The 57,671-nt window shown below is 42.7% G+C and carries 47 protein-coding genes and 4 tRNA genes (1 of these 51 running past the window's edge); 16 read left to right on the top strand and 35 right to left on the bottom strand.

Annotated elements, in window-relative coordinates; all coding sequences use genetic code 11:
- Positions 1–346: 346 nt before the first annotated feature.
- Positions 347–889 (bottom strand): oligoribonuclease, encoded by a 543-nt coding sequence (gene orn / locus PR675_RS11335; protein ID WP_014657301.1) that lies wholly within the window; start codon positions 887–889, stop codon positions 347–349.
- Between the two features lie 117 nt (positions 890–1,006).
- Between orn and rsgA the strand changes: the two genes are divergently transcribed.
- The 4 genes from rsgA (at position 1,007) to PR675_RS11355 (ending at position 6,926) form a co-directional block, all read left to right on the top strand.
- Positions 1,007–2,059 carry a small ribosomal subunit biogenesis GTPase RsgA gene (gene rsgA / locus PR675_RS11340; RefSeq protein ID WP_040133385.1) on the top strand — a complete coding sequence of 351 codons (1,053 nt, stop codon included), beginning with the start codon at positions 1,007–1,009 and terminating at the stop codon, positions 2,057–2,059.
- 127 nt (positions 2,060–2,186) lie between these two features.
- A complete protein-coding gene (gene asd, locus PR675_RS11345) occupies positions 2,187–3,143 on the top strand; it encodes an archaetidylserine decarboxylase (protein ID WP_004915608.1) in 957 nt (318 codons plus the stop codon).
- A gap of 38 nt (positions 3,144–3,181) precedes the next feature.
- Positions 3,182–6,523, top strand: a complete 3,342-nt coding sequence (mscM, locus tag PR675_RS11350; protein WP_272582745.1) for a miniconductance mechanosensitive channel MscM — start codon at positions 3,182–3,184, stop codon at positions 6,521–6,523.
- Positions 6,524–6,593: 70 nt separating this feature from the next.
- A complete protein-coding gene (locus PR675_RS11355; RefSeq protein WP_004915603.1) occupies positions 6,594–6,926 on the top strand; it encodes a hypothetical protein in 333 nt (110 codons plus the stop codon).
- Between the two features lie 9 nt (positions 6,927–6,935).
- Here PR675_RS11355 and PR675_RS11360 read toward each other — a convergent pair whose 3' ends face one another.
- From PR675_RS11360 to pldA, 6 genes are all read right to left on the bottom strand, one after another.
- Complete coding sequence (locus PR675_RS11360; RefSeq protein ID WP_004915601.1) at positions 6,936–7,727, bottom strand: tetratricopeptide repeat protein; 792 nt, start codon at positions 7,725–7,727, stop codon at positions 6,936–6,938.
- A 262-nt stretch (positions 7,728–7,989) separates the two neighbouring features.
- Positions 7,990–8,703, bottom strand: a complete 714-nt coding sequence (locus tag PR675_RS11365; RefSeq protein WP_060561488.1) for a hypothetical protein — start codon at positions 8,701–8,703, stop codon at positions 7,990–7,992.
- 223 nt (positions 8,704–8,926) lie between these two features.
- Positions 8,927–9,733, bottom strand: a complete 807-nt coding sequence (gene yigL, locus PR675_RS11370; protein WP_004915597.1) for a sugar/pyridoxal phosphate phosphatase YigL — start codon at positions 9,731–9,733, stop codon at positions 8,927–8,929.
- Between the two features lie 13 nt (positions 9,734–9,746).
- Positions 9,747–10,742: a lysophospholipase L2 gene (gene pldB, locus PR675_RS11375; protein WP_272582746.1), complete on the bottom strand. Its 996-nt coding sequence runs from the start codon at positions 10,740–10,742 to the stop codon at positions 9,747–9,749.
- 15 nt (positions 10,743–10,757) lie between these two features.
- Positions 10,758–12,584 (bottom strand): ATP-dependent DNA helicase RecQ, encoded by a 1,827-nt coding sequence (gene recQ / locus PR675_RS11380; protein ID WP_004915592.1) that lies wholly within the window; start codon positions 12,582–12,584, stop codon positions 10,758–10,760.
- 129 nt (positions 12,585–12,713) lie between these two features.
- A complete protein-coding gene (pldA, locus tag PR675_RS11385; RefSeq protein WP_376738356.1) occupies positions 12,714–13,577 on the bottom strand; it encodes a phospholipase A in 864 nt (287 codons plus the stop codon).
- Positions 13,578–13,763: 186 nt separating this feature from the next.
- On the opposite strand from pldA, the gene PR675_RS11390 reads away from it, so the two are divergent.
- The 6 genes from PR675_RS11390 (at position 13,764) to prfH (ending at position 21,208) form a co-directional block, all read left to right on the top strand.
- Positions 13,764–14,234 carry a thioesterase family protein gene (locus PR675_RS11390; RefSeq protein WP_014657293.1) on the top strand — a complete coding sequence of 157 codons (471 nt, stop codon included), beginning with the start codon at positions 13,764–13,766 and terminating at the stop codon, positions 14,232–14,234.
- A 159-nt stretch (positions 14,235–14,393) separates the two neighbouring features.
- Complete coding sequence (gene rarD / locus PR675_RS11395; protein ID WP_004915578.1) at positions 14,394–15,284, top strand: EamA family transporter RarD; 891 nt, start codon at positions 14,394–14,396, stop codon at positions 15,282–15,284.
- A 712-nt stretch (positions 15,285–15,996) separates the two neighbouring features.
- Positions 15,997–17,349, top strand: a complete 1,353-nt coding sequence (locus PR675_RS11400; RefSeq protein ID WP_060561489.1) for an APC family permease — start codon at positions 15,997–15,999, stop codon at positions 17,347–17,349.
- Positions 17,350–17,453: 104 nt separating this feature from the next.
- Positions 17,454–19,175, top strand: coding sequence for an amidohydrolase (locus PR675_RS11405; protein ID WP_060561490.1), 1,722 nt, complete (start codon positions 17,454–17,456; stop codon positions 19,173–19,175).
- 288 nt (positions 19,176–19,463) lie between these two features.
- On the top strand, positions 19,464–20,600 hold the full coding sequence (locus PR675_RS11410; protein ID WP_060561491.1) for an RNA ligase RtcB family protein: 1,137 nt from the start codon (positions 19,464–19,466) through the stop codon (positions 20,598–20,600).
- Positions 20,597–21,208, top strand: coding sequence for a peptide chain release factor H (prfH, locus tag PR675_RS11415; protein ID WP_225829670.1), 612 nt, complete (start codon positions 20,597–20,599; stop codon positions 21,206–21,208). Before PR675_RS11410 ends, prfH begins: the two co-directional genes overlap by 4 nt.
- Positions 21,209–21,261: 53 nt before the next feature.
- On the opposite strand, the gene PR675_RS11420 is transcribed toward prfH, so the two are convergent.
- From PR675_RS11420 to lptM, 8 genes are all read right to left on the bottom strand, one after another.
- Positions 21,262–21,846, bottom strand: a complete 585-nt coding sequence (locus PR675_RS11420) for a 2OG-Fe(II) oxygenase (protein WP_004915561.1) — start codon at positions 21,844–21,846, stop codon at positions 21,262–21,264.
- A 265-nt stretch (positions 21,847–22,111) separates the two neighbouring features.
- Positions 22,112–23,410 (bottom strand): hypothetical protein, encoded by a 1,299-nt coding sequence (locus PR675_RS11425; RefSeq protein WP_060561492.1) that lies wholly within the window; start codon positions 23,408–23,410, stop codon positions 22,112–22,114.
- Positions 23,411–23,622: 212 nt separating this feature from the next.
- Positions 23,623–25,794: a DNA helicase II gene (gene uvrD / locus PR675_RS11430; protein WP_004915554.1), complete on the bottom strand. Its 2,172-nt coding sequence runs from the start codon at positions 25,792–25,794 to the stop codon at positions 23,623–23,625.
- Between the two features lie 49 nt (positions 25,795–25,843).
- Positions 25,844–26,560, bottom strand: a complete 717-nt coding sequence (gene yigB, locus PR675_RS11435) for a 5-amino-6-(5-phospho-D-ribitylamino)uracil phosphatase YigB (RefSeq protein ID WP_004915551.1) — start codon at positions 26,558–26,560, stop codon at positions 25,844–25,846.
- Complete coding sequence (xerC, locus tag PR675_RS11440; RefSeq protein WP_014657286.1) at positions 26,560–27,489, bottom strand: tyrosine recombinase XerC; 930 nt, start codon at positions 27,487–27,489, stop codon at positions 26,560–26,562. Before xerC ends, yigB begins: the two co-directional genes overlap by 1 nt.
- A complete protein-coding gene (locus tag PR675_RS11445) occupies positions 27,471–28,175 on the bottom strand; it encodes a DUF484 domain-containing protein (protein ID WP_004915546.1) in 705 nt (234 codons plus the stop codon). Before PR675_RS11445 ends, xerC begins: the two co-directional genes overlap by 19 nt.
- 27 nt (positions 28,176–28,202) lie before the next feature.
- Positions 28,203–29,027, bottom strand: coding sequence for a diaminopimelate epimerase (gene dapF, locus PR675_RS11450; RefSeq protein WP_014657285.1), 825 nt, complete (start codon positions 29,025–29,027; stop codon positions 28,203–28,205).
- A gap of 21 nt (positions 29,028–29,048) precedes the next feature.
- Complete coding sequence (gene lptM, locus PR675_RS11455; protein ID WP_004915541.1) at positions 29,049–29,228, bottom strand: LPS translocon maturation chaperone LptM; 180 nt, start codon at positions 29,226–29,228, stop codon at positions 29,049–29,051.
- A gap of 276 nt (positions 29,229–29,504) precedes the next feature.
- On the opposite strand from lptM, the gene cyaY reads away from it, so the two are divergent.
- Positions 29,505–29,822 carry an iron donor protein CyaY gene (gene cyaY / locus PR675_RS11460; protein ID WP_004915539.1) on the top strand — a complete coding sequence of 106 codons (318 nt, stop codon included), beginning with the start codon at positions 29,505–29,507 and terminating at the stop codon, positions 29,820–29,822.
- A 7-nt stretch (positions 29,823–29,829) separates the two neighbouring features.
- On the opposite strand, the gene PR675_RS11465 is transcribed toward cyaY, so the two are convergent.
- Positions 29,830–32,400, bottom strand: coding sequence for a class I adenylate cyclase (locus tag PR675_RS11465; protein WP_042116052.1), 2,571 nt, complete (start codon positions 32,398–32,400; stop codon positions 29,830–29,832).
- Positions 32,401–32,994: 594 nt separating this feature from the next.
- On the opposite strand from PR675_RS11465, the gene hemC reads away from it, so the two are divergent.
- From hemC to hemY, 4 genes are read left to right on the top strand one after another with little or no spacing between them, the layout of a single operon-like run.
- Positions 32,995–33,939, top strand: coding sequence for a hydroxymethylbilane synthase (hemC, locus tag PR675_RS11470; protein ID WP_004915533.1), 945 nt, complete (start codon positions 32,995–32,997; stop codon positions 33,937–33,939).
- Complete coding sequence (locus PR675_RS11475; RefSeq protein ID WP_036942617.1) at positions 33,936–34,691, top strand: uroporphyrinogen-III synthase; 756 nt, start codon at positions 33,936–33,938, stop codon at positions 34,689–34,691. The genes hemC and PR675_RS11475 overlap by 4 nt, the downstream gene beginning before the upstream one ends.
- A gap of 3 nt (positions 34,692–34,694) precedes the next feature.
- Positions 34,695–35,921: a uroporphyrinogen-III C-methyltransferase gene (gene hemX, locus PR675_RS11480; RefSeq protein WP_004915527.1), complete on the top strand. Its 1,227-nt coding sequence runs from the start codon at positions 34,695–34,697 to the stop codon at positions 35,919–35,921.
- A 2-nt stretch (positions 35,922–35,923) separates the two neighbouring features.
- Positions 35,924–37,117 (top strand): protoheme IX biogenesis protein HemY, encoded by a 1,194-nt coding sequence (gene hemY, locus PR675_RS11485; protein WP_053110824.1) that lies wholly within the window; start codon positions 35,924–35,926, stop codon positions 37,115–37,117.
- Between the two features lie 1,388 nt (positions 37,118–38,505).
- Here hemY and PR675_RS11490 read toward each other — a convergent pair.
- The 19 genes from PR675_RS11490 to trxA form a co-directional block, all read right to left on the bottom strand.
- Positions 38,506–38,582: transfer RNA gene (locus tag PR675_RS11490), tRNA-Pro, on the bottom strand.
- Between the two features lie 30 nt (positions 38,583–38,612).
- Positions 38,613–38,698, bottom strand: a tRNA-Leu gene (locus PR675_RS11495).
- A gap of 15 nt (positions 38,699–38,713) precedes the next feature.
- Positions 38,714–38,789: transfer RNA gene (locus tag PR675_RS11500), tRNA-His, on the bottom strand.
- An 81-nt stretch (positions 38,790–38,870) separates the two neighbouring features.
- Positions 38,871–38,947 (bottom strand) — tRNA-Arg (locus tag PR675_RS11505).
- A 155-nt stretch (positions 38,948–39,102) separates the two neighbouring features.
- Positions 39,103–40,491 carry a bifunctional threonine/serine APC transporter ThrP gene (thrP, locus tag PR675_RS11510; RefSeq protein WP_004915515.1) on the bottom strand — a complete coding sequence of 463 codons (1,389 nt, stop codon included), beginning with the start codon at positions 40,489–40,491 and terminating at the stop codon, positions 39,103–39,105.
- Between the two features lie 289 nt (positions 40,492–40,780).
- A complete protein-coding gene (wecG, locus tag PR675_RS11515; RefSeq protein WP_004915511.1) occupies positions 40,781–41,518 on the bottom strand; it encodes a lipopolysaccharide N-acetylmannosaminouronosyltransferase in 738 nt (245 codons plus the stop codon).
- Between the two features lie 9 nt (positions 41,519–41,527).
- The gene (wzyE, locus tag PR675_RS11520; RefSeq protein ID WP_004915508.1) at positions 41,528–42,883 is read right to left on the bottom strand and encodes an ECA oligosaccharide polymerase; all 1,356 of its coding nucleotides are present in this window, start codon (positions 42,881–42,883) and stop codon (positions 41,528–41,530) included.
- Positions 42,880–43,962, bottom strand: coding sequence for a TDP-N-acetylfucosamine:lipid II N-acetylfucosaminyltransferase (locus PR675_RS11525; protein ID WP_014657282.1), 1,083 nt, complete (start codon positions 43,960–43,962; stop codon positions 42,880–42,882). Before PR675_RS11525 ends, wzyE begins: the two co-directional genes overlap by 4 nt.
- Positions 43,959–45,209: a lipid III flippase WzxE gene (gene wzxE, locus PR675_RS11530; RefSeq protein ID WP_004915501.1), complete on the bottom strand. Its 1,251-nt coding sequence runs from the start codon at positions 45,207–45,209 to the stop codon at positions 43,959–43,961. Before wzxE ends, PR675_RS11525 begins: the two co-directional genes overlap by 4 nt.
- Positions 45,209–46,339 carry a dTDP-4-amino-4,6-dideoxygalactose transaminase gene (gene rffA, locus PR675_RS11535; protein ID WP_004915497.1) on the bottom strand — a complete coding sequence of 377 codons (1,131 nt, stop codon included), beginning with the start codon at positions 46,337–46,339 and terminating at the stop codon, positions 45,209–45,211. The genes wzxE and rffA overlap by 1 nt, the downstream gene beginning before the upstream one ends.
- Positions 46,326–47,066: a dTDP-4-amino-4,6-dideoxy-D-galactose acyltransferase gene (gene rffC, locus PR675_RS11540; protein ID WP_060561493.1), complete on the bottom strand. Its 741-nt coding sequence runs from the start codon at positions 47,064–47,066 to the stop codon at positions 46,326–46,328. Before rffC ends, rffA begins: the two co-directional genes overlap by 14 nt.
- Positions 47,044–47,925, bottom strand: a complete 882-nt coding sequence (rfbA, locus tag PR675_RS11545) for a glucose-1-phosphate thymidylyltransferase RfbA (protein WP_004915489.1) — start codon at positions 47,923–47,925, stop codon at positions 47,044–47,046. Before rfbA ends, rffC begins: the two co-directional genes overlap by 23 nt.
- 9 nt (positions 47,926–47,934) lie before the next feature.
- Positions 47,935–49,002 (bottom strand): dTDP-glucose 4,6-dehydratase, encoded by a 1,068-nt coding sequence (rffG, locus tag PR675_RS11550; RefSeq protein WP_004915487.1) that lies wholly within the window; start codon positions 49,000–49,002, stop codon positions 47,935–47,937.
- A complete protein-coding gene (gene wecC, locus PR675_RS11555) occupies positions 48,999–50,261 on the bottom strand; it encodes a UDP-N-acetyl-D-mannosamine dehydrogenase (protein WP_004915484.1) in 1,263 nt (420 codons plus the stop codon). Before wecC ends, rffG begins: the two co-directional genes overlap by 4 nt.
- Entirely contained in the window at positions 50,258–51,388 is a 1,131-nt protein-coding gene (gene wecB / locus PR675_RS11560) for a non-hydrolyzing UDP-N-acetylglucosamine 2-epimerase (protein ID WP_004915481.1), read from the bottom strand. Before wecB ends, wecC begins: the two co-directional genes overlap by 4 nt.
- Before the next feature lie 95 nt (positions 51,389–51,483).
- Positions 51,484–52,542: an ECA polysaccharide chain length modulation protein gene (wzzE, locus tag PR675_RS11565; RefSeq protein WP_014657281.1), complete on the bottom strand. Its 1,059-nt coding sequence runs from the start codon at positions 52,540–52,542 to the stop codon at positions 51,484–51,486.
- A 31-nt stretch (positions 52,543–52,573) separates the two neighbouring features.
- Positions 52,574–53,662 (bottom strand): UDP-N-acetylglucosamine--undecaprenyl-phosphate N-acetylglucosaminephosphotransferase, encoded by a 1,089-nt coding sequence (gene wecA / locus PR675_RS11570; RefSeq protein WP_004915476.1) that lies wholly within the window; start codon positions 53,660–53,662, stop codon positions 52,574–52,576.
- Positions 53,663–54,386: 724 nt separating this feature from the next.
- The gene (rho, locus tag PR675_RS11575; protein ID WP_004915469.1) at positions 54,387–55,646 is read right to left on the bottom strand and encodes a transcription termination factor Rho; all 1,260 of its coding nucleotides are present in this window, start codon (positions 55,644–55,646) and stop codon (positions 54,387–54,389) included.
- 681 nt (positions 55,647–56,327) lie between these two features.
- Entirely contained in the window at positions 56,328–56,654 is a 327-nt protein-coding gene (gene trxA / locus PR675_RS11580) for a thioredoxin TrxA (protein WP_004915462.1), read from the bottom strand.
- 117 nt (positions 56,655–56,771) lie between these two features.
- Between trxA and rhlB the strand changes: the two genes are divergently transcribed.
- Positions 56,772–57,671: the 5' portion of an ATP-dependent RNA helicase RhlB gene (rhlB, locus tag PR675_RS11585; RefSeq protein WP_004915459.1), read on the top strand. It continues 387 nt past the right edge of the window; the window shows 900 of its 1,287 coding nt (coding positions 1–900); its start codon is at positions 56,772–56,774; the stop codon falls past the right edge of the window.

Genomic DNA, 57,671 nt, shown 5'->3' on the forward strand with positions numbered 1-57,671 from the left:
AAAATACTTTCTTTTTGCTTTACCGTACTCATGAAAATCTTCATCGGTACGGGGAGCGCATTATACGAGAAATTGCACGGCAGGCAAGCCCCTTGGCTCAATTTTTTCACTTTTTTATTTGTTTGCTGATAAATTGGGCATTGTGATGATTTTATCAGCGTTGCAAGTAAACTTCTGATTTCAATCAGTTAACATTTTTTACTTTTTTCTAAAAACGCATCGCCCAATGACGTCCATGCCATGAAAACCCGAATGCCTGTTACTTATACTTTTAACGCGCTGTAATAAGTTAACCGCTAAAAAAATTGGCCACCTTTTGGTCGCCAATCTCAGTTTTCTGCTTTGATTATTTGATAAAGGTCTCACGGTAATAAGCCAATTCTGCAATAGACTCGCGAATATCATCTAAAGCTTGGTGTGTGCCTTTTTTAGTGAAGCCCGCGAGAATTTCAGGTTTCCAGCGACGAGCTAACTCTTTTAGGGTGCTAACATCAAGGTAACGATAGTGGAAATAGCTTTCTAACTCAGGCATGTAGCGGAATAGAAAACGACGGTCTTGACCAACGCTATTCCCACAGATTGGTGATGCCCCTTTTGGTACCCACTGCTCTAGAAACTCAATCGTCGCTAATTCAGCTTCACGCTCACTGAAAGTACTGCTTTTAACGCGTTCAACCAAGCCGCTTGCTGTATGGGTATTCACATTCCATTCATCCATCAAATCCAATTGTGCTTGTGTTTGATGAACCGCAATGACAGGACCTTGTGCTAAAATATTAAGCTGACTGTCGGTAACGATAGTGGCAATTTCGATAATACGGTCACGCTCAGGATCGAGACCCGTCATTTCTAAATCGATCCAGATTAAATTATTCTCATTCTTTTGCATCATATACCCTAACTTGATCCAATGGAGTTCGTGTATGATAACGCGTTTGAGGTATCGACGCGATCCACTCAAGTTAGTAAACAAGAAAACTCAGCCAACAATATCAAGAGAGGTCAGGTGGCTAAGCAGAAACTGTCAAAAGGCCAACAGCGCCGAGTACAGGCAAATCATCAAAAAAGACTTAAAAAACAAAAAGTCACTGAGATTGATGACAGCCTATTAGGAGAAGCGCAAGAAGGGCTAGTGATCAGCCGATTTGGGCAACATGCTGACATCGAAGCAAGCGATGGCACATTACAGCGTTGTAACTTACGCCGAACTATTTCATCTCTCGTCACAGGAGATCGCGTAGTTTGGCGCCCTGCGTTGAATACACAAGCCGATATCAAAGTTAATGGCATTGTTGAAGCCGTTCACGAACGCCACTCCGTCCTAACACGCCCTGACTATTATGATGGGCTAAAGCCTATTGCTGCAAATATTGACCAAATTGTGGTCGTTTCCTCAATTTTACCCGAGCTATCTCTGAATATTATCGATCGCTATTTAGTGGCTTGCGAAACTTTAGGCATCCAACCCATTATTGTCCTAAACAAAATTGACCTATTAGACCAAGAAAACCGTGAATGGGTCAGCGAATTAATGACTATTTACAGTGATATTGGTTACCAAGTACTGGAAGTTTCTAGCCATACCAACGAAGGAATGGAAGCACTTACTAACGCACTGATCGGCAAAATATCAGTGTTTGTAGGTCAATCTGGCGTTGGCAAGTCCAGTTTACTGAACGCTCTTTTGCCTCATAATGAAGAAACCATTTTAGTCAATGACGTTTCAGATACTTCAGGGCTAGGCCAACACACCACAACGACAGCGCGGTTATATCATTTTCCGTTAGGTGGTGATGTCATTGACTCCCCGGGAGTACGTGAATTCGGCCTATGGCACCTTTCTACGGAACAAGTAACAAAAGGTTTTGTCGAATTTAAAGACTATTTAGGTGGCTGTAAGTTCCGCGATTGTAAGCATTTGGATGATCCCGGTTGTCTACTGCGTGAAGCCACGGAAGAAGGGAAAATCGCCGAATCACGGTTTGAAAATTATCATCGTATTTTGGAGAGCATGGAACAGATTAAGCCTCGTGGGAATTTTACGGGTAAAGATAAGTAGTTTTGGCTTAACGACTCACTAACCAAGTGAGCGAGTACTTACATTTATTTTGGTAGGTGATTCATCAATGGTAAAGATTTTTAAGCCTATCGAAACAAAATAGCCTATTTAAAAAAGCAAAGGTACAATGACTGCCTTTTTGCTAACTGGCCTTTACGAATTTGAGGTTAACGTGCTAGATAAGATTAAAATACGTTTGCAATATATGCTACCAAAACAGGGTCTTACAAGACTTGCCGGCTGGTTCGCCGATAAGAATGCAGGCTTTGTCACTCAATGGGCAATTAAGCTGTTTGCAAAAGCCTATAAAGTGGATATGAGTGAAGCACAAAAAAGCGAGTTCACCGCTTATGCAACGTTTAATGATTTCTTTATTCGGCCGCTAAAAGAAGAAGCGCGCCCATTAGTGACAGGAAAACACCAATTAGCGCAACCGGCTGATGGTGCGGTGAGCCAATTAGGTTCAATTCAAGATGACCAAATCTTTCAAGCCAAAGGTCACCATTATACGGTCGAAGCCTTGCTCGCGGGTAATTATCAGCTAGCTGATAAATTCCGTGGCGGTGAGTTTATCACAACCTATTTATCCCCTAGCGATTATCATCGTGTACATATGCCATGCGATGGGTTATTAACCGAGATGATTTATGTACCGGGTGATTTATTCTCTGTCAACCCATTGACCGCCGCCAATGTTCCCAACCTCTTTGCCCGTAATGAGCGCCTAATTTGTGTGTTTAAAACCGATGTGGGTCTGATGGTGCAAATCTTAGTCGGTGCCACTATCGTTGGTAGCATTGAAACTGTCTGGGGTGGTTGTGTTAACCAACAGCGTGAAGGGGTTATTAAGCGCTGGACCTACCCAGATCAACTGACTGAAGGTGCCGTATTCTTGAAAAAAGGCGAAGAAATGGGTCTCTTTAAGCTAGGTTCAACCGTCATTAACCTGTTTGAACCGAACGCTATTCGTTTTAATGCCTCACTGATCCCCGGCTATGCGACTCGTATGGGAGAGCTACTGGCGGAAACCGTGGCAAATGATACCTCAGTGGATACCGCCGCTGAGCAAATTGAAACCCAGTAATACCTTATATTGTTAATTGCTTGAAGGAGCTCCTGACTGTGCGTTTGATTATCGGTTTTTTTTTCAGCCTGCTAATCGCCTTCTCTGCGGCAGGGGCTTCCAATAGTACGCCAAATGAAGCACTGATTAAGCAAGAGCTTGCTCAGCTCGCCCCCAGTAAAAACCCTAAAGATGCGGAAATAGCGCAAGCATTTCAAGGCGCACTTAACTGGATCAGTGAAGCCAATCAGTCGGAAGCTAAAGCCAAGTCTTATCAAGACGCCATCGATAATTTCCCTAAAATTATCAAGGGGCTAAGACAAGAACTACTCAATGAAAGCGATGAGCCAACCAATATTCCAACCAATATCAGCTTGTCTGAGCTTGAACAACAAATCATTCAAGTGAGTAGTCAGCTTCTCGATCAGGGAAGAAAGACACAGCAGGAGCAAGATAAAGGCCGAGAAATCAGTGAATCGCTAAGTGCATTACCAAAACAATTATCAGAAGCACGCCGCCTCCTTTCTGAAGCGTCATTTCGCTTACAATCACTAAGCTCTCCTACTACACCATTAGCAGAAGCCCAAACAACCTTAGCTCAAGCCGAAGTGAGTGCTCGCAAAGCTGAGGTTAATGAGCTTGAAATGGCGCAATTATCCGCGAATAACCGCCAAGAAATTTCACGCGTCGCTTTAGAACTGAATAAAAAGCGTTATAACCGGCTGGAGCTTGAATTACAAAAATTACGTGAAGTGCAAAATACGTTGCGCCAGCAAAAAGCGGTATTAGCACTCGAACACACCGAAATGCTTGCAGAACAAGGTGAGTTGACCCCTTTCCTTAAAGATCAAATTGATATTAACCGCAAGCTATCCCAAGAGCTGACTGAGCAAGCGGTTCGTATGAACACTATCAGTACGAGCCAAGCAGAAATCTCCTCGGGAATACAAGATGCACGCCAAGCATTGACAACTATCCGCGAGCAAGCGCAGTGGCTTGATGGTTCAAGTACGTTAGGTGAGGCACTTCGTACCCAATTATCACGTTTACCGGAAATTCCTAAAAGCCAGCAGCTTAACCGTGATATGGCAGATTTACGGGTACAACGCCTAAATTATGAAGATATGCTAGACCGGTTATCCAAACTGGATACCGCCACACAAGAGACCGAAAATAATTTAAGCCCAGCACAAGCGCAAGTCTACTCATCATTAATTAAGACGCGTAAAGAGCTGCTAACCGCGCTCATTTCTGGCTTTGATACCGAGATGTTAGAGCTGACAAAATTAAATGTCGCCACTAGCCAACTAACAGACGCATTAAAAGATGTTAAAGATGCGTCACACCGTTATCTGTTTTGGGTTGCCGATGCTCCACCGGTGACACTCCACTATCCTGTTTTATTGATAACAGATATTACTCAGTTGCTCTCTTTAGACACCTTATCGCAGCTCACTGGTGCCTTTAAAGTGATGTTAACAACTCAAGACACCTTCCTATATCTGTTTGGCTCGATCATTTTAGTGATTTTTAGTATTAGCACGCGTAAGCATTATCAAGACTTTCTAGATAGAGCAAGCTTACGCATTGGTAAAGTGACTCAAGACCACTTTTACCTCACCATACGCACGATTTTTTGGTCTATTATTGTGGCGCTACCACTCCCAATGATGTGGTCTGCCATTGGTTATGGCCTGCAAAGTGCTTGGCAATACCCGATGGCGGCGGCAATAGGTTATGGTGTCAGTGCCACAACTCCCGTGCTATGGCTATTTATGATCAGTGAAACATTTTCACGCCCAACGGGTCTATTTATTGCGCACTTTGGGTGGGATAAAGATGCGGTAAAACGTGCGATGCGTTATTACCGGCTCGCGATATTTGTCATCGTACCTCTGATGATGGCGCTGATCACTTTTGAGCACTACAGTGATAGGGAATTTTCTGCCTCCATCGGTCGCTTCTGCTTCTTGCTACTGTGCTTTGCATTGAGCTTAATGACAAACAATTTGCGCCGCACCCATGTGCCTCTCTACCTTGATAGACATGGTTCAGGGGATAACCTAATCAATAAAGCACTGTGGTGGATGCTGCTGGTTGCACCGATTATCGCTGCATTCTTCTCACTATTAGGCTACTTCTCAACGTCTCAAGCCCTGCTTGGCCGTTTAGAGACCTCTGTCGCGATATGGTTTGTATTATTGATTGTCTACCATGCTATCCGCCGTTGGATGTCAATACAGCGCCGTAAATTAGCCTTTGAACGAGCCAAACAACGTCGTGCAGAAATCTTAGCGCAAAGGGCCAAAGGGGAAGAGGATATTCACCAACCCAATGCGAGTGGCGAAGGGAACATTGATATTGATGAGCAAGTGATTGACCTTGATGCAATCAGCGCGCAATCCGTCGGGTTAGTCCGCTCAATCCTCACGATGATAGCGTTGGTTTCTCTCATTTGGCTCTGGTCTGAACTCCACACTGCATTTTCGTTCCTTGAAAATATTCGTCTGTGGGATGTAACCTCGACAATTAATGGGGTCGATACTGTTCAGCCGATCACTATGGGGTCTATCTTTATCGCCATACTGATCATTATCGTCACGACTCAGTTGGTGCGTAACTTACCTGCACTCCTTGAATTGGCAGTATTGCAGCACTTAGATTTAACCCCTGGTACAGGGTATGCCATCACGACATTAACCAAATACTCATTGACCATCATTGGTACCATCGTTGGTTTCTCAATGCTCGGGATTGATTGGTCAAAATTACAATGGCTGATAGCCGCCATGGGGGTTGGTTTAGGTTTCGGCTTACAAGAGATTTTTGCCAATATTATTTCTGGGTTGATGATCTTATTTGAAAAACCAATTCGAATTGGCGATACCGTGACGATCCGTAATCTGACAGGGAGTATTACAAAGATTAATACTCGAGCCACAACCTTAACAGATTGGGATAGAAAAGAGATTATTGTGCCTAATAAGGCCTTTATTACTGAGCAATTTATTAACTGGTCCTTATCTGACACGATCACGCGTATCGTGATGACGATCCCTGCTCCTGCCGATGCAGATAGCCAGCAAGTGACCTCTATCATACTCAGTGCGGCCGAGCGTTCCACGATGATACTTGATAACCCGAACCCAGAGGTTTATTTAGTTGATTTACAACAAGGCATTCAAATCTTTGAATTGCGTGTTTATGCTGCCGAGATGGGGCATCGGTTACCTGCACGTCATGAAATCCATCAAAACATACTGGCAGCATTTGCAGAGCAAGGCATTACCTTGCCATTCCCACCATTCCAAGCTCGAGTGGACATACGGGAGAATGCACTGCAAAGCGCAACAAACAACCTCTCTGGTCGCAACCCTCCGCGTAAATCCGGGGAGTTATAATGGCGATATTCAAGGTCAGCGGCCATCAAGCCGTTGGCCTTAATACTCAATCGATGATTAAGGTAGAAAAATGAAAGCGCCCATTGAACCACAAGATGAACTGACTTTATTGCGAGTCTCTCAACTTGAGAAGATCGGCTCTATTTTGTTTTTTCTTATTCCACTCATCATCTTACTGGTGGTAGGTAAATCATTTGCAGTCAACATCCTGTATTTATGGCAAGTGCTGACCCTGTTATATATTGTGGCGTTTCGTATTTTGGTGAGTAAAGTATCAAATAAGCAACTACAGTTGGATGTGCGTCGGGGATGGGGATATAACCGTTTTTACCGTATGAGCTGGGCCTATCTTGTATTATCCGTGATCATTATGGTGGGATATCGGATCATATCCCACGAATGATCAGATCATTCAACCTGCTTTAAATCCATAGGATTGAATATAGTTCTCTGCTAATTTTTGCGCTTGCTTTAATTCGCTTTCGCTTAATTGCTCTGCGACTTTACTTTGCAGCCGATGGCTCTCTTTATTACCGCTATACACCGCGGTGGTTAGCCAAGCATAAGATTGCTGAAGGTTTTTCTTTACACCTTTCCCTTCAGAGTACATGACCCCTAAACGATCTTGTGCTTTTGCATCGCGCTGCTTCGCAGCTTTGCGGAACCAAAACACCGCTTTTTCATTATCGAGATCAACACCACTGCCGATAGAATACATTTGGCCAATATGGAATTGGGCAATCACGTTGCCCCCTTGAGCGGCCTTTCTGAACCAATAAGCTGCCTTTTCGAGATCTTGAGCGACACCAAGGCCTTGAGCATACATCATCGCCATATTGGTTTCTGCCCGTGTATCATTCTGTTTAGCCGCTTGTTGATACCAAAGCATCGCTTTATCGTAGTCTCGGCGAACGCCAAAGCCGTTCACATACATTGTTCCTAATTGGAATTGAGCGTCTGCATTGCCTTGATCACCCGCCTTGATAAACCATTCGGCAGCGACTTTAGAATCTTGAGAAACGCCATTACCTTTAAAATAGCGTTGACCGAGAAGATATTGTGCGGTTGGATCACCTTTTTGTGCTAATTGCGTAATTTGCTCTATTGTCTGTTGTGAAGGTGCCGATTTTATCGGGGGAGTAGCCAGTAATAATGAACTATAGCAAACAGAGCCCAACAATAGCGCTAACGCAATTTTTTTCATCCTAAACAACCCTCAACAGTGCAAATTACCGACTGCGAAAACAGTGTGATCCATTATTATCGGCAAACTGCTGCTAAGCTATAGCCTAAACACACTGCCGACTCGTTGATAGTTTAATGCCACTTGCATACAGAAAGAATAGGAAAATTGACTTTATTGCAAATTCAGCATCTTTTTTTAAGTTTGTTGTATAAAATGAGATATTTCCTGATCCAAGTAAGGTGTCGGCAACACCTTACTTTCGTTATGGTAAGACACACGCTTACGGTTTAGCATGGCACAATTGATTGGGTAAAAAAGCATCGAGAGAGTTGTCTCGAAATACCGGTATTTCGCTTTCTGCTGGAGGGAGCGCACTAATATGGCTTGATAGCAATAACTCATCGGCTCTCTCTTGTATTCTCCGGTATAACACAATGTCTCGAGGCAGCTCCCCAGTTAACCGAAATACATCTAATGTTTCTTTAATCGGCTCAAGGTCACTATTAATCCCTTGTAGGTCATATTGAAGATAACCTCTCACTTCAATTAACTGCTGCATTTCCTCAATAATTTGACGGTATGAACCATAATAAGAATGACTAATGCGGCTTAATTCATCGTTAACTTTATCGAAAAATTCCTGTGATACTATAAAGCTATTTAGCATTTCAATATCATTATCAAATTGAGTGGCTTGATATAATGCTGAACCAACATTAATTGCGCTAATTTCATCGAGTATATTTTTATATATTATTTGTTTTTCTAAAATCAATCCAAATAATTCCTTGTTATTTTCCAAATCAGATTTTAGATTATTTAACATACTGAAAATAAATTGAAAATCACCTTCGTTAACCTCATTATCTATTGAGTTAAAACTCATTTTAGCTGATTGATTTAATTGCAATATCCTCTCTTCATACAGCTTTATTGAACGATGGGCGAGACTTATTTTTTCTAGGAGCTTTTCCACTCTGACGTCGATATCCATACAAATTCCCTCTATTTTCAAGCCTAGATAAACAATATTATTTTAATATTAATAACATAGCTTAAACTAACTTAATTTAGAGTTAAAATTTATATTTCACATATAAACGCTGTTTTTATTTAATATTTAAATAGCTAAGCAGTAGATGAATGAATAGATTTGCGATAATAAAATAGAGGTCGTTTTATCGACCTCTATTTTCGGATAACATTTAATTTTTACATTATGCTAAATAGAGCTTTCTTAAATAACGCGCTACCGCATCATCGGCATTAGAGCCAATGACCTCAAGTTGAGGTAATTCATCTTTAAGCATCTGGTGAGCATTTTCCATAATGCAACCTTTCCCTGACAAGGTCAGCATTTCTTTATCGTTCATACCATCACCAAAGGCGATACAGTCATGCACTTGATAACCTTGAAGTGCCGCAACTTGTTGCAGGGCTTCCCCTTTAGAAACCACACCAGCCATGACCTCTAAGCAACTACGTAGTGAAAAAGTCACATTAACACGATCTTGCCAACGTTCACGGATGCGATTTTGTAAATCTACCAACATATCGTGATCTTCACTGGTGTAATAGACTTTACAAACATCTGAAGTATCAAAGTTATGGCGATCAAATAGCGTGTACTGAAATACCGATTCTTTAAAGAACTCTTTCTGTTCGGGGCTTTCACGGTTAATAAACCAGTCATCTCCCCCGTAATAGTTGGTCACCAAATCAGGGTGATCAAACTCCATCAAGCACAACTCATGAGCAATTTCAGGATCAACATTATGCTTAAAGATCAATTCACCTTTTGTATTGTGTACCCGTGCACCATTCGACGTGATCATATAGGCATCAATACCTAAACCATCTCTAATTTGTGCAACATCCACATGGTGACGACCCGTCGCAAACACAAAATGGATATCTTGTGTTTCTACTAATTGTTTCAGTGTTTCCTTGGTGAAAGCGGTTAAATCATGATTAGGAGATAAAAGAGTACCGTCCAAATCAGAAGCAACAACAGGATATTTCATAAATCATTCCTAGCTAATACTGCTCAAAAAAATCACAGATAGCATTAAGCGCCATCGCTCTTAATGCATCCACTTCAAACAGGATTTCGTGGTGTGCCCCTTCAATCACGAGGGGTAATTTTTCTTCTCTTCCTGTCTGTGCTTTTTGCCGACTTTGACAAAAAGCCTGTAGCTCTCGATTGCTGACCACTTTATCTTCACTTGCTTCTAACACCAACAGTGGTACATCAATTTCTCCCGCCCGGGCAATTAGCTCATCGCCAATTGCAAAACTTTCTTTTAACCAATGATAGGTAGGGCCACCTAGCCGCAATTCGGGATAATCCGCATAATAGCGGAGATAACGCCGGTAACGTTCCTGACTGTGAGTCAACACATTGATCAAATAAGGCAACGGCTGCCATTTCCCCGTTGAAATCGCATAGTCATTACGCACACTGCGGTGTAGCTCCGCCCGATCAACAATAAAGCTCGCTAACCAGTGTGGGATCGGTAAATTAATCCCAATCATAGGGGCGCAAAACGCCGCTGCATCAAAGGTGACATTATCCCGTAATAAATAGCCGCCGAGGATCGCACTCCCCATTGAGTGAGCTAATGCATAACATTTGAGATAATGCCGACATTGCACTTCAAGTTCAACAAACTTTGCAAAATCATCAATATAGTCAGTAAACTTTTCAACGTGGCCTTTTTGTGGATCATCCAACATACGTCCGGAGCGCCCCTGCCCTCGATGGTCAATAATAAAGACATCGAAACCGAGGTGATAGAAGTCATAGGCAACTTCTGGGTATTTCATATAGCTTTCGCTACGACCAGGGGAGATAACAACGGCTTTATTATTTAGGGAATGGGTAAAACGAACATAGCGAATAGGAACATCATCGCCCCCTAGAAATTCGGCTTCTTCTCTGCGCAACCAAAAGTCTAAAAGTGGACCGTTAGCAAATGCAGAAAATTGAGTTTCTCGGTTTAACCAATTTTCTTTCAGCTTTTCTGGGGTCATATGTATATCCTTTCGTCATTCGTAACCTTCAAGATGGTCCCTAATCAATGTCATAAAAGCATCACCAAAGCGTTCAAGCTTTTTCTCCCCCACACCATTAATTAACAACAATTCTGAAGGGGAAGCCGGACAATGCTCAGCCATCTCAATCAGGGTTGCATCATTAAACACAACGAATGGAGGAATATTCTCTTCGTCTGCTATAGATTTACGCAATTTGCGCAACTTAGCAAATAACTTCTTATCATAGTTTCCTCGATAAACTTTGCTTTGCTGATTACGGCTTTTTGCCACCAAAACACGAGGAACAGCAAGTTGCAAAGCGGATTCGCCGCGTAATATCGGCCGAGCCGCTTCCGTTAATTGCAACGCTGAAAAATGCGTAATATTTTGTGTGATCATCCCAAGATGGATCAACTGGCGGATAACGCTGACCCAATGCTCATGGGATTGATCTTTACCGATGCCATATACCGGTAATTTATCATGGCCTAGCTCGCGGATGCGCTGATTGTTTGCCCCGCGCAAGACCTCAACAATATAACCAATACCAAAACGCTGACCAACACGGTAAATACAAGATAGCGCTTTTTGGGCATCCACTAGCCCATCATACTGTTTTGGCGGGTCTAAACAGATATCACAATTGCCACACGGTGCTTGCCTATTTTCACCAAAATAATTGAGCAGCACTAATCGGCGGCAAGTTTGAGCCTCCGCAAATGCAGCTATCGCATTCAACTTATGGCGCTCAATATCCTGCTGCAAGCCAGCGGGTTTCTCTTCAAGACAGCGGCGTAGCCATGCCATATCCGCAGGGTCATAAAATAGTACGGCTTCCGCTTCAACCCCATCGCGACCTGCTCGCCCTGTTTCTTGATAATAGGCCTCGATATTGCGAGGGATATCAAAATGCGCCACAAAGCGCACATTGGACTTGTTGATCCCCATACCAAAAGCCACTGTTGCCACAACAATTTGTAGGTTATCTTTTAAAAAAGCATCTTGTACCCACTCTCGTTGTTGGTTATCTAACCCTGCATGATAAGCTGCAACGCTTAACCCACGTTTTTGCAGACGCTCTGCCGTTTCTTCCACTTTGCTGCGGCTATTGCAATAGACAATACCCGCTTTACCTTTTTGTGCTTTGATAAAGAACCAAAGCTGATCAAGCGGTTTATATTTTTCGACTAAGGTATAGCGGATATTGGGTCTATCAAAACTGCTGATTTGTATCAAAGGGTCATGTAAGGCCAATAAACGTACGATATCGGCTCGTGTCGTTTCATCTGCTGTTGCCGTTAATGCCATGATAGGAACATCAGGGAAGTGCTGCCGTAACTGACCAATGGCGCGATACTCAGGACGAAAATCATGCCCCCATTGCGAAACGCAGTGTGCTTCATCCACCGCCAATAAACTGATATTCCAACTACTCAGCTGGCTAAGAAAATAGTCAGTTAATAACCTTTCGGGCGCAACATACAGCAACTTGATGGCGCCTTGGGCGCATAAGGCCATCACGTCTCGCTGCTCTTGAGCGGTTTGAGAGGAGTTTAAACAAGCTGCTTTGATACCATGAAGGCGTAATTGGTCGACCTGATCTTTCATTAGGGAGATCAAAGGCGATACCACCAGCGTTACCCCCTCTTTAACCAGAGCAGGAACTTGATAACATAGCGATTTACCGCCCCCAGTTGGCATAAGCACCAAACAATCGCGGTTATCGAGTATGGCACGAATAACAGCTTCCTGCCCAGGGCGGAAAGACTGATAACCAAAAGTATTATTGAGTATACTTTCAGCCAGTGAAAACTGGGAGATCACTTCAGCTGTAGACACGCGGATCCTCAAATGACAAACTGATAGCTGCTCAATAGAGCAGCATCTAAATAGCGGGTTAGCACTCGGTGTTTTTCAAGGTATCACTTGAAATAGAGTTGCAGTATGCTAGCAAATAAGCGCTAATGACTAAAGCATATCATTTAGCATCACACCGATACCAAAACGTGTTTGTCGGTAATCATAATCAATCATCGATTCGCCATAGCCACTAAACAACTGGGTATATAATCGCACATGTTTGGTAATGGGATAGCTCCAACCCAATTCCGCGGCACCATAACCACTGTTCCAGTTGTAACGCCCTGTCGCGGTAATCACACTATCACCTAGAGCATAACCCACTTTTAGTCGATAGTAGCCCATGTATTTGGTGATATCTTTATTATCATCGCTGCCTTCACTCTCATGAATGCGATACCACGGTTTTAAATCAACTTGCCAATTGCCATTTTGTGCCATGGCCCGCGCATAAATGCGGTTCCAGCTGCGAGAGGTTGGCTCTGAGCGACCGTTCGACTCGTGGTTAAAGCCTGTTTCCAGCTCTCGTAATGTCCAACCTCCCCATTGATAATCTGTTGCCCAACCAATAAATAGCTGAGGTTCATAATTGGTTTCGCGAAATGGTGAAGACTCTTTTTTATTACTTAATTGCCACCAAGAACGCTGAGTATATGACGCCGCTAATACGGAGTTTTCCCCCGCAATCCCGCGCCATAAAGGGAAACCTAGACTAATCTGAAACTTTACTTCATCGCGCAATGCATCTTTACCCCAATCATAGCTTTTTATCGCCTCTTTATTCATAGATGAGGTATAGGTATAAATAATGTAATTGGATTCATAAGGGTAAAGTACAAAAGGACTCTCGTAATTTTGTAATAACCCAGAAATAATGCTGCCTCTAATTGGCGTTTTCTCTGTTGTATCTACGGAAGTTAATGTATCTGTATTTTCTGCGGCGAATAATGATACAGACCAAAAACAGAGCACAGTACCAACTAATTTGTGAAAAACGCGCATTCTGTTATTCCTATTCTGAAAAAATCCCAAAAAAGTTTATCTCATTTTACACACAAAATCTGACAACTGCTGAAAGATTATTCGTTCATTTCATAGAGACATATTTTATACATAGTGATAACTTATTATTCACATATTTTTTAAAGGATGAATAAGATGAATGACCGTACTTATACATTAGAAGAAGCGAGTAAGCTCATGAGTGATGCGTTTATCTATAAAATGCCTTTTAATCAGCTTTTGGGAATACAATTGGCTCAGATAAATGATGATTTTGTCCAACTAACAATTAAGAATCGTCCAGAATTGATTGGTAATTTTACACAAAACATTCTTCACGGTGGTGTCATTGCATCAATATTAGATGTCGCTGGTGGCATGGTATGTATTAACCGTATTCTCCAACGGATCACACCATTAGTGCATCAAGATATTGTCGATAAAATGTCAAAAATGGGCACCATTGATCTACGAGTTGATTATTTACGTCCTGGTCGAGGTGAAGTGTTTACTGCAAGCGCCAGTTTATTACGCGATGGCAATAAAATTGCGGTGACGCGTTGCGAACTACATAACGAACGTAATCAGCATATCGCAACAGCCACGGCCACTTATCTCATTGGATGAAACGAGAAAGTAAAAAATTAGTTACTTACTCAACTAATAACTTGTAAAAAAACTCGAGCAATGTCACATTAATAAGGTCATAAATCGAGCCGATATTTTCTAAGGCTCGATATCTCAATCGACTTACTTTTAGCCGTTTATTCAAATTCAGAGCCAATAATGAGCCAACAAAATACCATCAAAGGCGTGTTATGTGCCTTGGGCGCTTATTTAATTTGGGGCGTCGCACCTATTTATTTTAAAACCATCCAAGAGGTGCCGGCAGAAGAGATACTGACTCATCGTATTATCTGGTCATTTTTCTTTATGTTGGTTTTATTAACTGCAACAAAACACTGGAGCTATATGCGCCAAGTGTTAAAGCAGCCTAAAAAAATCCTTATATTAGGCGTCACCGCGGTGACTATCGCTTCCAACTGGCTAATTTATATTTGGGCCGTTAACCATGGATATATGTTGCAAGCTAGCCTAGGCTACTTTATTAACCCTCTGGTGAACGTTTTATTTGGAATGCTATTTCTGCAAGAGCGCTTTCGCCGCATGCAGTGGGTCGCGGTTATTTTAGCCTTAACGGGTGTTCTTATTCAGTTATGGCAATTTGGCTCCGTTCCGGTTATCGGACTTAGCCTCGCCGTGACTTTTGCAACCTACGGTTTATTACGGAAAAAACTTGGAGTTGATGCCCAAACGGGAATGACATTTGAAACCCTGTGGTTACTCCCAGTGGGCGTTATTTTCTTGCTGTTCTTTGCCGATAGCCCAACCAGCAACATGGCAATGAATGATTGGCACTTAAATGTGTTATTAATCCTTGCTGGTGTTATCACAACCGTGCCATTGTTGCTATTTACTGAAGCAGCTAACCACCTTCGCTTGTCGACACTGGGCTTTTTCCAATATTTAGGGCCAACTATTATGTTTTTACTCGCGGTATTTATCTACGGCGAAAAAATGACATCAGAGCTACTCGTGACATTTGGCTTTATTTGGGTCGCATTAATTTTATTTACCTTGGATGCACTTTACACACAACAAAGGTTAAGAAAGTAATTCCTGTAAATTGCCTATATAAAGGCAAAGTCCAAAACACTGACCTTTATTTATTTATGAATAAAAGGTCAGTGTTTCATTTTATGGAACTGAATGAGTTAATTTATTTTAAGCATAATAGACAATATGCTAATTCATCACGTTTATCTAAATGTTAACTCAACCTAAATATATTAAAAAAAGCCCATTTATTATTAAAATAAGCCATAACTCTCGACAATATAAAACACTCACCTTTCAGTAGAACCCACTTTTACGCACAAAAGAAAAACCCATAAAATCAAAGTGTTGAATGATAATCCAATAGGGTTGCGTTACGCTTAAAACAGGCTATTATTAAATTTATCTAAAATTAAATTCCGGTTTATCTCTAAATTAAAACCAACTCTTTGAAAAAAAGTCATTTTTTATTTTTTAATAATTAATCATTGCGTTAAAGGAACATCGACTCTATATTGTACGCCGCTTGTATTCACCCCAGCGGATGGTGATGGTCCGATTCATCACTGACGTTTCATTAAAGTGCGCACGATGACATGTAATTTATTTATGTCCTGGTGCGAGGTTTTCTGAAATTGAATACAGGTCCGCTCTAAAAAATTTTTTAAATACAATAGTGTAGTCAGTTTATATGGCTGCATTTTAGGTTCACTCCGCCTGTGTATTCAGAAAGAGTTGATAGTTGTTAAGGGCTTTTGGGAAGGGCTTAAAAATGCAACAGAATACCGTTCAAATGAAACGTGTACTGACCACGCCTGCGCTCATTTTCTTTGGGCTGGCTTATATGGTGCCACTCGGGATTTTCACTACCTATGGACAAGTGACAGTATTAAGTGAAGGCCATTTGCCTATCGCTTATCTTGTGACATTGGCTACCGTTCTCTTTACTGCCATGAGCTATTGCCGTATGACGAGTGCGCTACCTCTTTCGGGTTCTGCATACTCTTATGTGCAAAAAACATTTGGCGGAACATTGGGTTTCCTAGTCGGTTGGGCGCAATTACTCGATTATTTATTTTTGCCGATTATTAACTATATTGCGATTGGGATCTTCGTGCATGAAGCTTTCCCTAATATTCCAATGCCAGTCATTATCTGCACCACGATTGCCGTTGTCAGCATCATGAATATTTTAGGGATCAAACTCGTCTCTTCAATGAATATGCTGATTATTAGCATGCAAATTGTCTTTATCGCCGTATTCTTGTTCTTGAGCTTTAAGACTAATTTTGTGCTAGATACAGACGCACTACTCGCACCGATTACGCTAACGGCAGATCAAATGCCTGGATTATTCGCGGGTGCTGCCGTGCTATGTTTGGCCTTCTTAGGTTTCGATGCCATTTCAACCATGGCAGAAGAAACAAAAGATGCGCGTAGCACATTACCAAAAGCGATTATTTATACCGTCTTTATTGCGGGTGCGCTGTTTATCATCATCTCTTACAGCGCCCATTTGAGTTATCCATTATGGCAAGACTTTATTCCAAATACCGATATTGCTAGCCTCGCGGTCATGGAAAAAGTCGGCGGCGCAATGATGGCATCTAGCTTTATTACCGCTTATGTCATTGGTGTCTTTGCCTCTGCTATGACATCACAAGCCAGCATTGTGCGTATTTTCTATGCGATGGGGCGTGATGGCGTCTTGCCACGCTCAGTTTTTGCGTACCTGCATCCCAAACTGAATACCCCTGTGTATTCAATCATTTTTGTTGCCATCGCATCACTGCTTTCGCTGGTGCTTTCGCTCAGCATGGTAGCTTCAATGATTAGCTTCGGTGCACTGATTGCATTTACCTTTGTGAACTTGTCTGTGATTAAACACTTCTATATCGATCGCAAAGAAGCGCTTGATGGTAAAAAATTTATCACTTGCCTGATTATGCCGTCGATTGGTGTCATACTCACCCTATGGTTATGGACAAGCCTAGATAAAGAGGCCTTTACTGTGGGCCTGTGCTGGCTAGCGGCTGGTGCATTTTATCTCACATTGCTCACACATGGTTTCAGACGTCGTCCACCCGCAATTTCGGACGATGAGACCAATATGATCATCAATTAGTACCTATACTTTAGTACACGTATGATAATAATGGGGATGCATAATTTCCCCATTATTTTTGTTCCTGCCCATACCGATAGGGCCCTGATAAAGACTGGTTAGAAATGAATAATAAAGTTGCAGATGTCATTTATTTCAACGGTTATATCTACACCGCAGACAAGCAAAACAGTGTTGTAGATGCCATTGCCGTACAAGATGGCTACATTATCGCAAGTGGTACTTCAGAGGAATTACACCAATACGTTGGGCCGGAAACTGAGAGTATCGATTTAGAAGGCAAAATGATGATGCCCGGCATCATCGATGGCCATATGCACCCATTTTGGGGTGGGATCCAGCTATTTGGCTGCCACCTCAACTACGAGTCGCTAACGATTGAGCAGATACTACAACGTGTCCAAGATCATTTAGATAAAGACCCGCGTACCGGGGAAAATGATTGGCTAAAAGTCACAGCTTGGCTACGCCAAGGTATGCTACCGGCAGGTATTGATATGTACCGCGAGGACATGGACAAACTGAAAACCAATCGCCCTGTGGTGCTGTTTTCCAATGACTGCCATACACTGCTAGCAAATAGCCGTGCTTTAGCATTGTTTGGTATCACCAAAGACACCCCTGAGCCACCCGATGGTAAAATTGGTAAACATGCTAACGGCGAACTAAATGGGATTTTAGAAGATGCACCGGCGATGCGTGCAGCAGACAGCATCCCATCAATTCGCGATGACCAAGCCATTGAAGTTGCTGAACTGGTACAAAAAGTGTTAAACCAGCAAGGTGTAACCACCGTAATGGATGCCCGTGTTTCTGAGCAGCAATTAGAAGCCTTTGCTGAACTACAACGTCGCGAAGAGCTGACCGTTCGCTTTCAAGCTGCCCGCGAGATCACGCCAGATGAAACTCCGGATGTCGCCTCAGTTGCAGCCGCTGTCGATAAAGCTGTCGCTTTCGCTAAAAAATGGCACCAAGCTGATTGGACGCCAGCGCCGGGGATCGGCCTGCGAAATATCAAAATGTTTGTCGATGGTGTGATGCAGTTCCCAACAATGACGGCTTCACTGTTACAACCTTATCGCATCAATATCGGCACCGATGAAGCTCCAAACTGGGTTGAAACAGATAACTATGGCGATTTGTATTTTACTGCTGAAATTCTTGATGAATTGATGGAAAAGATTGCGGCGGCAGGTTATGACCCACATCTACATACAGTCGGTGAAGGTGCCGTTTCTATTGTGCTTGATGCCATCGAAAAAATGCGTGCAGCCCATCCAGAAAAAGATATTCGCCCAGGCCTTGCTCACAATGAATTGGTTCATCCAAAAGATTATGAGCGATTTGCACGCCTCAAAACGATCGCTTGTCTTTCATTCCAGTGGGCTGCGCCAACCCCTGAATTAGCCGCTTTTGAGCGTAACATGCTCGGTGAAGAGCGTTTTGAACAATTAGAGCCTATCGCGAAGTTTATCGATGCGGGTGCTGTGGTCGCCTTTGGTAGTGACTGGCCGATTGATGATTTTGACGAATGGTATGATTTAAAAGTCGCAGCCACTCGCCGTGGACGTGATATCAATGGTAAACCAGCCCCTCGCTTGGATAATGACCGTGATATGACGGTCATTGAAGTCCTTCGTTCAGCCACGATTGACTCTGCCTATGCTCAACACAGAGAAGATGTGATTGGCTCACTTGAAGTGGGTAAATTTGCAGACATGATCGTGCTCGATCGTAACGTATTTCAGATCCCAGCTGATGATATTGAAAATGTGAAGGTATTACGTACGATTATTGGCGGTAAGACCGTCCATATCGCGCAGTAACTTGATATCTAAGCTCAATAATTAAACGGCTTACCGTCTTTCTGTAAGCCGTTCTACAAAGCGTAAACAATTCTTAATCAGCAACACTCTTGTGAAAACCGCTTGCAATCCCCCATCCCTGTCGTTATTATCCGCTCGTTTTTAACCATCTCACACACTGCAAGGAGGAACATCATGACAACAATTCATCACACTCTTTGCGGGCGTACTCAGAAATAGTCTCTCTATCTCTCCAGTTCTTGCCTGCTAAATCACCTTATTTTTTCCTTAAAAATGAGTTAATGACTTATGGGCAATATTATTCATTCTGTCAGCGAACACGTCAGTTATATCGCGACAGAAAATACTTGGATTGAAAGTAAAGCAATCCAACAGTTACAAACAACCGCAGCGCTCCCTAATATGGTTTCCGTGGTAGGCATGCCAGATCTACATCCTGGTCGTGGTTACCCAATTGGTGCGGCATTTTTCTCAACACAACGTTTCTATCCTGCATTGGTCGGTAATGATATTGGCTGTGGAATGAGTTTATTTCAGACCGATATCAAGACCACGAAGTTAAACTTGGATAAGTTTGAAAAACAGTTATCCACAATGCCGGATAGCGCCCCCTTAGAATGGCTCGATGAGCATGTTCCTCATGAAATGAAATCCCATCATTTTATGTCCTCACTCGGCTCGATTGGCGGCGGTAATCACTTTGCTGAATTTCAAATCATCGACAAAATATTTAACGATGAGTCGATTGCACAAAGCGGTTTAAATAAAAAGTGTGCATTACTGCTTGTGCACAGTGGATCCCGAGGATTAGGGCAATCCATATTACGTCAACATGTTGAAAATCATAGCCATAATGGCCTTGAAGAGCATTCAAATGACGCGAAAGCCTATTTAGAAGCTCACCAACATGCATTATCTTTTGCCGAACTAAACCGCCAATTAATTGGCTTACGCATGTTGCAGCAGGTCAAGGCAAAGGGGGAAATGGCCCTTGATGTTAATCATAACTTGGTTGAACCTTGCACGATTAACGGCATACAAGGTTGGCTCCATCGCAAGGGGGCAACCCCTTCTGACAAAGGCATGGTCATTATTCCTGGGTCACGTGGCGATTTCAGTTATTTAGTTCTGCCTCATGCAAGTGAGGTGAGCTTAAATTCACTGGCTCACGGTGCTGGCCGCAAATGGATGCGTACTGAGTGTAAGAGGCGGTTGTCTCACCGATATACTCCATTGCAGCTATCGCGTACTGCATTAGGTAGCCGAGTCATCTGTGCTAATAAACAATTGATCTATGAGGAAGCTCCACAATCCTATAAGTCGATTGAAACCGTGATTGAAAGTATGGTGGGAGCAGGGTTAATTGAGGTTATCGCACGTTTACGCCCCTTACTCACCTACAAAATCAGTGGGGAGTGTGCATAATGTTATTACAATTTTCTTCTGCACAAGGCCCCGAGGAGTGCTGTATCGCTGTTGAAAAAGCACTGGCTTGCTTTTTTATTGAGGCTAAAAAACGTGAAGTCATGGTCAATACGCTCGAAACGGTTGCATCAAAACATGGCTTAAAATCTGCTTTGGTCGCTTTAGAAGGGCATGGTGCTGAGGAGCTAGCTCAGTTATGGTCTGGGACAATACAGTGGCAGTGTCAAAGCCCCTTAAGACCAAAACATAAACGGAAAAATTGGTTTATTAATGTGATCCGCTTTTCGCCGATTCAAACCATTGAAGAGAGTGATATCGAGTTTGAATTTATAAAAGCTCAAGGTCCTGGCGGGCAGCATGTTAATAAAACCTGCTCCGCGGTAAGAGCAAAACATCTTGCAACAGGGATTAGTGTCAAAGTGCAATCTGAACGTAGTCAGCATGCCAATAAAAAATTAGCTAAGCAGCTTATTTATTGGCGCTTAAATGAATACCAAGATCAGCAAGCATCGGCATTAAATAAACAACGACATAATGCGCATTATCAAATAGAAAGAGGAAATGCGAACATTATCTTTTCTGGACAAGCATTTAAACGAATTAATTAATTCATTTACAGCCCACCTCCGTCAGGAGGTGGCATTCATTGGATAGATAAAGCTTAAAGTATTTTTTCCGTCAAAAACCATCCGGCAATACTTTCACGCTTTTGTTGGGTAGGTAACACTTCATGAGGGAACTCTTCAGACATAAATACAATCATCCGACCGGCTAAAGGGTCAAGCTGAAATAGCTTATTATCCTGCTGATCATACACGACCAATTCACCCCCATCCCCAGATTTCCATGCTTCGTTCATATAAAGCACAGTCGTCACCTTACGCCGCCCTTGCCCTTGGAAATTATCCACATGTTTTTTATAAAATGCCCCATTAGGATAACGGCAAAAATGGGTTTCAAAATCACGCAATCCCATATAGCACGAGCGATTTAGCGCTTGGCGGATTTCATCCATCTTCGCCATATAACTGGCGATAGGCTCGCCCATTTCAGACTCTAGCCAAATTGTCTGATCACCGCGAATAGCTTTATTGCCATGCAGTGACTCACCGTTACCTATGCGCGCATCATGCAGATTATCAGGAATACAGCCCTTAATAGCCTCTATTTCTGACAGGTTCAAAAAATCATCCCACACATACCAACCCTGTGTAGAAAGAGAATCAATTAGATTATTCAATGACATGATAAATATTAGAAAGGTTATTCGGTATGATTTTATACTTCACTGTGTGGAAAATTTAAAATTAAAAACTTAAATCTTAAAGATTAAACTCTCGAATCAAAGTAACCTACCACAAGATAACGATTTTAAATTAGTGAACCATTTGAAAAACAACGATATTACAAACAAACCCCAAGAGTGCTCACCACTAGGATGAGCACGCCCTAATGAAACCAATGACAATTAATCTATTTTACGCCCTAGTCGAACGCTAAGGCCTCAACCATCAACACGTTCCATGCCCACAAAATGCGGTTTTCCCCATACAAAATTTTAGTGCGGCTGATGCACCCTCTCTATTGTCCTTCGTTGCATACGTAAAACAACTCACAGCTTCTGGGGCTTTTTCAAAACTTGAGATTTGCTCACTCAATAGTTGAGAGGACGATGAAATAAGTTTTGACTCCACCATTTTCTGGTCATCGCGATAGGCGGTAAGCAGTGCAAGACGGGAAGATAAATATTGTTCGCTAATATTTGCTAACTGCTCTTGCTGAGCTTTTAATAACGAGTACACCGAATTCACTTCTCGATGGAACTTCTTAATATAAGCCTTAGTTGCATTATCCATAAAATCATGGATGGCAACATTAGTCTCTTTGAGTTCATTTAATTTATTCGAAATATAATTATTATTTTTTAACTCATTTAAACTATCAATATAGTTTTGTAGCTCGGCAGAACCCATTGTTAAATACGCATTGTCATCACGGCTTATATTAAGCGCATTTATAACGTTACTGTAGTGATTATTGAGTATTTCGATATTATTTTTCTGTGTCTGAATCGCAATTTTCGTTGCATTACCTACAGAGAGAAGTAACTCTTTATTTAAACCCGTCTGTTTTGATGCGCCTCTCGCAGACCATGCTGTTAATTTACGCGATAGCGCTTCTATTTTGTTAATTTTTGAATTCCCCCCCTTAAAAGCATGTTTAATATCTGAAAGCGCCTTATCACACAATTTGGTTTGCCTTCTATAAGCATCAAGGTAATCCAACGTCGTCACCTTTAGTGCAACCTGTACGCTCTCTAAGAACGGGTTATTTACTGGCGTCTTCTCTAATGATGATGGACTGTTGCTGCTTAACGAGGAAACGCGTTTATCCAATTCAGTGAATCTATCCATTGTTTGCCCGATTGCATGACGTGCCGTAAAGCGCAATTCACTCATTACCGACTCAGGAAACTCGAGATCAAATTTGATCACGCCATGACTAAAAGCCCCAGGGAAAGGCTGTTTACCCCGTTCAAAAGCACGTAGTGATGAGCGGTGATTGGATAACTGTTTTAATATTATTTTATTGGCTTTTTCAATATGATAAATAGCGCTATTAATCCATTGTATTAGTTGTTGATTTCTTTTATATTGCGCTACATATGGGCTCGTAGTTAGATGATTTATTTCTGTTTCTAATACTCTTAATACAGATTGATTATCACCGATAAATTGATCATAATCCTTTTTAATTGCATTAAACTTATTTTTATAATTAGTTATATCATCTCTATTTACAAAATCCATTTTATTTTCCCTTAGTTTTAAATAAACGTACTAGCTGATAGCAATACGGAGCGTTAAAAATATATAACTGAGAGGAGAACAAAACAAATTTTAATTTTATATACGTTAATTAAAACCACATAAAGCTATTAATTAATTCGTTTATAATAAAAGTGAAAACTATAAAAATGCCAATTCTAATAGCGAAATTAGAATTGGCATTTATCAATAAACTATAAATTTTCTAACCGTGCATACGATGCAACCAGCCATTTGATCCCTTGCCCTTGAAAAGCAATTTGCAGTCGACAATGCTCACCACTGCCTTCCAAGTTAATAATTGTGCCTTCACCAAATTTCGGATGGCGAACACGTTGCCCCAACGCATACCCTGAATCATTTCGAGTAACGGGTGTGCCAAGGCGTTGGTGATTAACAGGGCGTGATACGGTTGCACGTAAACGCACTTCTTCAACACATTCCGTCGGTAATTCCGCAATAAAACGTGACGGACGGTGATAGACCTCTTTCCCATATAAACGGCGGCTTTCTGCATAAGTTATCGTCAACTTTTGCATAGCTCGAGTGATCCCCACATAAGCCAAACGCCGCTCTTCTTCCAAACGCCCACTTTCATCCATCGACATTTGGCTTGGGAACATTCCTTCTTCCATGCCCACGATAAATACATTCGGGAATTCCAAACCTTTAGCCGAGTGAAGTGTCATCAGTTGGACTGCATCTTGATGAATATCCGCTTGCCCATCTCCCGATTCGAGCGCTGCGTGAGATAAGAAAGCCTGCAATGGCATCAGATCCTGATCTTCATCTTGATAGCTAAAGTCGCGCGTTGCGTTGACTAACTCTTCCAAGTTTTCGATACGCGCTTGTGCTTTTTCCCCTTTTTCTTGCTCATACATTGCACGTAAGCCAGAGTCATTGATCACTCTATCCGTTTGTACATGCAGTGGCATCTCTTGCGTTTCTTTCGCAAGTGCATCCACTAATTCCAAGAAACGTTCAATCGCTGCCGCCGCTCGCCCACCGAGGACTTGCTCACGCAATAAATATTCACAACTTTCCCAGAGTGTCAGTTGTTGATCACGCGCGGTTTGCCGTACCGTATCCAGCGTCCGCTCACCAATGCCCCGCGTCGGTGTATTCACGACTCGTTCAAACGACGCATCATCATTGCGGTTAGCAATAAGCCTTAAATAAGAGAGGGCATCTTTGATTTCTTGGCGTTCGAAGAAACGCTGACCACCATATATACGATATGGCATCGCGCTTTGAATAAGGGCTTCTTCCAGTACACGCGACTGAGCATTACTACGGTATAGCATGGCACAATCTTGCAAAGCTCCCCCATTTTCTTGCCACTGTTTAATACGACTGACAATATAACGTGCTTCATCTAATTCATTGAAAGCACAATAGAGAGAGATTGGCTCGCCATCACCGCCTTCCGTCCATAAATTTTTCCCTAATCGATCACTATTATGTGCGATCAATGCGTTAGCGGCTTTCAGAATATTATTCGTCGAACGATAATTTTGCTCAAGACGGATAGTTTCGGCACCGGGAAAATCATTCAAAAAACGCTGAATATTCTCCACTTGTGCACCACGCCAGCCATAAATGGACTGATCATCATCGCCGACGATCATCACTTTACCCGTGTCACCCGCTAACACTCGGATCCACGCATATTGGATACTGTTAGTATCTTGGAATTCGTCGACTAAAATATTGGTGAAGCGTTCGCGATAATGTTGTAGCACATGAGGTTTGTTCAGCCACAGTTCATGGGCGCGTAACAGGAGCTCAGCAAAATCCACTAGCCCCGCACGATCACAAGCTTCTTGATAGGCTTGATATACTTTCAGCCAAGTGCTTTCAACCGGATTACCATAGCACTCAATATGTTGAGGCCGTAGCCCCTCATCTTTTTTGCCGTTGATATACCACATGCCCTGACGGGGTGGCCACTGCTTTTCATCAAGGTTCATCGCTTTTAGCAAACGGCGAATTAACCGATACTGGTCATCACTATCTAAAATTTGAAAATCTTGTGGTAGGCCAGCATCCAGATAATGTTGGCGTAGAAGGCGATGTGCTAAACCATGGAACGTTCCTATCCACATGCCACCTTCACTTGAGCCAATCAATTGATTAATACGGTGGCGCATTTCTGCCGCCGCTTTGTTGGTAAAGGTCACCGCCATAATCGAAAATGGCGATGCATGCTCAACCGCCATTAACCAAGCAATCCGATGTACTAACACACGCGTTTTACCACTACCCGCTCCCGCAAGTACTAATAAGTTAGTGCGTGGTGCAGCAACCGCTTCACGCTGTTTGTCGTTAAGGCCTTCGAGCAGATAAGAAACGTCCATAATTACCATCAAAGCAGAACAGTGGCGATGACCACTGTGTTTTTATACAGAAAAATGATTATACCAGTGACAATAGAGAAGCCAACTGAGAAATTTCAACATGCGGCAATAAGCGGACATCTTTTTCTTCCATCAGCGTCTTATTGTCGACATTGATCCAACAAGCTTGCATACCACTGCGGATCGCACCTTCGACATCAGTCAGCAAATTATCGCCAACATGCAAAATGGCATGAGGCTCCAGTGCTAACTTTTGAGCGGCTAACCGATACATATCACAATAGGGTTTCGAGCGCCCATCCGGGCCAGCTTTTAATACAAACTGAAAATATTGCCCTAATCCACACGCATCAGGCTCTGCATTACCGTTAGTAATTGCTACCAATGGCAATTTTTTGGCTAACTGAGTGAGTGTTTGGTGAGTGGATTCAGGAACATCGATTTGATTACGCCAATAAGTAAAATGAGCCATGAGGTCATCCGCCCCTTTTTGCGCGTCTTCACGGCTGTACCCATAGTGGCAAAACATCATTTTCGATGATAACCAACGCCAACGCGTGATGTCATGGCAAATATCAGGCTCTTGCTTCGCCACAATATTGCGAAAAGTGTACAAGTCATCATGGGTAAAATGATTAAACTGCGCATCATATTCACGGACAAAACGTAACACTTCTTCTTCCGTTTTATCAATGACCGGATGGTTGTCATACAATGTATCATCTAAGTCAAACGTAATGGCCTGAATAGGTGATAACGGACGGTAAAAATGCATTAAGGTTTCTCCCTTTTTGCTCTGGGATGAGCCACATCATAAACATTAGCCAGATGCTGGAAATCTAGGTGTGTGTAGATTTGTGTCGTCGATAAATTTGCATGACCGAGCAACTCTTGCACACCGCGTAAATTACCACTTGATTCAAGGATATGTGTTGCAAATGAGTGACGCAATTTATGAGGGTTAATGTGGCTATTAACCCCTTGTTTGATCCCCCATTGCTCAAAGCGCTTTTGAACATTACGGTTAGATATGCGTTTACCACTCTTTGTAGAGATAAAAACGGCACCATCTTCCGGCTCGTACAGCTCTCGCATTTCTAACCAACGCTTTAACCAGCTCACTGCGGTTTTGCCTAATGGGATCTTACGCTCTTTACTCCCTTTCCCCATCACTCTGACCTCACCCATCGCGAGGTCTAAATGACGAACATCTAACCCAACCAATTCAGATAAACGTAACCCCGCACCATACATCACTTCTAACATTGTCCTATCACGGACCACCAGCGGGTCGCCGCTTTCCATGCTCAGCAACTTTGAAACTTCATCCACATCCATATTTTTGGGTAAACGTTTTTTGGCCTTTGGTGCATGGACGGCAGTCACTGGATTTGCAGAAAGCTTATCTTGTTGCACCATCCAATCACAGAAACTCCGCAATGCCGATAAACGTAATGCCATACTGGCAGCTTGTAAGCCTTTACGACGACTTTTTGCTGCCACGTTGCGCGCTTTCGTGGCATCTAATTGCCGCCATTCGCTGACGTTCATTTCATTCAGCATCTCTACCACCACCGTGAGTTGACGGCGATAATTGGTGATAGTGACAGGGCTGAGCCTACGCTCAATTTGTAAATAACGTAAAAATGCTTCGACTTGGTTCATCAGCCCTTGTGGCTGGGGGGTTATAGGCGCTCTATCCATCGGCAAAGTAACCTCGGTAGAATTTGAGCCACTTTCTCTAACATAACCGTTCCCATACCCTGTTGATAGTGATCTCGGTCGCGACTCGTGAATATCACCATGCCAGACTCCCCATGATGACCAAATAGTGAGATAGCCACTGACGCCACATTCATGGCATCAGGCAGTAAAAGTTGTATTTCAGGGCCGTTTAAATGACCTAAATAGTGGGTCTTATCACCGAAACGCTGAATACGAATCGACTCAAATGCACGTCGAGACACGACAAGTGCTTGGGCATCAAGCGGAGCAGATAGCCGCCAGCAATCACTAAATAGACGCACAGACGCCCCGGATAGACCTAATTTTTTCGCCCAGCGATTCAAACTGTTTAACATGTCACTCAGGCTCTGCGCCATTGACATCTCAATCACTAAATACAGCAATTCATCAAATAGTTGACCGTTTTCATGAGCCTGTTCAACCATGAAACAGATATCTTGTTCGAGTTGTTTGATTTTCAAACGTTGACGGTTCATGACGGCTTCAGGGAGCGAAATGGCTCCCTGAATAGCATGTGGGATTGTAAGCTGTTCAATAAGCGAGGCATTACGGATAAAGAAATCTGGCTGTTCCTGTAAGTAACGCACCACTTGGCTATCATCAATTTGATAAGGGCTGTCTAGTGCTACTTCCGGTTTATCCATTATAACCTCTTGATAATTGAATAAAGCTTAGAGCTGGATCACACCATCATAAACATGACTGGCAGGGCCTGTCATATATAACGGAGTGCCTGGACCATTCCAACTTATGTCGAGTGAGCCACCCGGTAAATCAACTTTTACCTGATTAGCCAGTAACCCTTGCTGAATGCCAATCGCGACCGCCGCACATGCACCACTGCCACAGGCTTGTGTTTCGCCGGCACCACGTTCAAACACCCGCAAACGGATATGGTGAGCACTGACGATTTCCATAAAACCAACATTGGTTCGCTCAGGGAAACGTTCATGGCTCTCCAATACAGGGCCTAAAATTTCCACTTCCGCCGTTTTGACGCTTTCAACTTGGATCACACAATGGGGATTGCCCATTGAAACAACACCACATAACACTGTACGTTCTAAAGCGCGAATAATATAGGTCTTTTCCGCTTTGATGGCGCGAAACGGTACTTTCTGAGGCTCAAACTCCGGCTCTCCCATGTTCACGCAAACATCGTCATTTTCATTGATTGTCAATACCATACGTCCAGATTGGGTACTGACCTTAATCTTTTGTTTATTTGTTAGCCCTTTCAAACGCACAAAACGAGCAAAACAGCGGGCGCCATTCCCACATTGTGCGACTTCACTGCCATCTGCATTAAAAATGCGGTAATGGAAGTCTAAATCAGGATCATAAGGCGCCTCAACTAACAGTAATTGGTCAAAACCAACCCCAGTATGTCTATCAGCAAGACGGCTAATCAACTCAGGAGAAAAGTAAACATTCTGAGTGACACCATCAACAACCATGAAGTCATTACCTAAGCCATGCATTTTAGAAAATTGCATATTCCGCTCCATCGCAGCAGCTTATTGTTGGTTTGAGGTCGACACTCGCGAATCTGCCGCTGTGCTATTTTGTGTTTCATCAGATGATTGTGATGATGTCGCCTTATCTTCTGGTGGGAAATAAAGAGGGCCTTTTAAGCCACAACCAGAAAGAGTGAACAAAATAATAAGCGCAGAGAGTCCAACTAAACTTTTTTTCATTATATTTCGCCTGTAAAACTAACTTGTGACGTCTGAATAAGGTAACAGATTAACAGGGCTGCCTTTGCAAATCACTATTGTTCATCAATTGAGTCGTGATTTTGTTCCCCATCCACAATAGCATAATGCTTAAAAGGGGAGCCACCAACAAATGTTTTAACTGCCATCATGGAAAATCAGAGGGTACCGGTACATTTCTACCGTCAATTGACCCCCATTGATGTTCACACCTATAATTTCCACTAGCGAATGATTTAAACAAATAGGGAACTAACCGTGAATGATAGTGAATTTCACCAACTTGCCGACCAAATGATGGCTTCAATCGAAGAGCATTTGGATAATTATGACGGCGATGCGGATATCGATTGTGAAACGAATGGTGGCGTAATGACGCTCAGTTTTGAAGATGGCAGCAAAATCATCATCAACCGACAAGAACCTTTCCACCAAATTTGGCTCGCCACGAAACAGGGGGGCTATCACTACGATTATAAAGATAACGACTGGGTATGCGACCGTTCAGGCCAACGTTTTACAGATATGCTTGCACAGGCGATTGCTACACAAAGTGGTGAACCTTTCGCATTTTAAAGGCTCATTAATAGTAGTGTGCGCGATGATGAGGTGATGACTCAAAATGCTCTGAGTGTGTCATCTCATCTTTTTCGATATCGAAGGGCCAAGAGCCTCCCGAAAAGGGGATAACTTGGCTTTTGCCTTGATGGTTTACGATTTGATAAAACTGTGGCAGGTTAAAATTAATAAAGCTTGCACCGTATGTGAAGCGATCATGAGATGAGGAGTAGAAGCGGCTCACATCACGCACCAACTCTTCTTTAGAGCCTTCACAATGTGAGTAGATCTCAACACGGTTGGCTTCATCCAACACATAAATATTAAACCCTGTGTTATCCGCTGTATTCTCAAAGAAAAACTGTACGATCCCTTCACTTGCATAACCATCGACAACCGCTGGTAAATGGTTGTTCTCTTTCGCATTGAGTTTTACTGGCCAACCATGGAGTTTGTTATGCGAAATAGCACCATAAAACTCCACCGCATTTTCGAGCTTCTGAACAGAGACGTTTAAGCGTTCAAAGAACAAGCCCCATGTCTGTCCGGCAATGCGCAGGGCTTTGAAACGCCCCGGATCATTACGGTTACTTGATAAACGCAAATCAATACACTCTGATACCAATTGCTGCACACGCGTTCTGACTAGCCCACGCAAATGCTCACTGTAGCAGAACACCTCTACAGCGTCTGGTGGCGCGGCATCTTGGTGCATCTTACCTAAAATGGTTTTAAGTGCTTCTAACATGCACTGCTCGCCACTAAAGTGAAGCGTTCTCACCTCATTCCATGAGTTGCGATACAGCAAATCAATACTGCCGATAAGACAACGCTGCTCTTGACCAAAGCTAAAGACATCTAATTTTCTAAAATCAAAATGCACAACTTGATTCGAATAAACTTGGGTGGGGTCTTGCTCTAAATTGACAATGATAGCCAAATGGCGAATTTCACAGGGGCTATATAATGCTTTGGGCGTCGGTGCTGGTAGGCGTATCGGGAAGTGCCCTGATACGTCATGCATCAACTCCAATAATTTCTTCTCATCACACTGAGATTGCCCATGATGCATATACACCTGAGTATTTTCGGTCAATAACCCATTAAAATAAGCCCATGCGACGAGTTTATTTAAATAACGGTTATATTCGAGCGGCTGATGACCAATAATGGTTTCAATATACGGAGCTTGGTTATATAAGTACCAACCACTACGATTCGCACGACCCGGCGGAACATAAATAAATGTGAGGTGTTGCTCACTAAGATCCGGTGATATTTGTGGGTTCACTAACGTCACTTTACCCGGTAGCGCTTCAAACGCTGCGTATAACTTACGCGTCAATACGCCAATATCTTGTGGGCTAGCACTGACGCTTAAATTATTACGACGCGCAAAACGGATTAAATTACGATAGCTTTGCATCATCGTATCGAGCAATTCATTGTGTGCTTCACGAACTCGTTCAATTTTCCATTGACTACGCGAATCTAACATCGCTAAGCGTTCAGCACCCCATCCCCATGATTCAACTAACTGAGATAGCACATCGCGTCGCCAGCCAGAGCATTCATTTTCTGTATCTTTAGATAATTTTTCACAGACTTTGAGGTAGAAACAGCGGCGGATTAAATCAAGACGGGTGGTATCATTTATTTCAATTAAATAACGGGTGACACGTTCTAACATCAAACAATACGAGTCTAGACCGTAACAAACTATCTCACCCGCATGAAGATGCCGTTTAAATTCTAATGCCAATAACTTACCTTTTGGGTAATCCCACGAATAAGACTCGAGAAGTAAACTTTTTAAGACGGCTTTATAAGGGGAATCGACACTCTTATATAATTGCCATAAGCTAGCCCCGAAATATTCGGCCGCTGACAACTCCCCTAACCCACCGAGATCGAGCCATTCATTTGGCGTCAATACACCTTGTGCATAAAGCGCCATAACATATTCATCGTAATGATGCTCTTCTTCAACTGGCACCATAGTCCATAACAATCTTTTACCTGCCATACGTACTGCGGTGCGGTAAAATTCATCCAGCAATAAAATATGTTGTGTTGAACCACAATCTTCCCCACCGATATGCCCGCTAGCATGATGGCGAAAACGGTTTTCATCGATTAAGAAGACTGTCACATCAATGCCTAAAGAAGCTGCCCACTGCTCGATTAAGGTACATTTTTTTTGTAGCAGGCGTTTCTCTTCGTTATCTAACCATGAGGGATGGCAGACCCAGATATCAATATCGGAGCATTGGCTTTGGCCAACTGAGGAGGTGCTACCCATCGAGTAAATTCCCGTTATCGGTAACTCACCATTCGCTTTTTCTGCGTTGGGAAGATACTTGCCAAATTGGGATAACCAAAGTTTTTGGTCATTGTCGGGGGTGAAGAAGCAAACGCCATAAGGGACATTCCCTTCGATATAACCCGGTATCATAGGGTGATGATAATGAAACAAGACAGGCAGCAGGCTGTAAACCTTACAAAAGGTTTCATCCATTGACGCTGTCGCGCGATCTAACCGAAGTTGGTTTATCGCATCAAGTCTCTGCTTTAAAGTTTCAATATAGAGATACAAGGGATACGCCTGGCTGAATGAACTTAACAACAAATCTGGGTAAAACCCAGCACCCAACAGATAGAAATATATTTAAAATTTTTTTCAAATGAATTGTCGGAAACGTGATCAATTTAACACCTTGCAGCAAAAGGGTAAAGTAGATCACATAATTTTATCTGTGTATTTTTGATACAAATTAATTTTCAACATATTGTATAAAAAGGCTTTTTATTTTTTATAACCCCCGAATATCCCTTGTTTATCAATGGAATAATAACAAATTGTTCGTTCAAAAAACATACATCCAGCGCCTATTTCAAATCTAATTCGCATTGCGCCTATGCTTGAACGCTTCACCACTAGATTGACGTAAATTGAAACTTTTTTACTCCCTGCACAGCACAAATAGCTAAAAAAATAGGGATGGCACTCTCTGTTTACGATGGCTCCCTCTTATTTATCTCAATCATAAAGAGAAGATTTTTATGAATAATGCGCTCTATAAACGGAGGGTTTAGGAGGCCCTAACTGGAAAACCCATCGCTAAAATGTTAAAACTAGGGATAATTGTATGGTTAATCTATGGCAGTTTATGCCTGAGAAAGCAGCGAAATGACATCAACGAATATTGTCCGTATTGCAACACGTAAAAGCCCTTTAGCTCTGTGGCAAGCTTACTTTGTTAAAGAGAAGCTAGAGCAATTTCATCCAGGCTTACAAGTTGAGCTAGTTCCCATGGTCACTAAAGGCGATATCATTCTAGATACGCCACTCGCCAAAGTCGGCGGTAAAGGCCTATTTGTTAAAGAGCTGGAGCTTGCCCTGCTGGAAAAACGGGCCGATATTGCCGTTCACTCAATGAAAGATGTTCCCGTTGAATTCCCTGAGGGCCTAGGGCTGGTGACAATTTGTGAACGTGAAGATCCCCGCGATGCTTTCGTGTCTAATCAATATGATAGTCTTGATGCACTACCGGCGGGCAGTGTCGTTGGTACATCCAGCCTACGCCGCCAATGCCAATTAAGGGAACTACGTCCTGACCTTGTTATCCGTGACCTACGAGGTAATGTTGGTACGCGTCTCTCAAAGCTGGATAACGGGGAATATGATGCCATCATTTTGGCTGTCGCTGGGCTGAAACGGTTAGGTCTAGAAGCGCGAATTCGTACAGCATTAGCACCTGAGCAATCTCTGCCCGCAGTTGGGCAAGGTGCGGTGGGCATCGAATGCCGCCTAGATGATGAACGCACTCGCCAACTACTTGAAAAGCTTAATGATGATAATACTTCTGTCTGTGTGCTTGCTGAACGTGCAATGAACATGCGCCTTGAAGGCGGCTGCCAAGTGCCTATCGGTAGCTATGCAATTTGGCAAGATGGACAAATTTGGCTACGTGCACTAGTTGGCGCGCCTGATGGCAGTCAAGTTATCCGTGGGGAACGTTTAACCACACCAGAGCAAGCCACTCAAGCAGGTATCTCCCTCGCTGAGGAGCTGCTTGATAAAGGTGCACGTGAAATACTGGCGGAAGTTTACCAAGGAAATCCGCCAGCATGAAGGTATTAGTCACTCGGCCGGAGCCTGCTGGCTCTGAGCTTGTTGCTGCCATCAAAGCAAAAGGGGCAGAAGCATTCGCTTTGCCACTTATTCAGGTGGGGCCGGGGGCTGAATTAGACTTACTCGGATCACGTCTTCAACAGCTCACTCAAAATGATTTAGTTTTTCTTTTATCTAAAAATGCGGTCTGGTATGCAGATTTAACCCTTAAACAAGCGGGACGCAACTGGTCAGATAAGTTATCCTATTATGGGATCGGTCGTTCAACTGGTCAGTATTTTGAGGCGCTAACAAACAAAATGATCCGCTGGCCTGAGCATGGCGAAACCAGCGAAGCATTGCTAAGCCTTCCTGAATTACAGTTTCTTGAAGGGAAACGTGCGCTGCTCTTACGGGGCAATGGTGGTAGGGAACTCCTCGCCTCTACGTTACGGTCTAGGGGAGCGCAGGTGGAATATTGCGAATGTTATACAAGACACCCTGTTTTGTATGATAAAGCAGAGTTTAATCAACAATGGGTTAATAAGGGCATTACAGATATTGTTATCAGTAGTGGTCAAATGTTAGCCTTATTAAATGAATTGATCGCTGAAAATACAAAAGCATGGTGGTTTAATCGCCGTTTATTGGTTGTCAGCGAACGGATTGCAGACCAAGCTCGCCAAATTGGCTGGCAACAGGTCTGTGTGGCAAATAGCGCAGATAATAATGCTTTATTAGAAGCATTACTCTCAACCGACATGGGATGCTAATTTATGACGGAACACAATAAATCTACCGAAACGGTCAACAACGATACTGTCGCGGATACCCCAAACAACCGCCAAACTAAGCCGTCTTCGGAGCAAAAACGTTCTGGTCTCATCGGTAGTGCCATCGCTATCGCTATTATCATCGCTATCGGCGGTGGTATTTATTATTTTACTCAACAAAGTAATACACAACTCGCTAATGAAAATAGTGAGTTAAAAAAACAGTTGAGTGAATTAATTGAACAACAAAAAGCGGATAGGCAACGTTTAGATTCTCTGGTCGCTTCACAGTCAGCACTAAGCTCACAAGCTCGCGAGTATGAAGATCAACTAAACCGCCGTATGCAAGAGCTACAAGCGCACGTCAATGCATTATCCAGTTCAGACGTAAAAAGCTGGTTACTGGCGCAAGCTGACTTTATGGTCAAAATGGCAGGCAGAAAATTGTGGAATGATCACGACCCAGTTACTGCCGCCGTACTTTTGAAAAGCGCCGATTCCAGCCTTGCAGAGATGAATGATCCTAGCCTTTTGGATATTCGTAAAGCGATTAAAAATGATATTGCTAGCTTAGCGGCTATCAACCAAGTCGATTACGACGGTATTATTCTACGTTTGAACCAGTTAAGTAATGAAGTTGACAACTTGCGCCTAAACGATATCAATAGCGGTGATGCCAAAGTTGATGATGACGAACAGGTCTCCGGTGATATTGCCGACTGGAAACAGAACTTATCACGCAGTTGGAAAAGCTTTACCAGTGATTTTATTACTGTACGTGCTCGTGATGGCTCTGAAGCGCCACTACTTGCGCCAAATCAGGACATCTATTTACGTGAAAACATTCGTTCTCAATTACTCATTGCTGCACAAGCGGTTCCTCGCTATCAAGAAGAGACCTATAAGCAATCTTTAGAGCAAGTCTCTACTTGGGTACGTGCCTATTTTGATGTGAATGCACCGGCAACCAAAGCTTTCCTTGCTGAAGTTGATGAGTTACTTAATCAATCAATCGACACTGAAATGCCTGATACATTAGAAAGTCAGCCAAAACTTGAAAAAGTTATGCAGGCACGTGTTCGTAACCTACTTGCCCAATCAGAGGAAAGTGCAAAAGCGTCAGCAACCCCCGCAGTAAAGGAGGAAAAACAACCTTCTGAAACTGAGGCTAAACCCGAAAAATCAGAAAGTTCGGTCGTTACAGCACCAACTAATGAGCAGAAGGGGTAATTATGATTAAAGTATTCATCCTCTTTATTGTTCTGATCGCAGGCATTATCTTAGGGCCGCTATTAGCCGGTCACCAAGGCTATGTCTTCATCCGTACAGATAATTATGACATTACGACCAGTGTCACCAGTTTAGTTCTGTCTTTTATATTACTACAATTCGTATTGCTCTTTTTAGGTTGGTGCTATCGTCGTTTTATCAGCACAACCTCTCGGACTAAAGGCTGGGTGAGTGGTCGTAAGTACCATAAAGCGCACTCGCAAACCCAAAAAGCCCTCTTAAAGCTAGCTGAAGGGGATTTCGATCAAGTCGAAAAGTTGATGAGTAAGCATGCTGACTTCTCTCAACAGCCTGTTATCAACTACTTACTGGCTGCTGAAGCCGCGCAACAGCGTGGTGATGAATACCGAACTCACCAATATCTCAATAGAGCCGCAGAAGTGGCTGGCAGTGATCAACTGCCTGTAGATATCAGCCGTGTTCGTATTCAATTAGCGGAAGATGAGGTCTATGCGGCTCGAACTGGCATCGACAAACTTCTTGATCAAGCCCCAAGACACCCTGAGATTTTACGCCTTGCCGAGCAAGCCTATCTACGTTCTGGCGCTTATCAAGCACTGATTGAGCTACTGCCTGTCATGGCAAAAGTCCAGCTGCACAGTGAAGATGAGTTAGAAGCCTTAAAGCTCAAAGCTTATAAGGGGTTAATGAACCAGTGTATGGCAGAAAACGGTAGCGAAGGTCTTAAAGATTGGTGGAAAGCACAGCCGCGTAAAATTCGCCATGAAATCGCATTACAATCTTTCTTAGCTGAACATTTAATTGAATGTAATGACATGGAAAGCGCTGAGAAAATTATTATTGATGGCTTAAAGCAACAATATGATGAGCGCTTATTACTGTTAGCCCCAAGGCTACGTAGTGATAAACCAGAGCAACTGGAAAAAGTGTTAAAACAGTTGGTTAAACAATCTGGAGCAACGCCATTACTCAATAGCACAATGGGGCAAATCGCCTTGCAGCATGCGCAATGGGAACACGCGGAGTCTTATTTCAAAGCAGCATTAGCACAGCGTTTCGATGCACACGACGCCGCTTGGCTAGCCGATGCGCTAGATAAGCTACATAAAGCCGAAGAAGCTGCAAAAATTCGCCAAGAAGCGTTGCTACATTCACTGAAGAAAGATCGAAGTTAATAACCGTAGCAATAAATATTTATAATAAAAAAGCTCCGTTCATATGCGGAGCTTTTTATTTGTTATTATTCCTTCTAAAAAGAATCATAGTTAATTGAATATTTTTTATTAACCATCTTATGATTAATAGCCAACCTACTTATTAAACCCATCTAAAAAAGAACTTAACTGTGCATTATGAAATTAAAAGCGCACAAATAAAGCTGAAAAATAATTGATTTTCGCATAACATCAAACAAAGCAACTGTTGTTCTGTAATATATCATTTACATAGTGTATAAATAATACATTGCCTTTGATTTAACCGGACTCAGGATATCTACATGAATGTAATTAAAACTATTTGGTGCTGGATTATTGCAACCCCAAATCGACTGCAAATATTTTTTGATCTTTTACTTCTCATTTTGTCACCCTTTGTTTTTATCACGATTATCGGTTTCAATACCGTTGATTTAAACAAAGACATCTTCATCATTACATTCATTATTCTTTGCTATACCTACATTACTCGTTGGTTTAGCAAATGGTTCTGTAACAGAAAAAATTAATCTAATGTATGATGTGAACTGATTTCCTCAAGCAACAAAATACGGTTCAAGAGGGGATCAGTTTTGGCTGATGAGTTCGCATGCAAAAAAAAAACACCTGCCAACAATGACAGGTGTAAATATACAATCAGGTCTACAGACGGATGGTGCCTCACTCAACGTTTCGTCCATGGGTTGATGAGAAGAGGATGAGCTCTTGTTCATCTATATTGGACAATAGGCACCGATAATCGGCTTTGCATCATTCCTAGATTTATGAAGCATTGCTATCATAATGAGTGGAATGAGCATCTACATAATAAGTAATGCAGGATGCGTGCCAACTTTTCCAAAACAGAAATATGGCTATTTTTTATCCCGTTTTTTTAGCAAGCCTGCGAGATGACATCGTTTTTTTCAAATATCCACTATTTTAGCCAGCGATACTCGCTATCCATCATGACGACAGCCCGACTTCGCTGTCTCAATTCAGAGACACCAAATAACTATTAGTTATTTATTAATATAAATCATGATGTTATATGTCTCCATTTGGAGACAGCAAAATATAGCTTTGTATCTATTTTACGACATCAACTATTATCAATGAAAAATAACCAATAAAAGCAATTAATTAGAGATAGTTTATTCCCCCCAAATAGCACGTCCAGTCTGCATTTAAAAACAGTGAAAAACATAGGGAAGTAAACAACATTTCAGGTCGAGGGATAATGACCACACAACAATCAAGTGCGAAAGATTAGATAAGCTAGGAGAGGAAAAGGATTGATTCCGCCGATAATGGGTATGCGCTAAAAAGCAAAAACCCCGCTTATTCAAAGCGGGGTTTTCTAAATTTGGTCGGCGAGAGAGGATTCGAACCTCCGACCCACTGGTCCCAAACCAGTTGCGCTACCAAGCTGCGCTACTCGCCGATACTATTTGAATTTTCTTCACTCTTTTCGTGGTGCGAAAGGGGGGACTTGAACCCCCACGTCCTGAGGACACTAACACCTGAAGCTAGCGCGTCTACCAATTCCGCCACCCTCGCAATGTCACAAAAGAATGGGGTGGCTAATGGGACTCGAACCCACGACAACTGGAATCACAATCCAGGGCTCTACCAACTGAGCTATAGCCACCATAACTTCACTTTATTCAAAGTGTTGCTATTATACTACATACAACATTGTCTTGCCAACCGTAGCCGCACGCTAATTTAATGGCGCGCCCGACAGGATTCGAACCTGAGACCTCTGCCTCCGGAGGGCAGCGCTCTATCCAGCTGAGCTACGGGCGCTTAACGCCGTTGCGGGTGTGGATAGTACGGATTTAATCACTCCCTGTCTAGTCCTTTTTTCAATAAAAATATCGATTGCTTGCCTTTTGCTCGTTTTGTCGATAAAGAGAGCATTTTTCCTCTCTTTATCACGAAAATGTTAAATAAAAATATCATCAAGAGTGGATTGTACTATCGCCTTTACCACGATTGATGATCCGGAGCAAAAAGTACAGGATAGACACTACCGCTAAAAAGATAGCGCCAACAATTAACGATAACCGCGTCTCAGGGTTAATCGCCATCCCTACCAACACACAAACTAAAAACAGTAAGGTGGCATAGTTCACCCAAGGAAATAAAATGGATTTAAATGGGTGTTGAGCTAGCTTATCTTTGTTTTGCTGACGAAAGCGGAGCTGACTAGTCAAAATAACCAACCAAGGCACCATACCGGGTAGAACGCTCGCACTATAGACATAAACAAAGACTTTCTCTGAGTCAGGAATAATATAATTTAAACTTGAGCCGACTAATAGGCACAGTATCGTGAAGCCAACACAGCGCGCTGGCACGCCATTACGTGTGAGTTTCAATAATGAAGGTGGTAGTTGCTTGTTTTGAGCTAACGCATACAGCATTCGCCCTCCACTGTACATGCCACTATTACAACCGGACAACGCGGCAGTTAGTACGACAAAGTTAATGACAGCCGCCGCCGAAACAATACCAACTTTCGCAAAGGTCAGTACAAATGGGCTACCTTGTTGACCAACTTCAGTCCAAGGAAACAAAGTCACGACAATAAAAATGGCGCCGACATAAAAAATTAAAATACGCCATAGAATATTATTGATCGCCTTTTTCAACGTAACCTGTGGATTTTTAGCTTCACCGGCGGTGATCCCCACTAGCTCTACCCCTTGGTAAGAAGCGACAACAATACATAATGCAAACAGGAACCCTTTCCAACCCCCCGCAAAAAAACCGCCATGCTCTGTTAAATTACCAAGGCCTATTGGCTCAAAATGGTTACCGATCCCAAGGAATATTAGCCCTAAGCCGATTAAAATCATGACAACAATAGTTGTCACCTTTATCATCGCAAACCAAAATTCTAGCTCACCATACAACCTAACCGCCGCAAGGTTCGCTAAGGCCACCAAGATAACAGCGGTTAAGGCAAATACCCACTGAGGTGCATCGGGGAACCAATAGGAAGCATAAGAGCCGATGGCGGTGATCTCTGAGATACCCACAGCCACCCACATAAACCAGTAGCCCCACGCCGTTAAACATCCCCAAAATGGGCTTAAATATTTATAACCAAAGGCAGCAAAAGAGCCTGTCACAGGCTCTACAAACAACATTTCCCCCATTGAGCGCATAATAAAAAAGACAAAAATGCCTGCAATAATATAGGCTAACAATACTGAAGGACCTGCCCACTTTAAGGTGCTCGCTGATCCCATAAAAAGGCCAACACCGATTGTTCCACCTAGTGCAATCAGCTCAATATGACGTGCCTCTAAGCCTCGCTGTAGCCCTTGCTGTGAATTCTCCATAAATTCCCCTGTCGTAACAAAAAAGATAAATCATGGCTTATGAGTATTTATAGTAATAAGCACAATCAATATTCATAAAAAGACTGTTTTATCAGTCGAAAAAAATGACATATTTCAGTGTTTGAACCGAAAGCTCGTAACTTACATGTATTTTTGATGAATTATAGGAATAATTGAAGAAAGAGACCAGAAGTAACGTTTATGTTATTAAAGGGAGGTGAAAATTGACAAGATGGTGACATGTCACAGCGCAATAAAGGTAACTTACGCCGTGACATGCTATGCCAAACTACAGCTTGCCACCATAGTAGTAAGCTAAAAATTTCAACAATTTAAACTGTCTTTTAATGCGGGTCGGCTGAGATAATAAGCGATATAACCACTCTAACCCTAAATTTTGCCAGACTTTAGGGGCGCGTTTTACGTGCCCAGTAAAGACATCGTAAGTGCCACCAACGCCCATATAGAGTGCATCTGGGTAAACTTTTCGACAATCGCGCATTAAGATCTCTTGCTTGGGTGACCCCATCGCGACTGTTACAATTTTTGCACCGCTGGCTCGAATTCGCTCAAACAGAGCATCTCTATCCTCTGCCGTAAAATAGCCATTTTGTGAGCCAACAATATTCACATTCCACTGTGCTCGTAGCTTATTCTCTGTTTGCTCAAGGATCTCCGGCTTACCACCGACTAAAAAAACAGGCGTGCCTTCTTTCCCTGCGCGTTCCATTAACGCTTCCCAAAGATCAGCTCCCGCTACACGAGAGACTTGCGCTTGAGGGTATTTACGGCGAATAGCGCGCACAATACTGATACCATCTGCATAGAGATATTCCGCTTGCCCAAGCAACGTATTTAATGCCGCATCCTTTTCTGCTGTCATCACTTTTTCAGCATTGATAGCCACCAGCGTACCTGATTTTGTTTCACCGTCTGCAAATAGGTGATCCAGAAAATGCGTCATATCTTTGAAGCCCCATATTTGGTGGCCTCTGATACTATATTGTGGAATAGATTGCTGTTCCATAATGCTCCTTTAGCGGTCTCCGCGACGTTGGCTTCCTAAGTAAGAAGCTGTTTTTGCCCGAATAAGCCCCGCACTTTCAAATAACCAGTACAGTAATTTCGCCAGAATCAAACAAAGTCCGAAAATGAGGCAGAAAAAGACTACGCGTGACACGAAGGAGTCGACCCCTTCACGTGCTAACACAATGATGTTAAAAATAGCCCCAAAGCAAAAAGCTTGCATAATGGCGGCTTTATAGCGATTTGACTCTTTTAGGCTCATGCCGTAGATCCAGTCAAACCATTTAATGATTAACCCAACCACAATCGCGCCGAGTAGGATAAATGGCACGCCCCCCATCACCACTAATGAACCAATCAATGTAGGCGAAATTGCCAATCCAGAGTGGTTATTGAGCACTTCCCAAGTAAAGTAGTTTGCTGAGTTCAGTACCGTGTCAGGTCGCTCAGGCCATAACCACGATGGAATGAAGACATAAAAATCACGCACAATAGGCGCCAAACCTTGGAATTCTATCTTGTCATAGTGACTCAACAATAGAGCAAGGTTTTCCCATGGTGAGAAGGTATCTCGGGTCAGATATAAGAAGGTATAAAACGCCTCTGCACCACTCACATCTAGGCCATAGCGTTTTAACGCTAGCCAGAACATACCAATAATACTCGCGACACCTGCCGCCACTAGCATCCAAAGTGTGATCCACCTTCTGACGATACCAATAAACAAAAATAGGGCGAATGCAATAATGATATTGGCTCGCGTTCCGCCAACAATCACATACGTCAGAAAACCGAATGCAACGGTACTGACGAGAAAGAAAAGCCAGCGTTTTTGTGATGGCCGCAAGAAGTACACAATCAACATTGCAGGGATAAAGAAGTAGAAAAAGCGCTTTAGCGCGACCCCTGAAACCTGACTGGAGAATATTTGGCTATACGATTTAAGTTTGAACAGTAAAAAACCATTCTGTAAGAAAAAGATCCCTACTGTCACCACCGCAACCGCAATCAACAATAAGCAGGTTAGGTTCGTTTCCACTTTATTCATGGTGAAGAGCGGTCGCTTAGCAGTGGTCGCACTTTTGGTTAGGCGTGTTTTATAAGCAACATAATAAATAGCATAAAAACTGGTTGCCGCCAGTTGAGCGTAGAGCAAGTACTCAGCCGGAACGACTGCCACATCAAATTGGAAAACCAAAGCACAAGTCAGCGGAAAACCAAAATAAAATGTCAGTAAATACAACAGCGAAAAGAAAATATTAAAATTAAAACGTACACGTCGAAACTCTGTGTAGAGCAGTGTTCCGATAAAGATAATGGAGATTAGATAGACAAGCGATAAGCCCCCTAACTCGGCTAAGGTCATGCCTGCTCCTCCGCAACACCTAAAATCGTTTTCCAACCATCCGTAAAGTTAGGGGCAAAAAAATCGATATGTTGTTTATCCAGCAACGTCATTTGCCGCTGAGCCTCATCAACAAGACCTAACGATAGCTCATCGCCATAGAAAAAGACGGGCACATTCTGTGCCGTTAAATCCTGCCAAAAGGTATTTTGTCGGCTGATCACAAACGGGATACCAAACTGGATCAACAGGCACAGCGTTCCCACCCCTTGCTGGCGATTAAAGATAAAATAGCCTAAATCACATGTCCTCAATAAATCGAGGTAATCCGCAAACGCCATCCGCTCTTTTAAGATACTGACTTGGTCTGCCTTAAATAGCGTTTGAGCCGCCTTCTCGACCTGTTGGATATAAGCTTGGTTATTATCCGGATAACCCATCGGTACGATGACCTTAACTTGCTCACCAAATTGCTGTTTAATCGCGCTCAGAGCCTCTATATGACGATTTGATTGATCACCTGAGTTACCTAATAGGATTGTCAATGTCTCGCCCTGACGCGCTGGACGCTCATTTAACGTCAGAGCAGGATCCATTCGTGTTGGGAAGTATAAAATTGAGGCCGGTACTTTTGGGTTAGATTGCTGGAAATAACATAAATCACCGCGGGTCGCACAAACGTGCCCCACTTTTTTTTGCGCCAAACGACGCAATACATAAAAAAGCTTAAACTTTAATGATTTTGACTCTTCATACAGGTCTGCACCCCAAATATGCCACCAAAACTGGTGAGATTTAATTTTACCAAATAGGAGGGCTAACCAAATCGGCGCGTTAAACTGACCATGAAAGAAAAAACGTTCTCGGCGATCTGCCATTGCACGTTGGATCACCGCATTCGCTATCGCTTTTTTACTTTCAAAAACATCGATATTCAGCTTTGGATATGCAGCCGCAAGCTGAGTATCGCGACTAACCACCATAAAATGGGGTTTTTGTGACGCTGTATTTTCCTTACAGATCACGTCATTAAAAAACGTCAACACCGTTTGATTATGGTGAGGGAGTTCAGATCCCAGTACATGTATTAAGGTTGTCATACTCGCCTACGGTAAATCAAAAATACGCAACAACAGAGGAGAAAATACACGATATATGTCGCCATATAGGCTTGTGTTGCCCCTACAGCCCCGTGCATAGGTATCAGCCAATGGGAAAAGCCCATTAAGAGAATAAACTGGCTCACCTCAGTTAAAATATAAAAACGCAATGCCGCCTTCGCAATCACAAGATAACCAAAGACATATGCACCGACTTTCAGCACATCGCCCACTAATTGCCATGCGAATAAGTCTCGCATTCCATTAAATTTTTCAGAAAACAGCAACCAAATCGCAAAGTCACGTAATAGCCACACCATAAAACTGGCTACGGCGACAGCAGGTAACACAAATTTTAACGTCTTAAGGATCTCAGCAGAAATTTCATTTTTATGTTGTAGCCGAGAGAGTGTAGGCAGCAAATACACAGAAAATGTCGCGGTAATAAACTGCAAGTAAGCATCTGAAATTGTGCTAACCCCTGTCCATAAGCCTACATCATCCCAACTATATTGTGCTGCGAGCAAATTCCGCATCATGATATAGGCAACGGGCAAAGTCACCGACGTAATTAACGCCATAATGGTAAATTTGCCTAGGTTAGTCGCCACGGCTTTATCCCAAGCAGGCTTTAACATCGATAATGCAAACCGCTTACGGCGAATCATCATCAAGGCAGCAGGTAAAACCACTAATGCAGGAACCAATGCCAAGCCAGCTAAAGCGCCATCATAACCACCTAATGTGTAGCATAAATAATAGGCAACTACACCAATTATACTCCCAAAGATAATCGATTGAGCATTACCCGATGCGTCTCGATAACCTTTAAGGATCGCCAAGAAGTAGTTAGCGTAAGCAATGCCCATCTGAATAAAGGCAACCGCCTGAATAACAGATTGATAGTCCTTGCTGTCGAATAGCCCTTCACTTATTGGGCCACTAAAAAACAGGAATATCAGCGCTAATAGTGTCGAAAAACCAAGAATAAGTGTTGATGATGTCCCTAATACCGCACGTAACTTTTCAGGGTCTTGATGGTGTTCTGCGACATATTTAGTCACACCATTAAAAATACCCGCTCCCGATAAAACACCCAACACTGTGATTAACTGGCGGAAGTTCCCCGCCAGACCAACCCCACTCGGGCCAAACGTGACTGCTAATAATTTGACGATAAGTAGGCCTGCCCCGATTTTTATCAGGGTAGACCCAGCAGTCCAAACTGAAGCTTTGGCTAACGACATTAGGCAAAAAACGCCTTAATTTTTGCAATTACCGTTTGTTGTTCATCATCTGTCATATTGTAGAACATAGGCAGACGCACTAAACGGTCACTTTCACTGGTCGTATAACGGTCTTCACCGTGGAAACGTCCAAATTCTTCCCCAGCAGGGCTAGTATGCAACGCAACATAGTGGAACACCGTTAAAACGCCATTTGATTTCATGTATTCATTAAAAGCAGTACGCTCTTCAACATCTTTTAGCTTGATGTAGAACATATGGGCGTTATGCACTAACCCTTCGGGCACGATAGGTAATGCAAGTTTACCTTCCTGCGCTAATGGTGATAACGCCTCATAGTAGCGTTGCCATAGTAACAATCGGCGATCATTGATTTTTTCAGCTTCTTCAAGCTGAGCCCACAAATAAGCCGCTTGTAAATCTGACAAGAGATAGCTGGAACCAATATCACGCCAAGTGTACTTATCTACCTGACCACGGAAAAACTGACTGCGGTTAGTTCCTTTTTCACGGATCACTTCGGCACGGTTAATCAACGACTTATCATTGACCAGTGTTGCCCCGCCTTCACCACCTGACGAGTAGTTTTTCGTTTCGTGGAAACTATAGCAGCCGATATGACCAATAGTACCTAATGCTCGGCCTTTGTATGTCGACATAACACCTTGTGCCGCATCTTCAATCACAAATAGGTTATGTTTTTTCGCGATAGCCATGATGGTATCCATTTCGCAAGCGACGCCCGCATAATGGACTGGAACGATAGCACGAGTACGTTCGGTGATTGCAGCTTCAATTTTTGTTTCATCCATGTTCATGGTGTCTGGACGTACATCCACGAAAACAATGGTAGCCCCTCTTAATACAAACGCATTTGAGGTAGAAACGAAGGTAAAGCTTGGCATGATCACTTCATCACCAGGCTTGATGTTAATTAGGATCGCCGCCATCTCTAACGAAGCGGTACAAGAAGGTGTTAACTGGACTTTAGGGCAATCAAAGCGCTTTTCCATCCACTCTTCACAACGTTTTGTAAAACCACCATCACCACATAGCTTGCCGCTTTCCATGGCTTGCTTCATATACGTTAATTCAGTTCCTACAACGGGTGGTTTATTAAATGGAATCATGTTGTCCCCTATATAACCAATAAGCAGTGCTAGCAACCGAAGCACCACTACGTGAATAAAGATTTAATGCCGCAATGTTGCTGATTTGGGTAGCCACATTTAACTGTCTTTTTTCGTGTTGCTCACACCAGACAACGGCTGCGGACATCAATTTACGGCCAATTCCTCGCCCAGTAGCGCTAGGCATAACAGCGAGTAGGCCGATACGCGCTATGTCATCATCAAGGTGTCTCAAACTCACAAAGCCTAAGATATCCCCCGACGCGTCTTTTACTAATAAACAAGTATGGTCAAATGTGCCTAAAACCGCTTTTTCTATCCATAGTGCATAAAAACGCCCACTGTCGCCTTCACGATACCAAGGAGACCGAAAACGGCTTTGGCTAAACACTTGTGCCGCCGCATGGCGTAATACAGGAATATCTTCCGCAACAGCGGGTTCAACCCGATCTGTTGCCACTAATCGACTTTTTAAATAAGCATTTTCTGTGCCAATAGTCAGCGCAAAATCAATTTCACCTTCGACGAGAGAGAAACCAAGCTGCATTAGCCCATCTAAACGCTCAGTATCACTAGCAAGTATCTTGGCTTGAGTAATAGCATAACCGTCTAATTGGCTTGCAAGAACCGTCTCAGCGTGTGGCGCTGCGAAATCTAATTTCGCCGTAGGGAGTCCGAAAAAATCAGACTCCCATTGTAGACAATCAATACTGGCGCGGACGGACACGGAGGAGATCCTCTAAATATTGGCCATAACCCGTTTTACTCAGTTGTTTTGCCGATGCCTGAACTTGCTCATCAGACAACCAACCATTACGCCATGCAATTTCTTCTAAACAAGCAACTTTGAAACCTTGACGTTTTTCAACCGTTTGTACAAAAGTACCCGCTTCAATTAAGCTATCGTGAGTGCCCGTATCTAGCCATGCAAAGCCACGCCCCAACAGTTCGACGTTTAGCTCACCTTTGTCCAAATACATTTGGTTGATAGAGGTAATTTCCAGCTCCCCTCGCTCTGAAGGTTTCACCTGCTTAGCGAAATCAACGACCTGATTATCGTAGAAATAAAGTCCCGTCACCGCCCAGTTAGAAAGCGGCTTTTTCGGTTTTTCTTCGATGGATAACACTTTGAAGTCATCATCAAACTCCACCACACCAAAACGCTCTGGATCCATGACTTGATAACCAAATACTGTGGCACCTTGTGTTCTTGCCGCAACGGATTTCAGTTTTGGACTAAATGAATGACCAAAGAAGATGTTGTCACCTAGCACCAAGCAGCATGCATCACCATTGATAAACTCTTCACCAATAATAAACGCTTGAGCAAGGCCATCCGGTGAAGGCTGCTCGGCATAACTCAGCTGAATGCCAAACTCATGTCCATCACCAAGTAAGCGTTTAAACATGGGCAGATCATCCGGAGTAGAAATAATCAATATCTCCCGGATCCCTGCCAACATCAGTACTGACAATGGATAATAGATCATCGGTTTATCATAGATAGGTAATAACTGTTTCGAGATGCCCCGTGTAATCGGATGCAAACGCGTTCCCGAACCACCAGCCAATATAATCCCTTTCATGATCCCCCCTTAAGCGCCTAAACCAAGGCGTTCTCCTGCATAAGAACCATCTTGCACACGACGCCACCAAGTTTCGTTATTCAGATACCACTGCACTGTCTTACGGATCCCTGATTCGAATGTTTCTTGAGGCGTCCAACCTAATTCACGTGCGATTTTATCGGCATCAATGGCATAGCGCATGTCATGACCCGGCCTATCCGTCACATAAGTGATAAGGTCACGGTAATGTGCAACCCCTTCTGGCTTCTGCGGATGAAGTTCTTCAAGTAGCTCACAAATAGTCTCGACCACATCAATATTACGACGTTCATTGTGACCACCAATGTTATAAGTGGTACCCGGCTGTGCTGTCGTTGCCACCAAATATAAGGCGCGAGCATGGTCTTCAACAAATAACCAATCGCGGATCTGCTCACCTTTGCCATAAACAGGTAATGGCTTACCTGCTAACGCATTGATGATAATCAGTGGGATCAGTTTTTCTGGAAAATGGTATGGCCCATAATTATTTGAGCAATTGGTGATCATGGTTGGCAGGCCATAAGTACGCTGCCAAGCCCGCACTAAATGGTCACTCGATGCTTTAGAAGCCGAATAAGGGCTGCTTGGCGCATAAGGCGTGGTTTCAGTAAAGAAACCGTCCGGCCCTTCCAAATCGCCATACACTTCGTCAGTTGAGATGTGATGGAAACGGAATTGCGCTTTTTTCGCGGCATCTAAGCCCATCCAGTAATGACGAGCCGCCTCTAATAGCGTGTATGTACCGACAATATTGGTTTCAATAAAGGCGGCAGGGCCATCAATAGAGCGGTCAACATGGCTTTCTGCGGCTAAATGCATCACGGCATCGGGTTGATATTTCGCAAAAACGCGGTCTAACTCAGCGCGATGGCAAATATTCACTTGCTCAAACGCATAGCGGTCGCTATTTGACACCTCACTGAGTGACTCTAAATTGCCCGCATAAGTTAAGCAGTCTACGACAACCGCACTGTCGTTAGTATTTTCAATGATATGACGAACAACCGCAGAGCCGATAAAACCGGCTCCACCTGTGATTAGTATGCGTTTCAACGCCAAACTCCTTTGGTATCCACAACCCATTTTTGCTGAATCAATGAACCTTGAATGGCTTTAAATTGGTTATGATCCACCAGCATTAAAATCACATCAGCATTGGTGATTGCATCTTCAATCGATGCCAGCTCTACAATGCCTTTTAGTGCCGTTGGCAATTCATGGATATGTGGCTCAACCGCATACGTTTTACCTTTATTCCAGCTCGCCACCATTTTCGTGATATGCATCGCTGGGCTTTCACGCAAATCGTCAATATTGGGTTTAAATGATAGACCAAAGCAGGCAATAGTCACTTCGCTCGCCTTTTTACCTGTTTCAGCTAAACAATCTGCCACCGCAGCTTTGACCTGATCAACAACCCAAATTGGTTTGCCATCATTGACTAAACGCGCGGTGTGGATCAAACGAGACTGTTGTGGGTTTTGTGCCACAATGAACCATGGGTCAACGGCAATACAGTGTCCACCAACACCTGGGCCCGGCTGTAGAATATTGACGCGAGGGTGACGATTCGCCAAACGGATCAGTTCCCACACATTGATATCTTGTTCTGCACAAATCAGTGAGAGTTCGTTTGCAAATGCGATGTTCACATCTCGGAAGCTGTTTTCTGTCAGCTTACACATCTCGGCGGTTCTTGCATTCGTGATAACACATTCGCCTTCAAGGAAAATGTTATACAGCTCGCTCGCACGTAATGATGATTTTGGCGTCATACCACCAACAACACGGTCATTTTTAATCAATTCAACCATGACTTGACCCGGTAAGACACGCTCAGGGCAATAAGCCACATCAATATCCGCCGCTTCCCCTGCTTGGTGAGGGAAAGTGAGATCAGGACGCGCTTGAGCCATCCATTCAGACATCTGTTCAGTCGTGCCAACAGGAGAAGTAGACTCTAAAATGACTAAATCCCCTTTTTTCAATACCGGAGCGATAGACTCTGCGGCTGCTCTTACATAAGTAAGATCAGGTTCATGTTCACCTTTAAATGGGGTTGGCACTGCTATCAAATAGGCATCGGCAGGCTGTGGTTTAGTAAAAGCTTTCAGATGACCTGCTTCAACCGCGCTTTTTACGACGAGGTCAAGCTCTGGCTCGACAATATGGATTTTCCCCTGATTAATGGTATCAACCGCATGCTGGTTGACATCAACGCCAATCACTTGCTTTTTGCGTGACGCAAAAGCGGCTGCTGTTGGCAAACCAATATAACCAAGGCCGATAACAGAAATAGTTTCAAAACTCATAATTTCACCTGATTGCTTTTTAGTGCTTCAAGAATACGCTGACAAGCATGACCATCCCCATAGGGGTTATGCGCGCGGCTCATTGCATGATATTCCGCTTCATCTGTCAGTAACCGGTTAACTTCTGCAACAATTTTTTGTGTATCTGTACCCACAAGACGCACTGTTCCAGCTTCAACAGCTTCAGGACGTTCTGTGGTATCTCTCATAACTAAAACAGGTTTGCCTAGTGATGGCGCCTCTTCTTGGATCCCGCCAGAATCGGTCAAGATCAGGTAGGCATGGTTCATCAAATAGACAAAGGGTAAATACTCCTGAGGAGTAATCAGAATAATATTATCAATGCCATGTAAAATACGTTTTACGGGTTCACTGACATTCGGGTTTAAATGCACAGGGTAAACCACCTGAACATCAGGATGGCTTTGTGCAATTTCAGCCAAGGCATGACAAATACGTTCAAATCCACCACCAAAGCTTTCACGGCGATGGCCTGTGACTAAAATCATTTTCTTATTGGGATCAATAAACGGGTAATTCGCCGCCAATTTATCAGCCATGTGCTGGTCGCTCATCACTTTGTCGCGAACCCACAGCAAAGCATCAATCACACTATTTCCCGTCACAAAAATATGATTGTCGGGAATAGACTCTTTTAGTAAGTTTTGACGCGAATTTTCAGTTGGCGCGAAATGGTACATTGCAAGGTGCCCCGCAATCTTACGATTCGCTTCCTCTGGCCATGGTGAGTAGAGGTTACCTGTACGTAAGCCTGCCTCCACATGGCCAACAGGAATACGGTGGTAGAAAGCCGCTAAGCTCGTTGCCATTGTCGTCGCAGTATCCCCATGCACTAACACCACATCAGGTTGGAAATCGGCAAATACGTTTTTCAACCCTTCAAGAATACGACACGTAATATCGGTTAAATCTTGCCCTGGCTTCATAATATTGAGATCGTAATCGGGAGTAATCTCAAATAGCTTCAGTACCTGATCGAGCATTTCTCGGTGCTGGGCCGTCACACAGACTTTGGCTTCAAAAGCCGCATCCTTAGCAAGTGCATGAACCAACGGTGCCATCTTAATGGCTTCTGGTCGAGTGCCGAATACAGTCAATACTTTCACAGTGACTCTCTTATATTTATCTAATGCAGTTAGCTGCTTTTATTTATAATGACATTACACAGTGGCTGACATCATCGACAGCCACCTATTCAAAATCAGGACGGGCGACGGCGTGCAAGTACCACACCAGCACCAACCAATGCACCGATAGCTCCCCATAGAACCATCATAAAGGCTCTACGTGGGCTGTCACGTTTGACGGGGTCTTCAGGTGTTCTCAAATAGCGATAAGCCTGAAAACTGTCTTGGAGAGTGGGACCAACACTCAGTGTAGATAACATTGCGATGTTTTGGTCATAATCAGTGTCGTGATCAGGGCCTGTCGCTTTTAATGTTTCAATCTGAGCTTCAAGTAATGGAACCCCTAATAGGAACATTTTAGAATCAGGAATTTCATCAACTGGTGCCGAGCTTTGATTACGCGAAATTCCCTGCTTTTGCGCAACTTTCAATGCTTGTTCGAGTAAATTTAAGCGTCTTTCATAAGCAGCTTGAGCAACCATATCTTCGCGTTTCACTAACGCTTTCATTGATTGCATTTTCGTTGCCCACGTTCCCTTAATTTCATCATTCAAGTTGGCTGTTGCACGTTGGTTAGCAAACTGTATGTACTCACGTAAAAGCTGATTAGCATCCGTGGACGTTTCCGCAATCAACTTAATGCTATCAGTGAGATTTTTTAGATTATCCGCGGGCGTGAATTCAATATTGTTAATCAATTCATCCAATAACGCCGCATCTGCTTTAGGGTCATTCTCTAAACGCTGCTTATAATAATCCGTCGTTAACCAAAACTGACGACGGGTATCATAAGAACCCACTTGCTTAATAAACTCTTGGTAAGCCTCATTCGCAATCGTTGGCAATTGCCCTTCTTGACCCGTCGAGTTAATACGGGAATCCAGGTTTCGTAAAAACTGTTGTTGCGAATAATAACTACCCAAATTGTTCACGGTTGGCAGGTCTGTGATCGCGGTTGAACTCCATTTTTGCTGCATAAAATAGGATGCACCCAACGCAATAGCGGCGAAAATCACCGCAAATGCCACGATCCAAATTTTACCTTGCCACAAAGAGCGGCATAAACCACGGATATCCAATTCCGGTTCTATCGGCGGCTGATACTGATTAGGTTGCGTTTCTGAGTTTTTCACTGCACAGAACCTCTATTATTTCCGTTTGTCGTTACCGTACTGCACCACCTCTACGCATACGACGTCTGACGCGCTTAATAAAACGAGCTACTTTCCATGCCCGTTTGATGCAGTAACCATACATAAAGAATACAAGCAAAAACAATGCCAACATGACCCATTCAGGCACAAATGTTAAGCGTTCACCAATAATTCCTATACATGCCAAAATGGCTGCTGCCAGTGTAATCAGAACAAAAGCCCCTCTTGGGCTAAAACCTGAACGCATAATCAAGTGATGAATGTGCTGACGGTCAGGTGAAAATGGACTCATACCTTTACGGATACGACGGTACATAATCGCCACCATATCCATCAATGGGATCGCAATAATCCATAATGCTGTCACAGGGTTGATTGGACGCCCTGCTTCCTGAGTTGATTCGACTAGGATCCAAATAATTGTAAAACCAATCAGTGTGCTTCCCGCATCACCCATAAAGACTTTAAAACGACGACCTAGTACACCTAAATTTAGGAAGATATAAGGAAGGATAGCTGCAATAAAGGCAAAACACCAAAATGCTAATCCATAATTGCCATTTTGATATAACAAAAAGCCTAATGCACCGAAAGAGACACAAGATAGCCCACCGAGTAACCCATCAATACCATCAACCATGTTGAACGCATTAATAGCTGCCCAAACAGCAAACAGTGTCACGATATAACCAAATGGCCCAAGCACTAACTCCCATGGCCCAAACGCATGACCTAATGACTCTAGTTTTAAGTCAGCCACGGTCATCATGACGACAGCGACTACGGCTTGTACACCTGCTCTTAACTTAACACTGATATCAAACCGGTCATCTAACGCACCAATCAATACCAATAAGCCTGCACAGATTAAATATAACCATTTATGGGGTATATATTCTTCTGTAATAACAAACGCGAAGCAGATACCAAAAAAGACCGTTATCCCCCCAACTAAAGGGACCAGACCTACGTGTTTTTTTCTGAAGTTAGGTTTATCAACCAGCCCGATCTTCGTTGCCACAACTCGAGCGATAAAAATAAACACTAACGTGAACAAAAAAACGTAAAAAAGACTAGCAATAAATTGTGCGGTGTCCACGAGTCAACTCTCTTATTTTTTTATCTAACCAACCTAAAACCACAATGCCTTAGCTTATATTGCCTCAATAACAGGCAGCTAAGGTATTATCATCTCAAAAGAGATAAGTTCCATAAGACGAGTCTTCAATAACTATCACAATAACCCTATAAAGGCTTACCTAGTTGTTATTAGTGTAGCTTTTGTTCAATCATGTCTTATTAACGGATTTTATACTTAATGAAAGCAAGATGCATGCCATAAAGAACAATGCTTCTCTATGATTATAATTTTAGGCTGTTTTTCGTTTAATAAATGAACCTTTCCCAACCAGTCAGAAAATGCCATTACGTAAATGATATCGTCATTAAATAAATACATGAAATACATGTATTAACTTAAAACAGTCAAACTTTGAATAAAACAATAAATCTATTTCATCCAACAAATTGATTTTCCATTTTGTAGCGACAAAAATCCAATATAAAAAGTACTATTTTTTATATAATTACTATTCTATTACCGTGAATGGCATCTCAATATTATAAATTGTTATCATCCAATGGTGAGTAAGTTGAATTTATATAAAAACATAACTTAAATTTAATTTACATAACAAATAAATAACAGAGCTATATAATAAGAAATAATTTCGATATTCATCAGAAAAATCAGTAAAAAAAATAAAAAAGCGCTGTCAAAAATTGACAGCGCTTTTTAAATTTAACAATTAGGAAGTTAGCAATTATGCTCTTTTCATAAAATCGAAAAATTCTTCGTTCGTTTTCGTCATTGCTAATTTACTAATGAGGAATTCCATTGCATCGATCTCACCCATAGGATGAATGATCTTACGTAAAATCCACATTTTTTGTAATTCATCTTGTGAAGTTAACAGCTCTTCTTTACGTGTACCTGAACGGTTATAGTCAATCGCAGGGAAAACACGTTTTTCAGCGATCTTACGAGACAGGTGTAGTTCCATGTTACCTGTACCTTTAAACTCTTCGTAAATCACTTCGTCCATTTTGGAGCCCGTGTCGACGAGCGCTGTTGCAATAATGGTTAAACTACCACCTTCTTCAACGTTACGTGCTGCACCAAAGAAACGCTTCGGACGGTGTAACGCATTCGCATCCACACCACCTGTTAAGACTTTACCTGATGAAGGAACAACAGTGTTATACGCTCGCGCAAGACGAGTAATAGAATCAAGTAAAATGATAACGTCTTTTTTATGTTCAACTAAGCGTTTAGCTTTTTCAATCACCATTTCGGCGACTTGAACGTGACGTGCTGCTGGCTCATCAAACGTTGAAGCGATTACTTCACCTTTAACTAGGCGTTGCATTTCGGTAACTTCTTCTGGACGCTCATCAATAAGCAGAACCATCAAAACACAATCAGGGTAGTTATGTGCAATGTTAGCCGCGATATTTTGCAGCAACATGGTTTTACCTGCTTTTGGTGGAGCAACGATCAAACCACGTTGCCCACGGCCGATAGGCGCAGCTAAATCCAAAACACGCGCGGTTAAATCTTCTGTAGAACCGTTTCCACGTTCCATACGAAGACGATTGTTAGCATGTAATGGGGTTAAGTTTTCAAAGAGAATTTTGCTGCGGGCATTTTCAGGTTTATCAAAGTTAACTTCATTAACTTTCAATAGGGCAAAATAGCGTTCACCTTCTTTAGGAGGACGGATTTTTCCTGAAATTGTATCGCCTGTGCGAAGGTTGAAGCGGCGAATTTGGCTGGGAGAAACGTAGATATCATCGGGGCCTGCGAGGTAGGAACTGTCTGCTGAACGGAGGAAACCAAATCCATCCTGCAATATTTCCAGAACGCCATCGCCGAAGATATCCTCCCCGCTTTTAGCATGCTGCTTCAAAATCGAGAAGATAATATCCTGCTTTCTCATACGGGCTAAGTTTTCTAGCCCCATGTTTTCGCCTAATGTAATCAATTCTGATACTGGCGTATTTTTTAATTCGGTAAGATTCATAATGGTGGGTTCTTTAACTCGGGGTAATTCTCGAACTATGAACGTAAATTGACGACAACTATATATAAGCTATATAAGTGCCAGTTTAACTTTATAACGCCCTGTTGATAGTTACAAACATCAACGGCTCAACAACGCGTAAAAATTCTTGCGCTTGTTATTGCTAAGACTGCGCTAACATATCGCGGCGATTCATCGGAATGATGTGCGGCTTATTATTAGAAACACAAACAATATTAGCAATAGTTTTTTGTGCATTTAAGGCAACATCTATCCCAATATCGCAAATTTACAGCTTTCAAAGCACTAAAACGCAAAACTCATGCCCTGAAACCCATCCCTAACTAGAACGCCTTCATACGGCTAATCCATATCTATCTTGAATTGATATTGTCAATTTACCACGAATGAAATGATTGAATGCGGCTAGCGCGACAACTCAATTTTCAAATTGATAATTCCAGAAATCAACACATTATCAGCCCTAGATCACAATATATGAACCACAACTGAACTGACAAACCAGATATTTATGATAAGAGCAACGGATTATAAAGTAATTCTTTCGGGTGCAATATGGGGATTGCCGATAACTTACCATGCTTCATTGAGGACGTCTAGCGGTGCGCCCTATAAAATAGATGTACCGCTAAACGTTTTACCTTAAACAACAACTATAACTTACAGATTTTCGTCCAAAAATTCTTTTAACTGAATTTTAGAGAAGATGCCCACTTTTGTTGCTACGACATTGCCATTTTTGAATAATAGGAGCGTAGGGATACCACGGATACCATATTTTGGTGCAGTAGCTGGGTTATCATCAATATTCAGTTTTGCGATGGTCAGTTTGCCTGTATATTCTTCAACAACTTCATCAAGAATAGGCGCAATCATTTTACAAGGACCACACCATGCAGCCCAGAAATCGACGAGAACAGGTGACGAGGCGTTTAAGACTTCGCTCTCAAAGCTTGCATCAGTTATATGAATAATTTTGTCGCTCATGTTGTACTCCAATGGATCATTTTTGCAGTCTTAGTGTAACATTAATTGGCAGCAGTATGCTTTATTTCAAAAGATACACTTTCGTAAACCAACCGTTAACTGATATTCTACCACACTATGAGTAAAGCACACTTGACAGAAAAGAAGTTTTCCGACTTCGCCTTACACCCCAAAGTCATTGAGGCCCTAAATAAAAAAGGCTTCAATTTTTGCACGCCTATACAGGCGTCTACCCTGCCTTTCACTGTCGAAGGCAAAGATGTTGCGGGGCAAGCGCAAACAGGAACGGGTAAAACGTTAGCATTTTTAACGTCTACATTTCATTATTTACTAACTCACCCTTCGATTGAGGGTAAAAAAGTCAATCAGCCCCGAGCGCTGATTATGGCACCCACCCGTGAACTGGCAGTGCAAATCTACTCAGATGCAAAAGAGCTTGCTGAGTATACGGGTCTAAAAATGGGGCTAGCCTATGGCGGTGATGGCTATGATGAGCAATTAAAGGTGCTACAAAATGGTGTTGATATTCTTATCGGCACAACGGGACGTTTAATTGACTATGCAAAACAAGGTCATATTGACTTAAATGCCGTACAAGTGGTTGTTCTAGATGAAGCTGATCGCATGTACGATCTGGGCTTTATTAAAGATATTCGTTGGTTATTCCGTCGCATGCCTGCGGTAACCGAAAGGTTAAACCTACTCTTTTCAGCTACGCTCTCTTACCGTGTCAGAGAACTTGCTTTTGAACAGATGAATAGCCCTGAATATATTGAAGTCGAGCCGTTACAAAAAACGGGTCACCGTATTAAAGAAGAGCTGTTTTATCCTTCAAATGAAGAGAAAATGCGCTTATTGCAAACGTTGCTTGAAGAAGAGTGGCCAGAGCGTTGTATTATTTTTGCCAATACCAAACATCGTTGCGATGAGATTTGGGCACACCTTGCGGCTGACGGTCATCGTGTAGGGCTACTCACCGGAGATGTTGCTCAGAAGAAACGACTGCGTATTTTAGAA

Origin of the sequence: Providencia sp. PROV261 (assembly GCF_028477945.1) — a bacterium.
GTDB lineage: Bacteria > Pseudomonadota > Gammaproteobacteria > Enterobacterales > Enterobacteriaceae > Providencia > Providencia stuartii.

Coding starts and splice junctions, on each gene's coding strand:
- hemY (WP_053110824.1), top strand. CDS start 35,924: ATGATTAAAGTATTCATCCTCTTTATTGTTCTGATCGCAGGCATTATC.
- yigL (WP_004915597.1), bottom strand. CDS start 9,733: ATGAAATATCCTGTTGTTGCTTCTGATTTGGACGGTACTCTTTTATCT.
- PR675_RS11355 (WP_004915603.1), top strand. CDS start 6,594: ATGAAAGCGCCCATTGAACCACAAGATGAACTGACTTTATTGCGAGTC.
- hemC (WP_004915533.1), top strand. CDS start 32,995: ATGACATCAACGAATATTGTCCGTATTGCAACACGTAAAAGCCCTTTA.
- wzyE (WP_004915508.1), bottom strand. CDS start 42,883: ATGACCTTAGCCGAGTTAGGGGGCTTATCGCTTGTCTATCTAATCTCC.
- wzxE (WP_004915501.1), bottom strand. CDS start 45,209: ATGTCGTTAGCCAAAGCTTCAGTTTGGACTGCTGGGTCTACCCTGATA.
- dapF (WP_014657285.1), bottom strand. CDS start 29,027: ATGCAATTTTCTAAAATGCATGGCTTAGGTAATGACTTCATGGTTGTT.
- rho (WP_004915469.1), bottom strand. CDS start 55,646: ATGAATCTTACCGAATTAAAAAATACGCCAGTATCAGAATTGATTACA.
- PR675_RS11525 (WP_014657282.1), bottom strand. CDS start 43,962: ATGACAACCTTAATACATGTACTGGGATCTGAACTCCCTCACCATAAT.
- PR675_RS11445 (WP_004915546.1), bottom strand. CDS start 28,175: ATGGATAAACCGGAAGTAGCACTAGACAGCCCTTATCAAATTGATGAT.
- xerC (WP_014657286.1), bottom strand. CDS start 27,489: ATGGATAGAGCGCCTATAACCCCCCAGCCACAAGGGCTGATGAACCAA.
- yigB (WP_004915551.1), bottom strand. CDS start 26,560: ATGCATTTTTACCGTCCGTTATCACCTATTCAGGCCATTACGTTTGAC.
- PR675_RS11410 (WP_060561491.1), top strand. CDS start 19,464: ATGGGCAATATTATTCATTCTGTCAGCGAACACGTCAGTTATATCGCG.
- hemX (WP_004915527.1), top strand. CDS start 34,695: ATGACGGAACACAATAAATCTACCGAAACGGTCAACAACGATACTGTC.
- lptM (WP_004915541.1), bottom strand. CDS start 29,228: ATGAAAAAAAGTTTAGTTGGACTCTCTGCGCTTATTATTTTGTTCACT.
- PR675_RS11420 (WP_004915561.1), bottom strand. CDS start 21,846: ATGTCATTGAATAATCTAATTGATTCTCTTTCTACACAGGGTTGGTAT.
- wecG (WP_004915511.1), bottom strand. CDS start 41,518: ATGGAACAGCAATCTATTCCACAATATAGTATCAGAGGCCACCAAATA.
- PR675_RS11475 (WP_036942617.1), top strand. CDS start 33,936: ATGAAGGTATTAGTCACTCGGCCGGAGCCTGCTGGCTCTGAGCTTGTT.
- rarD (WP_004915578.1), top strand. CDS start 14,394: ATGAGCCAACAAAATACCATCAAAGGCGTGTTATGTGCCTTGGGCGCT.
- PR675_RS11360 (WP_004915601.1), bottom strand. CDS start 7,727: ATGAAAAAAATTGCGTTAGCGCTATTGTTGGGCTCTGTTTGCTATAGT.
- PR675_RS11425 (WP_060561492.1), bottom strand. CDS start 23,410: ATGGATTTTGTAAATAGAGATGATATAACTAATTATAAAAATAAGTTT.
- thrP (WP_004915515.1), bottom strand. CDS start 40,491: ATGGAGAATTCACAGCAAGGGCTACAGCGAGGCTTAGAGGCACGTCAT.
- rfbA (WP_004915489.1), bottom strand. CDS start 47,925: ATGAAAGGGATTATATTGGCTGGTGGTTCGGGAACGCGTTTGCATCCG.
- orn (WP_014657301.1), bottom strand. CDS start 889: ATGCAAAAGAATGAGAATAATTTAATCTGGATCGATTTAGAAATGACG.
- PR675_RS11390 (WP_014657293.1), top strand. CDS start 13,764: ATGAATGACCGTACTTATACATTAGAAGAAGCGAGTAAGCTCATGAGT.
- pldB (WP_272582746.1), bottom strand. CDS start 10,742: ATGACCCCAGAAAAGCTGAAAGAAAATTGGTTAAACCGAGAAACTCAA.
- rffA (WP_004915497.1), bottom strand. CDS start 46,339: ATGATTCCATTTAATAAACCACCCGTTGTAGGAACTGAATTAACGTAT.
- PR675_RS11405 (WP_060561490.1), top strand. CDS start 17,454: ATGAATAATAAAGTTGCAGATGTCATTTATTTCAACGGTTATATCTAC.
- trxA (WP_004915462.1), bottom strand. CDS start 56,654: ATGAGCGACAAAATTATTCATATAACTGATGCAAGCTTTGAGAGCGAA.
- PR675_RS11365 (WP_060561488.1), bottom strand. CDS start 8,703: ATGGATATCGACGTCAGAGTGGAAAAGCTCCTAGAAAAAATAAGTCTC.
- wecC (WP_004915484.1), bottom strand. CDS start 50,261: ATGAGTTTTGAAACTATTTCTGTTATCGGCCTTGGTTATATTGGTTTG.
- uvrD (WP_004915554.1), bottom strand. CDS start 25,794: ATGGTAATTATGGACGTTTCTTATCTGCTCGAAGGCCTTAACGACAAA.
- asd (WP_004915608.1), top strand. CDS start 2,187: ATGACTGCCTTTTTGCTAACTGGCCTTTACGAATTTGAGGTTAACGTG.
- PR675_RS11400 (WP_060561489.1), top strand. CDS start 15,997: ATGCAACAGAATACCGTTCAAATGAAACGTGTACTGACCACGCCTGCG.